Raw genomic sequence first — 47,097 nt, 5'->3', positions numbered from 1 at the left:
ACCAGCAACGACGAGCGAACAGCCGCTCTGCCAGACTTCCTCCACACCTACAACCACCACCGCGGCCACACCGCACTCGGCGGAAACCCACCCATCACCCGCGCAAACAACCCTGCGGGTCAATACACCTAGGGCGTGGACGGCTTTGTCGGCTTGCCCGGTCAGGATCTCGGGCCGCACCGGGTTACCGGTGACGACCGCGGTGGCGCGGGCGGACTCGGGGAGCAGTTCCAGGGTGGACTCCGACGACACCGCCACGAAGGTCGCTCTCCCGGCCAGCGACCGGTTGGCCAAGCCGAGACGGACCGTCTGCTCATGCACCACCAGCGGGCAGTGGCCCATGCGGGCGGCCAGGCCGACGGGGACCGCCACGTAGCCGCCGGTGGCCAGCACGACGTCCGGCCGGAAGCCGGTCAGGACCTTGCGGGCCTGCAGCACGCCTAGCGGCACCCGACCCATGTCCTTCATGTTCGCCGGAGAGACCATCTTCAGAGGGTTACTGCTACGCCGGATCTTGCCGGTCGCCACCGACGCGAACCGGATGCCCTCAGCCGCGGCGACACGCTCCTCGAGACTGTCGGCCGTTCCGACCCACAGAACGTCCAGCGTCCTGCCGGCAGCAGCAAGCCTGTCCTCTAGCGCCCGGACCGCGGTGAGGGCGGGATAAGTGTGGCCGCCCGTCCCGCCACCGGTGACGATCAGGCGCAGGTCCCGTGCGGGACCCACCGGCACAAGGCTGGAGTCGGTGCTCACAAGGCGGCTACCCATCTGACCTGGCCGACCGAGACGGACAACGCGGACCATATCAGGCACCGCGCTCAGGGCCGGAGTTGGCCGGTCGCTGCCGCTCAGCCAGGCGCCACCTCCGCCCATCGGTCATGACCAATGCGCTCGACTGGCCCCAGGGCCCCAGCGACAGCGGACTTCCAGAATCCGGTACAGCCCCACCATCGCCATCGACGCCCCGCATTGGGGCTGATGGAGTACGGCTGCTGCGCCTTCGCGGTGTCTGTTGCCGGATCTGCGCGGGTTCCCCGGCCGGTGGCGGTGGGTACCCGGCGTATATGGCCGACTCGTCCGCCGCCTTGTATCGCCGCAGGTCAGAGTGTGTCTTTTTGGCGGACGTTTCGACCGGGTCGAATCTGGGTCGAATTGCTGTCGAAAAGCGTCCCGGGCTAGCGCAGCCTTTTCGTACAAGCGTAGAGGCCCTGACCAGGGCGATGTTCGCGCGGAGGCCCCGACGGCCATACGTGGTGTACATGAGGTTTTCATCCGGAGGGGCGACTTCCCAACCAGGAGGGTGCCGAGGTGCCCGGCACCCTCCTTTCGACCGTCGCTATCAACGGGAGCACTCTTCGCTCAGTTGCCTGCGATTTCCTGCAGACCGCGGTCGATGAAGGTGATCATCCAAGTGAAGCTGTCGTCGATGTCAGTGCTGAACTGGAATCCGCCGACTACTTCCAAGGAGGCGAAGCCGTGCAGGACGGTGCGTAGCATTCGCAGCGCGTGGATTTCCTGGCCGGGATCGATCTGGTACCCGTGCAGCATGGCCGCCCAGGATGCGACGACTTGGTTGCTGGCTGCGATGAGGGGGTCGTCGGGTCCGGTCGGGGTGGCGGCGTTGGCCGCCGCGTACCGGCCGGGGTGGTCCTTGACGAACGTGCGCATTGCCTGCGCGCCGGCGATCAGGGCGTCGCTGCCGGCCCGGCCCTGGGTTGCGTCGCGGATAGCGTCCGCGCATTGGCTCATGGCCAGGACGGCGATCCGGTGTGTGAGGTCGGCCTGGCTGGTGACGTGCTTGTACAGCGAGGGCGTCTTGATCCCGAGCCGCTCGGCGAGTAGACCCATGCCGAACTGGTCGAAGCCGACCTCGTCCGCCAGAGCGGCGCCGGCCTCGGTGACCGCCGCCGCAGTGAGTCCGGCCCTAGGCAATGGCAGCCACCTTTGCAAGGAACGGCACGACCACCTCGAGGACCTGGTCGGGTGTCTGGGCGTGCGGGTAATGTCCTGCACCGTCGATCACGACCAGCTCACCGCGGCCGGCGGGCAGGTCCGCGATGATCTTCTCTCCCTCAACGCGGGGGTCGGCCCAGTCGGGGTCGAGACTGCCTTCGACGATCAGGACCGGGCAGGTGACGTGGGCCAGCTGGGCGCCGGCGTCGCTGGGGTTGGACTTGCACATGGCCTGCAGGGCCGCCATGCGGCCCGGCTCACCCAACTTGGCCTTGATGCGGGCGAGTTCGTCGCTCCAGTCGGCGGGCTTGGCCGGGTAGGCAGCGTCAAGGTACTTCATCCAGTTCGCCAGACGTCCGCGGACTATGACCATCGCCATCTGCGTGTACCCGGCCCGGAAGCGCTTGACGCGCATCAACCCACCCAGGTCGACCGGCTGCGCACGCGTGAACGGGGCCAGCTCGACGACGCCCCTGATCACGTCGGGTGCGGTGGCGGCGGCAATGCTCGCGGCGCCCCCACTGATCGACTGCCCGATGATCACGGCCGGGCCGCCGAGGTGGCGCGCGACGGCCACCAGGTCGCCGGCGATGTCGGTGCGGCTGTAGCCGTCCCAGCCGAGGCTGGAGTCGCCGCACCCGCGGATGTCGACGTTGGCGACCCGGTAACCGGCGGAGACCAGGCCGGGAACGAGGAAGCGGTAGGAGTGGCGACTGTCGCCGATGCCGTGCGCGAGGACAACGAGGGGGCCCTCCCCCGTCACGTCGTAGGCGAGGGTGTTCTTGCCGATTTCCAGGTACTCGGTCATGTCGTCCTCCGTGCCATGGCTAACTTGATTAACCACAGGCTAGTGGCGTTAGCTTTTTTGGGCAACACCGCGGCCGTACCGGTCAAATACGTGGCTGCGCAGCCTCGTTCGACGCTACTTCTCAGCAGACAGCACCCGGGCGGTGTGCCCCGCGCAGGGCGTCGATGCGACGGCGGCGCACCCGGCGCCGTCGCTGTGACGCGGTACCGTCCGACCTGGGGTGTGGGCTGCGGTGGGTCTATCGATGCCGGCGGGGCGAACCGTTGCCCGCGACCTCGTTCGTGGAACCGGGACGATCCGGGGTACAGCGCCGCGATCGAACGGCCTCCTGATCAGACCTGGCCCTGGGCCGGCGCCGATCGCCGTTCGAACCAGAGGTGAGCGAGAACGACAATGGCCAGGAAGACCACCAGCGTCCGACTGCTGACGTCAGGAGCGAACAGGCCAAGCAGGAGCGGGACCGCGATACCGGTGATGACCCGCGAGATCGTCCGTTGCGCATCCGAGCTGCGGCTGGCGACGCCAGTGACCACCCCGAGGGTGAAGTACGCCGCCACCGCGCCACACAACAGCCAGCGATATGGGCCGGGCAGCGGATTGGAGCCGTGGGTGACCACCAATGACAACGACACGCCCAGGGTGGCGACGACCCCGGTGACCAGGCAGTGCAGGCCAAGGGCCGCGCGGGTGGAGATGCGGCCGGCGCGCAAGTGCGGCAAGCCGGCGTACCCGAACACGACGGACAGGCCGAACAGGCCGGTCAGCAACACGAACGACGCGAGTGCGGTGGCCAAGAGGCCGATGCCGTAATGGGCATCGGACGCAGCGTTGATAATCTGCACCACCGATTCGCCGAGCACGATGATCACGAAAAGTCCGAGCCGCTCGGAGAGGTGAGCCGAATCGACCGACACCCCTTGAATGACCATTCCCTTCCCGCCGGGGCCGCCAGGCCGACGCCGTGCAGAGGCTTGAGCGGTGAACCTCACCTGAGCCTGCTCAAAGAGCTTGTTGCCAGAGACGATGAGGATCAGCAGCAGGTCCAGAGCCACCCCCACCCCCCAGAGCACGAGTTTCCATCGCCCCTCGACCCAGATCGATATGAGCCAGGGAAGCAGCCCTACCGAGTACTGCACCACTGGGAAGTCCAGCAAAACCTCGCCCCGGCGCCATGAGTGAGCCCCGTAGGTGCGCGTGGCGAGGTACGCGATCGTGAGGACAGTCAGCGGGCCGAGGTTATGTCCCTGTCCTAGCACGGTGTGCGCCACCCCTGGTACAGAAGCAGCCATCACCCCGAGGCCAAACATCCCGATGAGCAGGCGCACCACACGGGTTTGCCCCGCCGAAACGTTGCCGTAGAGCATGAAGGTCGTCCACGACAACCAAAACGCGAGGTACAACAGCGCGTAGACACCAAGCGCCGCGATGTCCAGTTCGGACCCGAGCACATGGGTAAGGGCTGCCACGCCCGCGGCCGCCACAAGGTCGAAGAACAGCTCGGCCCAGCTCGCATGCCGCTCGACCTTTATCTCCTCGAGCTCGTCCGCGGTGTTCACGTCAGTCACGGACCGCAGCATAGCTCGGCCACAACGATCAACTTCTCCCCAGCGCACGCCAGCAACGGGCCATACGATTCTGCGCTCACACCCTGCCGCAGCGGGGAGGGGCCATGGGAGCCCCTCTTCCCGCCAGGCCGTCTCCGGCGCTAACGCTTCGCTCTTCGCCTTCGACGAGTTCGGCCCGCTCGGCATCCGCCCCACCGCCGGCACGGGCTGGGCCGCCCACGGACACCCCGACCAGCTGCCCGCCACCGCACCCACGGGGTGCGCTACTTCCACGGCTGCTACGCGGTCGGCGACGACACATTGTGGGGCGTGAACCGCTGTAAGAAGGGCGCCGGGAACACGCTGGCGGCGCTGAAGTCGATCCGTGCCGCACGGCCCGACGGCGCACCGATCTACGTGATCATGGACAACCCGTCCGCCCACAAAGGCGCCGACATCCGCCGCTGGGCAAGAAGAGCAAGGTCGAGTTGTGTTTCACGCCGACCTACGCCTCATGGGCGAACCCGATCGAGGCGCACTTCGGACCCCTGAGGCAGTTCACTATCGCCAACTCCAATCACCCCAACCACACCCGCAGAGCCGGGCTCCTGCACGCCTACCTGCGCTGGCGCAACGCCAACGCACGCCACCGCGACGTCCTGGCCGCCGAACGCAAAGAACGTACCCGCATCCGCAGCGAGAAAGGCATCCGCTGGGGCGGTCGGCCCCCCGTCAGCGGCGGCCAGAACCGGCTGGAAGCTGAGTTACCCAGATCGTTTGGCGGTGTTTGCCCGATAGCGTTCCAGCACCCCGATGGACAGTGCTGATGCGGCCATCAACCCGAACACGACCGAGCTCGAAGCACCGCTGTGCTCTCGCTCCCAGATGCGGAATCCGACCAGCAGGACAACAACTCCGAACAGCACTACTTGTATCCACCTGGTGGCCGCGGCCCGCTGGCCATGGCCATCAGCGTTTCTGTCTCTCTCACGCACCGGGGCTCCTCTGCTCCTTCAGCGCGGCGACTGTACTGGTGCAAGGGAGCCCTGGAGCTGTGGCGCAGTGCGGATCGGTTCGATCCTGCGCGCGGCGGTGCCGGCTTGGGCGACGTACCTGGCCCGCTGCCGGGCGGTGGACCGGGTCCGCAGGGCGCAGGCCGCCGCCCGTGGCCGCCGCGACGCCGCGCAACGCCCGCAGGTCGTCGTGGACGTCGCCGAGGAGGTCCTCGCCCGGCGGGAGATGGAACGGGTCCGCGCATGTCTGCCGGCCCTGTCCTTCGCGCAACGCGAATGCCTTGGCCTGGCCTACTTCCGGGGCCACACCCACCGGCAGATCGCCGAACGCCTCAGCGTTCCACCCGGGACGGTCAAGACCCGGATCCGCACCGGCCTGGCACGCCTGCGCCGTGAACTCACCGCCCCCGCAACCGGACAGCCGCAGCGGCCGGGCCCTGCGGCTGCGCTTCCGGGCCAGGACCATCCGAGAGCGAACAACACGCGCTGACCTGGAGTGACATCAGCCGTCCCGCCGCACCTTACGGCAGCGCAGACTCTCACGCGTCAACTGCCAGATCGTAGTGATCTGCAAAACGAAGGCCCAAGCTATCCACCAAACGGACTCTCCGGCGAGAGCCGCCTGGAGAGCGGCAGTTAGCAGCATGAGGCTCACCAGGACCGCCACAGTCGAGATGAGCAAGCTGAAACGATCATTCACGCATGAACTATCGCTGAACCTTCTGCTCCGTGCTAGAGCTAGAGCGATCGAAGGCCCACCTAAGAACAGGCACAGTGACGCTGATGGGGCTTCTTGAAATTGGCTCTGCCCGGAGTGACGTGAACGATCTTGAGCTTGGTCCAATGCCAGGGTGATGCTGAGCGCCGGGAATCGGAGCGGCTGGGTGTGGACGGGAAGACGGTGGAGGGATGGCGGCAGCAGGGATTCGAGGTGCCGCGAAGGAGCCAGCGCGGTTGGGCTGGGAGTTGATGCCCCTGGAAGGCGTCGGGCCGATGTGTTTCGGTATGCGTAGCGCTGAGGTCTCCGCGGTGCTGCCGGGCATGATCGAGATGCGTCGGTTCCAGGCTGACCCCTCGTCCGCCATCGACTTCCGCGACCAGTGAGTGGCGTTCTTCGGGATCTCCTGCAGCGTCGCGACCACGACCGCCTCTACCTGACCGACATCGATGGTGGGTGGCCGGCCCGGCCGGGGCTCGTCGGCCAGAGCATCCAGCCGGTCGACGAGGAACCGCCGCCGCCACTTGCGAACTGTGTCCGCGCTCACCCGCAGATCCCGGGCGACCGTAACGATCGGCGGTACCTCCGGCCCCGCGCACGCCAGCACGATCCGCGCGCGCAAGGCCAGGGCCTGGGCCGATGTCGCCCGACGCTCCAACACCGCCCGCTCATCCGCACACAGCAGCAACGGCTCCAGTTTCGGGCCCCTACGAGGCACCGATGCACCAGCAGTAGAAGTCACACAGCATCTAACGATCAATTACTGGCGCAGGACACTAGCACCCTTGCCGGGATGCTAACGGGCACGTCTGACACTGCTTGATCGGACCTGCCTCAGACATGCAGACGACGCGTCCGGAACGGTCGTTGCCACGGGAAGCTCGCCCATTCGACTCAGGGCGGGCCGCCCCAACGCGGCCGTTGCCGACATGGGCCCGAGGCGCCGGGGCGCCTGGGGGGCTGGGCGGTGGGCACGGGATGCGTCTAGGACACGCTCAGCAGGGACGGTCGGGACGGTCTGCCCATCCGGCCCATGGTCTTGATGTCTGAGCCGGCGCTGCCCGGGGACGAGGTGACAGCCCGCCGGTGGCCGTGCCACATATGAGCGATGGCCGCCACGACCTGGATGAAATGGTGTGTGTCGCCGAAGCCGAATGCTTCGTCGAGGTGGTCGACGCTACTGCTGCTCGGAGCCACGCGTCCCGGACGGACCGGCGAGAATCGGTTCCGGTCGTCCGAACCGACGCCCCACCCGCGTGCACCGGCGTTCCAGGGCTTGCTGCCCGTCGCATTGCCCTCGATCCAACGCCAAGTCACGCTCACCGTCTGGTTTCTGAACGCCGGGGTGGTCGTGGCCACCCGGGCAATCGCCGGGTGACCACGAAGGGCACCTGGTCTATGGTTCGCATGCTGGCCCGCGCAGGTGTTTCCGCCCGATGTCCTGCAAGGGCACCGTTCCCGGTCTGAGAGGATTACGGGACCGTATTAAAGACAAGCGCGGGGGAGGGGAACATGATCGTTCTGGTACTGCTCGGCGTCCTGGCGCTCGCGGTCGGCGGGTGCGCATGCGTGGTGTGGGCGGAGCGTGGCGGGCCCCGCTGGGTCCGTGTCGTGGCGTTCGTGACGCTCACCGCCGGCGAGGTGCTGCGTCGCTCCAGGAAAGGCCGGCGCGGGAGCGTGAACCAATCCAGCGGCAGCGGCGTTGGCGACTAGGTGTACTGACCCGCAGGGTTGTTTGCGCGGGTGATGGGTGGGTTTCCGCGGAGTGCGGTGTGGCCGCGGTGGTGCGGGTGATGGGCGCCATGGTGATGCCCGCGGCGCACATACTCAATACCGGCCAGTCCAGGTGGCCGTGGCCGCTGCGGTGCAGCAGGCCGCCTCCGCCGCCAGGTTGTCGGTCACTGGAAGAAGATCGTCTGCCTGGCCTTTCCCGGTGGGCGCTGACACGCGAATACCGGCACGCGCCAAGGTGGCCCGGCGGGGGTCCGGGCCACCTTGGACCGATGGGATCAGGCGGGCTGCGGGGCGGGCGTCGCCGGAGCGGCCGCGACCGTGCGGGTCTCGCGCATCATCAGCAGGCCGTTGACCACCATCAGCGTCGCGGTCAGGCCGTGGACGCCGAGCGCGGTGGCCACGGAGCCGTGGTGTGCCAGCACTGTGGTCATGTCGCCGTAGGCGGCGAGGGCCTCCACCAGCAGCACCCAGCCCAGCGCCCGGCGGTGGTCCGTCACCAGCAGGATGCCGAGGACCAGGGCCAGGACGACGTCGCGGATTCCCTTGATGATCAGGAAGCCGCCGCCGTCGCCGGACGGCCAGCTCGGGAGGCCGAAGCCCGGCGCCGTCGTCTCCGGGCTCAGGATGAACTCCGTCCCGAACCAGAGGATGAAGAGGATGAAGGCGGCGGCCAGGACGGTGTTGATCTTCTTTAGCGACATCGTTCTTCCCCTTGCGAGTCTTCGTGAGCTGCGGCTGACGACCGGGCGGGTGAGCCCGTGGGCTCAGGTGAGGGCAGTGACCAGCAGGGCGAAGGCGGCGATGATGACGGCGACGCGGATGTAGTGGAGACGCTCCCAGCGGTTCAGTTGCTGCTTCCAGTCGGCGGGCCGGTTGTCAACGGTCCACGTCTTGTTCCGGTTGTTGATCGGAACGAGCAGCAGAAGCGACATGACCACGCTGAGGATCAGAAGCGCCCCGGCGGTGACGACGAGGCCGGTGCCGTGGTGGTCCCACCCGGCGAAAGCCCAGATGCCGACCAGGACGAGCGAGCCGATGTACCAGAACGGCATCACGGCGCCGAGCATCCGGCCCCCGTGGGCGTGGCCGAGTTGGCCGCTGTCCTCCGGGAGGGCGTTGAGGATCGGGCCCATGACGAAGGCGACGCAGAACTCCACCCCCACCATCACGCCGACGATCACGGTGGTGACGACCTCGAGTGCGTTGAGCATGATGACCCTCTTGGCATCTAGTGCTGCTAGCTGACGAGTCAACGCTAGTACTGCTGCCGCTCCCTTGTCTAGCAGTGCTAGCATCGAATCATGTCGGTACAGGAACGCAAGGAACGCGAACGGGCGGAGCGCGAGCGCCTCATCGTGGCGACAGCCCGTGAACTCGCCGAGCAGCAGGGCTGGGACGCGGTCACCACCCGCCGGCTCGCCGAACGCATCGAGTACAGCCAGCCCGTCCTCTACAGCCATTTCCGCGGCAAGCGCGAGATCATCGGCGCCGTCGCCCTCCAGGGCGCCACCGAGCTGGCCGCGGCGGTGCGGGCCGCGACCGCCGCCGTGGACGGCCCGCGCGAGCGTGTCGCCGCCCTCGCGCGCTCCTACCTCGCCTTCGCCGCACGCAACCCGGCGGTATACGACGCGATCTTCCAGCTCGACGGCGGTCTGGCGTACGCACAGGAGGACACCCCGGCACCTCTCAAGGACGCTTTCGCCGCGCTGCTGGAGTGCCTCGGAGAGGTCGCCGGGGACGGCGTCGACTCGGGGCTGTTCACCGAGGTGTTCTGGGCGTCCCTGCACGGGGTGGCGACCCTGACCCGGTCGGGACGGCTGCCGCCGGAGCACACCGAGCCGAGGGTGGAGCTGCTGGTGGACCGGCTCGCCATCGCCATGGTCTGACACACCATCCCGGCGGGCACGCGGCCGGGGCCCTCGGGCCCCGCCGCTGCCTGCCTGCGGCATCGCTTCAGGTCACTCGCGCCCACACAGCGCAGCCGCAGATCGCCGGGCCCCTGTACCCCAGGCAGGCACCCGCCCCGGAAGCTGCGGTGCAGCCGCCGGAGGCTGGCGCCAGGGCCTGTACTCGAACTCTCTCGGCCTGGTCATGGGCACCATCCTCATTCCCTCCTGGCTCGCCCAGTCCATCGCCGGCACATCCGCCAACAACGCGCAGCGGCTGCGACAACTGCAGGCCCCTATCAGCTGGGGCCAGTACACGACATCGGCCGACTTCTGGAGCCGGACCCTGCAGAACTGGCAATCCGAACTCCTCGCCGTCGCTTCCATGGCCATCTTGTCCATCTACCTCAGACAGCGCGGATCACCAGAATCAAAACCCGTCGGAACGCCGCACGACACCACCGGCATCGAGGGATAGCCAGGGTATGGATCCGATTCGGGAACCGGGCCTTCGTCGCAATCGGGGTGGCCCGGTGCGCAAACGACATCACCGATGCAGATTGGCGCGGCCCCCAGGGCCTCGGCGAAGTGCAGGGTTGACCGCCATGTGCTGGTCTGTCCGGAGGAGCCAGCTAGGTGCAGAACAGGCACGGTGATCCAAGATCATGTGGGTGTCTACGCCTCATGCTCACGCTGGAAGACCGTGCCTGCCGCCTCATCATCATCCCTGATCCCACCTCCCCTGAACCAGCTCCGCGAACAGCCGGAGCCCGACCCCGCCGAGCACCCTGACCTGCTGCGACGCCTCGGCGACGTACCCGACCCACGTGATCCGCGCGGGGTGAGCCACTCCCTGGTCCACGTGCTGGCCTTGGCCGCCGCAGCCGTTCTGACTGGCGCGACTTCGTTGGTGGCGATCAGCGAGTGGGCCGCCGACGCCCCACAGTCGGTAATTGCCGCACTCGGCGGCCACCGTGACGTGCTGAGTGGACGTCACCCGGTGCCCAGTGAGGCGACGATCCGCCGAGTCCTGGCGCGCGTCGACGGCGACGCTCTCGACCAGGCCGTCGGCAGCTGGCTCGCCGACCGCAACCCGGCACCGCCGCAGGTCAAGGACATGTACGGGATCGCTGTGGACGGCAAGAGCCTGCGCGGCGCCGCCCGCGCGAGGGGCGCAAGATCCACCTGCTCACCGCCCTCGACCACATCAGCGGCCTGGTACTGGCACAGATGGACGTCGGCGAGAAGACGAACGAAATCACCTGCTTCCAGCCGCTACTGGACACCGTCACCGACCTCGCCGCAACCGTGGTGACCAGCGACGCGATGCACACCCAGCGCGAACACGCCGACTATCTGATCGCCCGCGACGCGCACTACATCGTGATCGTCAAGAGGAATCAGAAGAGGCTGCGCAAGCAGCTCAAGTCCCTTCCCTGGCAAGAGATTCCTCTGCAGAGTCGGACCCGCGGCACCGGGCACGGCAGGGGGGAGATCAGACGGATCAAGGTCTGCGCCGTCAACGCTCTCCTCTTCCCCCACGCCCGCCAGGCCATCCAGCTCAAGCGCCGCCGGGTGAACCGCAAGACCGGCAAGATCACCGTCAAGACGATCTACGCGGTGACCAGCCTGACCGCCGAACAGGCCACGCCCGCCCAGCTCGCGATCTTGATTCGCGGCCACTGGTCGGTGGAGGTCCTACACCACGTCAGGGATACAACGTTCGCCGAAGACGCCTCACAACTGCGCACCGGTAACGCACCCCGAGCCATGGCCACCTGGCGCAACCTCGCCATCGGCGCCCTCCGCGTCAGGCGTCACCAACATCGCCGCTGCCCTGCGCCACAACGCCCGCGACCCCCGTCGCCCTCTCGCGCTCCTCGGACTCACGTGATCATCAGCCAGACATCGCGCCTGTGCCGAAAACCCCTTGCCTGGCTATTTAGCCTGATCACATGGTGGATACGAGCAGTGGAGTGCAGGCCAGGCTGAAGTCCGTTGTCCTGGAGGGTGAGCACGCTCGTCTCGAACCACTCTCGCCGCAGCATCACGATGGTCTGTGCGCGGCGGTCCGCGACGGCCAACTCTGGGATCTCCAGGTGACGCTGGTCCCGCATCCACGTGAGATCGGCCGGTTCATCGATCAGGCGCTGGACGCCTACGAGGCCGGGAATCAGCTGGCCTTCGCGATCGTCGACATCACCTCGGGACAGATCGTCGGATCCACCCGCTTCATGGCCGTGAACCTGCCCTACCAGCGGGTCGAGATCGGGTTCACCTTCCTGGGCAGCTCCTGGCAGCGCACGGCAATCAACACCGAAGCCAAGCTCCTGATGCTCACCCACGCCTTCGAGGAACACGCTATGAACCGGGTCGAGTTCCTCACCGACGTCCGCAACACCACCTCCAGAGCCGCGATCACCCGCCTGGGAGCCACCCAGGAAGGCGTACTGAGAAGCCACATGGTGATGCGTGACGGCTGGATCCGGGACTCCGTCCTCTTCAGCATCACCGCCCCCGAATGGCCCGACATCAAGGACAGACTCGGCGCCCGACTGACCGCCTCTCGCCAGCAAACCTGATCACAGCCAGCAGTGGCTGACCTCGACGCTCACCAAACGGACATCATGTGACTTTGCCGAGGCCCTGGCGCGGCCCCGACCGCGGCGCCCACGTGGGACGCACTCGCGCTAGTTGGTGCGGGCCGATCTTCGAGCCGGTGCTTGTGGTTATGTGCTGAGCAGGCGGTTGAAGAAGGAGCGGTAGCGCTGACGCGCGACGTGCAAGTCCTCGGTCTCGACTTGTTCTCCCCGGCACCACTGGCCTTCCAGTCCTTGCTTGTGAGACGAGTACGACCAGGCGAGCGTCTGCATCACTTCGGCGACCAGCGCGTCTGCCGTGCGGACGGCATCTTGCGGATCGTCGATGAAGTCGCCCTGGATCGCCTGCCACCTGGAGCGGAATCCCTTGGCTTCCTCGGGGCTATGGAGCGGTTCGTTTTCCTGGGTGGCCGTGGAGGATTCGGGCTTGTCCTTCGCCTGTCCGGTGGCCGTGGCCTCGCCGGGGCAGTAGGGGGATCCGGGCGGTCTGGTGGTCGGCGGCGCCGTCGGCGGTACGTGGGTAGAAGAGGTGTGCCTGGCGGGGCAAGGTGGCTGCGCCGAGGTCGGCGGCGGCAAGTTCCCCGAGCCGCGATGTGTTGCGGCCGACCGCGGTGATCGACTCGGGAGCGGCTCCCCGGGCGACCAGCCCGTCCAGGACGTGCCGACCGAGCGAGGCCGTAGCCCCGAAGACCAGAACGCTTTGTTCAGGCACGGTCGTGGAGAGTGATGTGGTAGCCGTCGGGGTCGGCGAAGGTGAATGTCCGGCCGAAGGGACCGTCGATCGGTGCGGAGACGACGGTGTGACCGTCGGCGACGAGAGCATCGTGGATAGCCTGGACGTCTGTGGCGTGGAGCCAGATTGCGGCACCGATGCCGGGCTGAGCGACGGATGCGAGGCCGGTGCCGGGAATGACGTCGCGGAGTGCGAACGCGATCGGCTTCGTCTCGAAGACGACGGCGTGCGGCGGGCCGGCCTGCGAGCGGACGAGGCCGAGGTAGTGCTCGTAGAACGCCTGCGAAGCGGCGAGGTCACGCGCTTGCAGCGAGATGAAGTCGGGGCCGGTGGCGGGCATGATTCTCCTCCTGCTCGTGTCAACTTTCTGACATGACCAATGTATGTCAGAATACTGACATGAGTCAAAACGGTACGGGCGTCGACCTGGACAAATCGCTGGGCTACCTGCTGAAGGAGGCGTCGAGCGCTCTGCGCGCGGCCATGGAGGAGGTGCTGCGACCGCTCGGTATGACCATCACGCACTACTCCTGCCTCGAGCTACTGGCTCAACGACCGGGCTTGTCGAACTCCGAGCTCGCGCGAGGTGCGTTCGTGACACGGCAGTCGATGAACGTGCTGCTCCAGGCACTGGAACGAGACGGCTACGTGACCAGGCCGGCGGAGGCACCCGTGGGGAAGGCTCTTCCGACGCGGCTCACACCTCGCGGCCGACGAAGCCTCGAGAAGGCATCGGCGGTGGTCCGGTCCGTCGAGGTCAGGATGCTTTCCAGTGTGACCGAGGCCGAGCAGTCAGACGCTTTCCGAATCCTGCAGAGCATGACCCACTCCCTGCGCGATGGGAACGACGGTCCATAGCTCGTTCCCCGGCGCGCACCTCGTCACGCCCGGACAGCAGTGCACCCGCGCCCGAAATTCCGTGCCGGCGACCTCGAAACCCGACGGGCCCCCGGCTACACCCTCAACTGCGAAGAGCCTCGAAACGCTCAACGAGAGGTCCGGAGCGGCAGCGCAGCCAGGTCGTCGCACTCACTGCGCGCAGTGGGCGGGGACGCGCGGTACGGCGCGCTGACGGGGGACTGCGCGTGAAGTCGGGGCTGGGCGGTAACCATCAAGCGTCGGCGCGGCCGTTGGACGAGGCAGGGGTGGATCGCTCCACGACCTTGGCCAGCCGGGTGAGCATGTTGCGGTGCCGCACCATGAGCATCATGTCGATGAGGGAGTTGTGCACAGCCGCGCTCGGTCCCCGCAAGGGGTGTTCGTCAATGATCACCAGTGAACTGCGGCCCCAGGGGCGTACCTCGATCGCGATCCTCGCCGTTCCGAGTGGGCCCGCGTACGCCTCCAACTCCAGCCGGGTGCCCTCGTCGCAGACCCGCACCACCGTTTTGTTCCGAAGTTTCACAGGGCCGACCTTGACGCAGTAGGCGATGGATGACCCCACAGCGGGCCATTCCCCTTCCGCTTCACGGGAATCGTGTGTTCCTACCACCCAGTCCGCGTACCGGCCCCCGTCGCTGAGAACTGCCCACACAGCGGGCGGTGGCCGTTCTACCAAAACATGCCGGACAACCATGACTCATCACCCTTCCTTTGTACGGCTGACGGTGGTCAGCGGCCACGAAGTCCGCGGGGTGCGGCGGCGGCACGCTCCAGCGCGGTCAGCGCCGGTGCTGCGAAATGACGTCTCCATGCGGTTTGCGAGCGGAGAGCGGAGCGGGCGGCGTTGGCGCCACAGGCGCCGTGGACGCCGCCCCCGGGGTGTGCGGATGCCGAAGCCAGGTAAAGGCCAACGATGGGCGTCTCACTGCGGCCCGTGCCAGGTCCTGGGCGCAGGAAGGCCTGCTGGTGGAGCGACGCGGTCCCACCGTTGAGGGCCCCACCCATGAGGTTGGCGTCACGGGCCTGGAGATCCGGCGGGGCGAGAATGCGTCTGGCCTCGATCCGGTTGCGGAAGCCGGGCGCGAGCCGCTCGACCTCCCTCTCCACCCGGTCGGCCATGATCTCGCGTTCTCCCGGATCCCAGCGTCCGGTGAGTCCGCCCTCTCCGGCATCCCCGCGGACATGCTGCGGTAGGTGGGTGTAGGCCCAGGCCGATTCCGTCCCCGCCGGTGAGCGACTGGGATCGGCGGTGGTCATCTGGCCCAGGAGGGCGAAGGGCCGGTCCGGGACCTGCCCGGTGGCCAGCTGGGCGCTGAACCGGGTCATGTGGTCCAACCCGTCGGCCAGATGGACGGTGCCCGCGCCGGCCGCAGCCTGCGCCGTCCATGGGATGGGCCCGGACAGGGCCCAGTCGACCTTGAAGGTCGCGTAGTCCCACTGGAAGCGCCGCATGTCGTCGCGCAATCGGGCCGGTAGCTCCTCCCAGTCGACCAGCCCCCCGTACAGTGCCGGGGCCGGAACATCCGCGAGAACCGCCCGTGCGGCTCGAATCTGCCGGCCGTGTTCGGTGACGACGCCTGTTGCCCGACCGTTCCTGACCACGACGGAGTCGACACGCTCCGAACTGCGCACGATGCCGCCCTTGTCGTGGAACCGTCGCACCAGTGCGTCGGTGAGTGCGCCCGCGCCCCCGACGGGCACGGGCCAACCGAACTGCTGGCCCAGCGTGGACATGAGCCAGCCGAAGCCCGCACTGCCCGTCGACTCAGGGGCGAAGTCGGCGTGCAGAGCACAACCGGCAAGAAGCAACGCACCCCCCTGCCCGGTGAACTCTTCCTCCGCCAACCGGCGTACCGGCAATGTCAGCATCCGCATCAGGCGCAGGCCGCTCGCGGCACGCGCCTTCGCGACAAGGGCCAACGATGATCGGATCGGAGGAAAGGGAGCGAACAACGACCGGATCACATCCGGTCCCAACCTGTCCCACACCTCGACGAGGCGCAGATACGCTTCACCGTCGCCGCTGCCGAAACCGTCGAGGTTGTCCGCGGTGCGCTGCCGGTCGCGGTCCAGTACCGCGCACCTCCCGTCGGCGAGTGGATGCGCCAGCACATGGGGTGCGTGGCTCCAGCGCAGGCCCCACCGGTGCAGTTCCAGGGTCGAGATGGCGGGGGAGGCCATGGCCAGAGGGTAGAAGGCGCTGAACAGATCGTTGACGTACTCAGGATGGACCTCGCGGTCGCTCCGGACGGCACCGCCGGGAACGGACTGCTCCTCCAGGACGAGGACGGCCCAGCCGGCATCTGCCAGAACGTTGGCAGCGACCAGGCCGTTGGGACCCGCCCCCACGACAATCGCATCGAACGTCTCCGGCATGTCGCACTCCTTGTCCGGGCTGGGCTCCGGCAGTCTCCGAGGAACACGGCCGCAGTCAGCCCCTACATTCACCAGACCACACCGACGGTTACCCGGCAGCTTCAGGCTCACTCGGGTGGCAGCCGCAGAGTCGACGCCGCGTTCTCGAACCCGGTGCCGGACCGGTGGCGCTTGGTGGGTGGGCTGCGGGCGGCCCGGATCGGCTGCCGGGATCTGCATGCTGCCTCTCGGGAGCGTTCGGGGGGATCGCCGCTACGGGGGGGCGGGCCAGGGCCTCCTGCCCCGCCCGTACCTGCGGCGATTGCGTGCAGTAACTCTTCGGCAAGCCAGCGTCACTCAGTGGTGGTTTGCTGCGATGTGTCCAGATCCTTCGTCGCAGGAGTGAAGATGAGCATCGCTGGTGAGTCCGGTAGCCGTGCGCAGGAGATGCAGGACAAGGTCCGTGAGTTGAGTGAGCGCGCTGAGCGCTCCACCGACCCGCAGGAGCGGAAGAAGCTCCAGGAGAAGGCCCGCCACCTGCAGGAGAAGGCCATGGAGCAGAGCGGGAGCATGGGTCAGGGCATGCCCGGTCGCGGCGCGAGCCGTGAGCGGGACGACCTTCCTGAATGACACCGAGTTCAGCGTCCAGGGCCTCCCCGGCAATGCCGTGGGAGGCCCTGGGCCGAACTCGTTGCGACGGCGCTGCGCCGATTGCGTCCAGACAGCTCCGCGGCGGCTTGATTTCGGGATGAGTTTGTATCAGGGGTCTCGGTATCGGCGTCTGCCGGCAACCCCTCGCGCCAGCGCTCCGCCGCCGCGGCCGCTCCTATCTCACTCGTGCGGCACTGCCGCCTGGCGTAGTGCCGGCTTGCGGCATGGACTGGTCTCCGTAGCGCGCCCGAATCGGCCGGGATCATGCCCGCGGTCCGGGGTATGCGTCGAGTGTCGGAATGTCCGGCTCGTCAGGGGCGAGCCGGTCGGAGAGGAGATCGGTCATGGCGCGAGCTGCCGGCCCGAAGCGGGAGCGTCAGTACGAGCACATCAAAGACAGCGAGCAGAAGCGTGGTGCGTCGGCCGGAAGGGCCAAAGAGATCGCGGCCCGCACGGTGAATAAGGAGCGCGCTCGGTCGGGGGAGTCCAAGACCACCAGCCGCAATTCCACCAAAGATCCGAAGTCCGCCCCCCAGCGCGGCGGGCAGCGTTCCCACAGTGGAGCGCAGGGTCCGACGCGGGACCAGCTGTACGCGGAGGCGAAGAAGAAGGGCGTGGACGGCCGGTCGAAGATGAACAAGCAACAACTCGCCAAGGCCGTCGGCCGCTGACCAGCTCGCATCCTGCTGTCCCGCGCCCACGCGAGCCGGGGCACTGGTACGACCACCCGTCCGATCGGAGGACGCTATGACGGTGCCTGCGCCGCCGGGACATCCCGGCCCCACGCACCCAGATCCTGTTCCGCCCACCCCGGACCGGGTCCGGACCCCGGCGAACCTCAGCCGGGGCCCCGTCCGGGCCCCGCGCCGGACCCCGGCCCGGCGCCGGGCCCTGAGCCTTCACCGGCCCCGGCCCCGCGGCCGCCGTCACCGCTGATGGCCGGCGCGCCGCCTGGCCACGCACGGAGTAGCACGGCTACGCGTACCGTCGGAACCGTGCCGGTGGCGAGCGCGGGCTTCCGGCGAGGGTGATGGAGTTCGACGTTGTCGTGGAGATCCCGCACAGGTCACGCAACGCGTACCGGATGGACCGCAAGCTGGGCCGTATCCGGTTCGTCCGGGCTCTGTTCACCTTCACGCGCTATCCCGCCGACTACGGGTAGGTCGAGAGCACGCTTGGTGCCGACGCGGGACCGCTCGGCGCGCTGGTCCGGCTCGGGGACGCGACCTATCCCGGAGTACTCATCGGCCGCCGGGCGATCGGCATGGTCCGGATGACAGGCGAGCACGACGCACTCCACACAATCCTCTGTGTGCCGGCAGGCGATCCGCGCTTCCAGCCTGCGGGACATCGGCGAAGTGCCGTCGTACGATCGCCAGGAGATCCAACGCTTCCTCCAGCGACGTGATCACCGATCTGGACTCCGCATATGCGGCCTACGCATATGTGGGCTCCCACAGCATCGGAGCATGCCAACGCAGTGCCCGGACACGCGCGTCGCGGACGAGGTTCAGAGGGAATCTGATGGCATCAACCGGAATATTTGTATGCTCTGCGAGCTCGGCGGCTGCGGTCCCCGGGTTCTTGGCCACGTAGAAGGCTCCTTCGAATCTGCTGTCGGCATGGAAGAATTCCGGGTCGATTCCGCCGAGTACACCTTGTGGTCGCGCCGCTGCTTGTTGTTGGGTGGAACGCATCGGTGGTTGCGGTAGTGCGGTGGCAGGGCTTCGGCGTAGTCGAGCAGTGCCCGTTTCGTGTTCATGTGAGTCCGAGGAGGGCGAGCGGGCGTTCTGCGTTGCGGGCGTTGTGTCGTAGGGCGGCGGCAATGTTGGTGACGCCGGACAGTCGCAGGGCCCCGATGGCGAGGTTGCGCCAGGTGGCCATGGCTCGGGGTGCGTTGCCGGTGCGTAGTTGTGAGGCGTCCTCCGCGAAGGTCGTGTCTCTTACGTAGTGCAGGGCTTCGATCTTCCAGTGATCTCGGATGAGTTGCGCGATCCGGGCGGGATTGGCGTGTTCGGCCGAGAGGCTGGTGACGGCGTAGACGGTCTTGATCGTGGTCTTGCCGGTCTTGCCGGTCTTGCGGTCGGTGCGGCGGCGCTTGATCTGGACGGCCTGTCGGGCGCCGGGGAAGAGCAGTCTGTTCACGGATGCCGCCTTGATCCGTCTGATCTCTGATCGCCCGTGACCAGTGCCCCTCGAGCGGGACTGGAGCGGGATTTCCCGCCAGGACAGGGCCTTGAGCTGTTTGCGGAGCTGTTTCTGGTTGCCCTTGGCGATCACGATGTAGTGCGCTCCGCGTCCCAGGAGGTGGTCGGCGTGCTCGCGCTGGGTGTGCATGGAATCGCTGGTCACCACCATGCCGACCAGGTCAGCGTCGGCAGCCAGCAGCGGCTGGAAGCAGGTGATTTCGTTCGTCGTGGTTCCGACATCGAGTTGGGCCAGGACCAGGCCGGTGGTGTGGTCCAGGGCGGCAAGCAGGTGGATCTTGCGGCCTCCTGCTCTGGCGGCCCCGCGCAGGCTCTTCCCGTCGACCGCCAAGCCGTGCAGTCGGCCGGTGGTCGGGGTGCGGCGGTCGGCGAGCCAGCGGCCGACCGCCAGATCGAGCGCGTCGCCGTCGATCCTGGTCAAAAGCCTGCGGACTGTCGTTTCCGCGGGTCGGTCCCGCTTTGGGAGGATCGCGTCGAGCCGGACCCCGACCCGTTCCAGGACTCGCGGCGGGGCTTCGGCGATGCACTCACCGACCGCCAGGAGCGAGGTCGCGCCGGCCAGTACCGCGCACGCGGTCAGGGCGAGCACGACAGTCAGCGCGTGGCGTACTCCGCGCGGATCTCGGGGATCGGGCACCTTGGACAGGTGCTCCAGCAGACAGGACAGTTCCCCCGGCGCGAGCTTGCGATGTTGGCGGAGTTGGTCAAGGGCAGGCGGGATCGGCGATGATACGTCGGCAGGCATGGTCTTCCAGGCGGGTCATGGGGCGTCGAGAACTCCATGATCTTGGAACCGTGCCTGTCCGACGTGCCGGGTGGGCGCGGCCGACAGGCGGTACATAGGTAGCATCGGCGCGTGACTAGGACGCCGAGGCCAGGGACCAACTGCCCCGTGTGCGGGCTCGATCAGGGAAACGAACCCTGGGGCTCCGACGGCTTGACGCCCTCGTTCGACATCTGCGCCTGCTGCTTCAGCGAGTTCGGCTACGAGGACGCCACGAACGCAGGCGTGAATGCTGCGCGCGACGCATGGATCGCGGCCAGCTGTCCCTGGCGCGGGCCCGAGAGCGAACGACCCGCTGACTGGGATCCGCGAGTGCAACTCGCAGACTGGCTGAAGCTGCCGCACCGGGACTGAACGGCGGGGCATCAGGATCCGTGAGCCCCCCTCATCCTCACAGGATCACGAATCGGGCACTCTTGGACTACGCCGAAGCCCTGCCTACGACCTCACCATCGGCGACCTGCACACGTACAATGTGGAAGCCGGGGACACGCCGGTCCTTGATCTACCTGCCCAAGTCCTGGACCGAGGATCCGGATCGGTGCCGCGCCGCCCGGATCCCGCAGGACAAGTCCTTCGCGACCAAGCCGGAACTCTTGCGCGCGCGATGGTCCGGCGGGCGCTGGACTCCGCCCTGCCGATCGCCTGGGTGACCGCGGATGCGGCCTACGGGCAGGAGTGGCACTTCCGGCGGATGCTGGAGGAGGCCGGTGTGGGCTACGTCGTGGCGGTCCCCAAGTCGCAGCAGGTCAAGTCACCAGCGGGCAGCTGGCGCATCGACCACGTCCTGACCGGCGCCCCGGCCGAGGCCTGGGAGCGAATCTCCTGCGGGGACGGTGCGAAGGGACCGCGGGTCTACGACTGGGCCGGGGCCAAGCTGCCCACCATCGACGGCGCCGATCCCACCCACTACCGCTGGGTGCTGGCCCGCCGCAGCCTGGCGCGTCCCGAGGAGATCGCCTACTACCTCGCCTTCGCCCAGGCGGATGCCACCGTCTCCCAGCTGGTTCGGGTGGCCGGCGCCCGGTGGGCCATCGAGGAGTGCTTCCAAGCTGCGAAGAACGAATGCGGCTTGGACCAGTACGAAGTCCGCCGCTACGTCGGCTGGTACCGCCACATCACCCTGGCCATGCTCGCGCACGCCTTCCTGGCGGCGATGACAGCCCAGGCCCTCGAAAAGGGGGCCGAAGAAACGGTTCGAGGAGCCTTGCTCCCCTCACCGTGGCAGAGATCCGAAGGCTCCTGGACCTTGCCCATCCCCCAACAGCCCGGCACCAATCACCCACACGCCGTCTCCACTGGTCCAGCTGGCGCCGCCGCCACCAGGCCATCGCCCGCCACTGCCACTACCAGCGCCGCACGCACCCCGATCGGGTGAGTAACGAACCACCGCCACCCTGACGGGACGTCAGCCAACTAGACTCCAAAAGCGCCCCTTGACCAGGACATATGGAGAACCGCAACTGGAGTACTAGTACCGGCACCGGCCTCGCCGACACCACCGGCATCGCCTTCGGCGCGAGTGCCCTACAACAGCACCCATCCACCTTGACCAAAGAGATAGGGGCCCCGCGAGTCGGAGGTGCTCACCGCGGTCGCGGACGGCCTGTCCAACGCGGAGATCGGCCGCCGTCTGTTCATCGGCGAGGCCACGGTCAAGACACACCGCCTGCGCATCTTCGCCAAACTCGGCGTCAGCGACCGCACCCGCCGTACTGGTGGCACTGGTCACCGGGCTGCTGCAGCGGCAGCAGAAGGCCGCACGGGTGGCGTCGTCCGCACGGTGAGCAACGACCGCGGTCAGGTCCGCCGACTCCTCGCCCAGGTGATCAGGGCGCCGACCAGCCCGACCAGCCCGGCCAGTGCGATCAGCAGCCCACCGCCGAAGGGCACCGCATAAGGCTTCAGCGCGCTGGAGGCCGTCGTCGTCCGTCCCGACACCGCGGAGAGGGGCGCCGTCCCCTCCTCCATGGCGGGAAAGAGCCGGGAGTCGACGGAGTTCAATCGATTGTCGCCCAGCAGGAAGAGCCGGCCCGGCGGAACGGTCACGTCGAACTCGCTCAGTCCGTTGGCCACACCGTTCAGCACGTAGGGCTCGTCGAGCGGCTTGCCGTTGAGCAGCAGCTTGCCCTCACGCGCGCAGCTGACCCGGTCCCCTCCGATGCCGATCACTCGCCTGAGGAGGGGCCGCCGGGGCCCTCCCCACTCCGGAACACTGACCACGACCACGTCTCCGCGTCGCACCTCACTGCCGTCGACGCTCTCCACGAAGACGGTGCTCTCGCCGGTGAAGGTCGGCCGCATCGAGTCGCGCGGTTGGGACAACAACTCGATGTTCGTCCCGAAGGCGACGACATCCCCCACCAGGAGCAGCGCTCCGGCTATCAGCACCCCACACCAGAGGACCAACCCTTTCCGATGCGGTCGGCGCTCCGGCACCGGCATCGGCCACGGCGATCCCATCGAGTTGTCCACGTCGCTTCCTCGCACCCAACGCCCTCCGCTGATCGAACGACGCGGAAGGCATCCTAGAGGGGCCCCACTCCGAGTGATCCACGGGGCCGGGCGGCATCGCTCGCACGGAACCTTTGCCCGGCGGAACACGCGGCAACGCACCGGCTCCCTGGCCGAGGAGAACCGGTGCGCGTCGTCGACTTGTGTGTCCTGGATCCCTCAGAACCCGAAGCGGTGCTCCGCAGCGTCGCCCATCCACTCGGCCGCGGCGGAGCCGTTGCCGTGGACGACCGTGCTGTGGCCCAGGGCCGTGAACTGGCCGCACGCCTCGCCTGTCCTCCAGCGGCCTGTTCCTTCTCCACGGCGACACCGGAGCCGGCAAAAGCACCCTGTTCTCCGCCATCTGCTTCGCCCTCTACGGCAAGCCCCCGGACAACCGTGACCTGTTACTGCTGCGCAGCGCCCACGCGCCACGCGACCTGCTCACACAGGTGACCCTGGACGTCACGATCGCCGGCCGCCGCCTGCTGATCACCCGCACCCCTCAACAACTGCGACCTAAGAAGAGCGGAGAAGGCACCACCACCCAAAAGGCCGAGACCCACCTCAGCGAATGGACAGTCGACGACGAAGGCCACGGCCACTGGCGCCCCTCCAGCACCTCCCACCAAGAGGCAGCCACCGAAGTCATCCGGGTGCTGGGCATGAGCCGTGAACAGTTCTGCCAAGTCGTGCTGCTCCCGCAGAACAAGTTCTCCGAGTTCCTGTACGCCAATGCGGTGGATCGCGGAGAACTTCTCGGCAAGCTCTTTCACACACACCGTTTCGCTTTCATCGAGACGTGGCTGACCAAACACAGCCAGGCCACCGAAAAGGAACGCGACACCGCCCAGGGTGAGGTGCTGCGCCTGGTCGAACATCTGCACCAGGCCGCCGGCCCTGACCTGAAACCCCAGGACAACAAGCCGACAGCCGAGCAAGCGGCCAACCTGACCGACGATGCCCGCACCTGGGCCGCCGCCCTGCACACCGCCTCCGAAGAACACCACGAGCAGGCAGCGGTCGTGGCTGGTGCCGCCGTAGCTGACCTGGGCGCGCAGCAGGAACGGGAACGGATTGTGCGGGAGACCGCCCGCCAGCAGACCGCACATCAGGCAGCCCAACGCGCCTACGATCTGCTGCAGGAGCAACTGCCCCGCCAAGAAGAACTCCGGGCCCGCCGCGAGCGCGCGCAACGTGCCCAGCGCCTCACCCCGGATCTGCGGGCCCTGGCCACCGCACGCGCCGCCCACACCCGCGCTTAGCAACAAGATGCCGCCGCCCGCGGTGACCTGCACCCCGACCAGGCCCAGCTGACCACCGACCAACTCGTGAGCGCAGAGAAGACCGCCCGTAGCGACATCGGCCAACTCACCGGCCTCCTGGACGACGAAGCCGGCAGCCACCGCTTGACCGCCGAACTTGACGTGTTGGATGCCGAACGACGCAAACTGGCCGATGACCTCAGCGAGGCCCGTACCTGGTTGGCGAAAGAGCCTGTCGAGCGCACCAAACTCGCCGCCCGGATGGAAACAGCCCGCGTCGCGGACCAGGCCAGCCGCCAGCACGCCGCCGCCCTCACCGCCCTCGGCCTGCGCCTGAACGCCGCCGAACGACGCGACGACCTCCTGCAGCAGGTCACGAAAGCCACCCAGCGGGCCAGCGCGCTACGAGAAGCAAGCCGGACAACAGACGAGGCGTACCTGGCCCTCCGCCGCCAGCGCACCGACGGCATGGCGGCCGAACTCGCCGGCAGCCTGCACGACGGCGACCCCTGCCCGGTCTGCGGTTCCTGCACCCACCCTGCCCCTGCCGCCCCGCATCCCGGCCAGCCGACCCGCCAGGACGAAGAACACGCCGAAAGCGCCTACAACGAGGCCCAGAAGGAACAGAAAGCCGCCGACGACGAAGCCAGCCGCCTTGCCCAGGCTGCGGCCACCGCCCAGGGCGAAGCCGGGGACACCCCCCCTGCCCGACCTTCAAGCCCAACACACCACCCTCACCCGCGAACTGGCCGCCGCCCTGGAACAGGCCGCCGATGCTGTACCCACCCAGGGAGAACTCGACATCCTGGAGCGCGAACACACGCTGCGCACCCAGCAGGACAGCGAATTCACCGGCCGACTGGCCGGTCACAACGCCACCTTCGACACCCTCACCGGGCGGGTGCAGGAAGTCGAACAACGCCTGGTAGCCGCCCGCGGCCCCGCCGCCACGATCTCCGAGCGCATCGGGCAGCTGACCACCAGCGCCGATCGCTTGTCGGCAGCCGCGCAAACCTCCCGGACAGCAGCCCACAGCACCAAGGCCGCGACCAGAGCACCGCCGATGCCGCCGCAGCAGCCAAAGCAGCTGAGCAGGCCCTATTGGACGACGACGATCTGCGCACCATGGAAGAACAGATCAACCAGTGGCACAGCGACCATGCCGCAGCCACCACCAGCGTCGATGACCCCGAACTCGCCCAAGCCGCAGCCCAACCGACCGCCGACATCCACGCCGCGACCACGAACCTGAACGCTGCCACGCAGCGCCATACCCAGGCCGCAACGGCCGCCAGCAGCGCCCGCACTCGCACCGAGACCCTCGCCGACCTGACTACCGAACTCCACACGCACATCGAGCACCTGCTGCCGCTCGAGCACGCCCACCGCACCGCACGCCACCTCTCCCAACTGGCGAACAGCACCTCCACCAGCAGCCGCCTCCGCATGCAACTGGAGGCCTACGTCCTGGCCGCACGACTCGAAGAAGTCGTCGACGCCGCCAACACCCGCCTCGCCCATATGTCCGAGAACCGGTACACCTCATCCACTCCGAACAAAAGGCCGCCCACGGAGCCCGATCCGGCCTCAGCCTGCAAGTCATCGACGCCTGGAACGGCCACCCCCGCGACACCGACACCCTCTCCGGAGGTGAAGCCTTCTTCGTCTCCCTGGCCCTGGCCCTCGCCCTGGCCGATGTCGTCACCCACGAATCCGGCGGCAGCCCACTGGACACCCACTTCATCGACGAAGGCTTCGGCAGCCTCGACGAAGACACCCTCCACCAGGTCCTCGATGTCCTGGACGGACGGCGCGCCCACGACCGTATTGTCGGGCTCATCAGCCACATCCCCGACCTACGCCGCCGCATCCCCAACCGCCTGCACATCCACAAGAGCCCCGACGGCTCGAGCACTCCGGCCAGCGACCGGGCGAGGCGCCATCAGGGCGCGGGCGCTTTCCACGACCCTCTCGTGCGGGGCGGCGCTCAGCCGTTCCCGGATCTCGACGACGGCCACGGTGTGGCGGGGGCTGCGTGTCAGTGCGTGCGTGTGGCGCAACGTGGTGCTGAGCGGGGGTCGCTGCTCCGGAATCCGGTCGGCCAACGGTTCCCCATGTGGACGATGCGGTCCTCGTCGAGCTCGCCGCGGACGTAGAACCGCCTCAGGTCCGCGGTTCGTGCGGCTCGTAAAGGCGTCGCTGCAGGTGGCAACCTCTGGGATGGCCTGGGCTGGGACCATGTCCGTGTGATCGTCTCACTTCCGTACAGGGCAACCCGCAAGCTGTTGTCCGTCCTTTGACTGCTGCGCCGAGACACCCCCAAGGACGCGAGTTGCTTGTCCTCCGGCATGAGAACGCGGTGCTACGCCGTCAAATCGCCGGCCCGGTCCTCTACGACCCGCGGACCAGTTCTGGCTGGTCTACTCTCTCCAGCCTCATTCCCGGCGCCCTCGGCGTGAGGTCTCACGGTCACGCCTGGCACGCTGCCGGCCTGGCATCGAAAGTTCATCGCGGCCAAGTGGGACTACACCGCCCGACGCTCCCGCACAGGGACGGAACGCAGGACTTCCTCGCCATCAACTCCACCGCCAACGCCATGTACTTCTACCCCGGTAACGGCGCCGACGGCTTCGCCTCCGCCCGCACCACCGTGGGTCCCGGCTGGGGCACCTTCCGGCTCATCCCCATCGAGTACAACGGTGACGGCAAGCTCGACGTGTTGGCCATCAACCCGGCCGACGAGCACCTGTACTTCTACCCCGGCGACGGAACCGGCAACTTCGGGTCCTGCACCGACCGCGGCGGCGGGTGGGGGTGATGCAGTTGGTGCCCGGCGAGTTCAACAATGACGGCAAACAAGACTTCCTCGCCGTCGACACCACCAACCACAAACTGCGCTTCTACCCCGGCCCCGGCACCTTCGGCACCTACATCCTGCAGCCCGACGACTGGACCCCCTACGGCCTTGCGGTGGCAGGCAACCTCACACCGATGCCGCCCTGGACATCGCCGCCCCCGACACCATCAGCCACCTGCGAACCTGGATCAATGACGGCCATGGCCTGCTACTGACGCTGCCGGGACAAAGGATCCAACGACAGCCCCGCCGACGGCGCCCGGCCACCGCAGATGACGCCCGGCACGCCGTATCTGCCGCGTCGGCGCAGCGTGCAGCGTGCTGTCAGGTGCGGGAATCGGTTATTGCCGTGTGGTTCGGGCGGACTGGCCGGACGCCACAGTCATCGGGCCGCCGTACGTCCGGGCTGCACGTGGGCGTGGTCGAGCCGGCGATGGGCCATCGACAGGGTGGTCAGCAATTCGTGCCAGACCGTGTCCTCGCCCCGTAGCGCCGTGGGTTGTCCGGTGTACGCAAGAAGACGAACACGCCTCTCGGTCAGCCGCCTCGAAGGCGAGGGAAGCCCTGGACGGTTTCGGGTTAACTCCAGTTTTCATGGGCCCTGAGCAGGGACAAATGAGGTAACCACGTTTCCAGTCGGTGAAGACGTCGGCGTGGACGGGCATCGATCTGACTGGCCGCTAGGGCGTCGGCGCGGGCACCATGAGGTCTGGACAGCGGAGCACGACTCCGCATCAATCCCGTGCCAAGGCATCCGAGTTGGGTGCCCAGCCCCGACCTGCTCTGGAGATATTGATGTCTACCCTGCCCCTGCCTGCCGGCCCCGAGCCGTCGCCGTTCTGCTCCACCCGCCTGCCGACCCGCGTCCCCCGCCTCCGGCTGGGTTGGCTGGGTATCCCCGAGGTCGTGGTCGTCGTGGTAATCGTTCTGGCGCTGGTCGCACTGGCTGTCGACAACCGGCCCGTTCCGGCCGCGCTGGCGGTGATCGCCGCCGCCGTGGCCGACGTGATCGCCGGCCGCCGCCCGAGCAGCCCGACCGGCAGGCGCTCCCGCCGCCGCAACCGGTGACCATGGGCCACCCCACCAGGCCCGTCGACGCCAGCGCCCGACCCCGACTACGGGCCCTGGCTGCCTACCTCCGTCAGCTCAAGGAAGAGGCGCACGTTACCTACACCGCCCTGTCCGAGGGCACCGGCCCCGCCCGCTCGCCGGGGTACCGTGGGGCCTCCACCCTCAGCCAGGCCGCCCGCGGCACCCACCTGCCTTCGCTTGAGACCGTCCTTGCCTATGCCCGTGCTGCCGGTGATCCCGGCAGCCGGGCTGTGCAACAACGGGAAGTAACAGTCAGAGGGTTGTGGAAGGCGGCCGCGATCGAGAAGGCCCGCCCGCACCTGGCCGGCCGCGGCCTGCGGATCCGGCAGGTCCGCACCTCGGCCTCCCTGGGCCAGGCCCTCACGCGACTGCGTGTGCGGGCCGGCCAGCCTTCCTACAGCGTCATCGAGCGGGCGACCCACGCCGCCGGGCACCGCGTGCCGCGTTCGACAGCCCACCTGATCCTGGGCGGAAAGGTCCTGCCCAGCCGCGAGCAGTTAAGCGCGCTCCTCGGAGCCTTCGACGTGACCGTTGCGGACAGTCTCGCGTGGCAGGCGGTCCGCGGTCGCATCGAGTACCGCCTGCAGCCGCCCGCGCCCCGGCGATGGGGAGGATATGCGTGCGCCGACACTGACCCCGCTGTGCAGGAGTACCTCGAGCGCCGCGAGCGCGACGAAGAGATCAAGCGGCGCACCGGGCAGATCCATCCGGACGAGACGTACGAGGACTACGAGGAACGGATGCGCGAGAGGGCATGGTGGCAGGCTGCGGACGCCTGGTTGGACGAAGACGAAGACGACGACGAACCAGAGGACCCCCACGAGCTGGAAGCCGAGGCCGAAAGGCAGGCGCAGGCCGCCGAGCAGACCACCTTCCGCCCGCAGTGAAAGCCATGGCGGAGCACATCACCCTTAAGGGGCGGGATGCCGATCACGCCTGACGGCTCCCGAACCAACTGAGTGCCACCCCTGCCCACAGCCCGCCCCTTCCCCGGTGCGGGGACGCGTGCTCGCCGTGTACGTGGGGGGTGTCAGATGCCGTGGAACGGCGTTCCCGGTGCGGATCGGCCCGACGCTGCGGCCTGTGCCCACCTCACCTACAGTTCCGCGAGCTCGGCATACGGCTGCGCCACCCGAGGTCGGGTGCCGTCCGGTGGGTGAGGGGCTTGTTGCTCTCGGGGGTGGGTGTGGCGAGAAACGGCGAAACGCTGGGTGGGGCCGTGCCGTGTCTGGCTACGCTCGGCTGATGCCGTCGTTTGCGGGTGATCCGCGTCATGAGCGTCTAGGCCCTGTCCGGCCGATCATGGCGCTGCCTCGTGCTCGGGTTCCTGTCTGCGCCTGGTGCGGATTCAGGCAGCGGCGATCGGCCTTGGCTTCTCGCCGCCGGGGCGGCCCGTGACAATGTGGGTATGGATGCTACTGAGGACCCTGTAGCCGTGGTTGCATGCCTGCGGTGCGAGCCGTGGGACCGCAGGTGGAACAGCCTTGAGGTGGCGGGCGTCGATCTGGCGTCGATCTACACCAGGATGGAGGGCTGCACGTACACGTGGGTCGCCAATGGCGGCTCCCTCCACGAGCGGGGGATGGCGACCGTGAGGTTCATCTTTGAAGAGATTGAGAAGGTCCTTCCCGAGCTCGCCGAGCATGACAGCGCGCGCGTCTGGCATCGGTTGCACAGGATGGCTCAGCTGATGGTGGCGCACAACACCGCACCGGTTGAGGTGAGTTCCTAGGAACTCATCGGTCGGTCATGTACGGAGCCAGATGACGAGGCTTGCTGCCGTGATGGTGCCGAGGAAGACGTAGCCGCGCTTGTCGTAGCGGGTGGCCACTGCTCGGTGGTTCTTGAGTCTGTTGATGGCCCGTTCGACGGTGTTGCGCTTCTTGTACCGCTCTTCGTCGAAACCTGGTGGCCGGCCGCCGCGCGAGCCTTTGCGCAGGCGGGCGGCCTGGCTGTCGGTCTTCTCCGGGATCGTGTGCCTGATGCCGCGGCGTCGCAGGTATTCGCGGCAGGGCCCGTTGCTGTAAGCCTTGTCCGCGGCGAGACTGTCCGGCTTCTTGCGGGGCCTGCCCGTCCCGAGTCGAGGAACGCGGATCTTCTCCAGCACCGGCTTGAACTGAGTACAGTCCGCTCGCTGCCCTGGCGTGACAACCAGGGACAACGGACGGCAGCGGCCATCCGCGCTCAGGTGGAGCTTGGTCGAGAACCCGCCGCGCGAACGGCCCAGGCCCTCACCTCCAGCACCACCTCCACCAGCCGGCCGACGAGACTCTGCCACGACGTCTCGTCCCGGTGTTCTGCCGGCACGTCCCCCTTTGAGGCGGGAGTCGGCGGCGGATCGGTGCGGGCGCCGGCGGCATGTTGATGCGCTCGCACGACGGTGGAGTCGACGGAGATGTCCCAGTCGATCTCACCCGCCGCATCGGCTTCGGCCTGGACCTGCTGGAGCAGGTGGCTTCGTAGCTGACGATTGACTCCACTTGTAGGTCTGTTGTGACTCCACTTAGCAGCCTGTCGCTTCAGTTTTGTAGGTGAGAACTGACTCCAGTTACTGTCCAGTAGGACGTGGGGATGCCTTTGGATGTGGATCATCACCCACTTGGCGCGTCCAGGAGGCGGAGCTCTGAGGGAGGCCATCTGATGAGAGCGACTCTTCATGTGCCGGTCCGCTGCAGAGGACTCGTTGGGTCATGCCCTTGATGGCCGCAACTCGCAAGGAGCTCATCGTGCAGACCGCGCCGTTCACCGCCTGTCTGGCCGTCCGGGACGTCACCGAGACCCTCGACTTCTACGAAAGCCTGGGTTATACCGTCGGCCGGCAGAGCATCGCCGACGACCATGCCGTCCACCTCATCTTCAACGGCGAGGCCATGGCTTTCATGATCCAGCCTGCGGACGAGGTGCGGGACTTCATCCCGCAGACGGCCGCTGACCTAGGCGCTTCGGGCTACTTCTATCTCAACGCCCCGGACTTCGATGCTGCGGTCGCCCGCATCCGCGACCAGGTCGAGGTACTCAAGGAAACCGCAGACGGGGGCTTCCGGATGATGTACTTCCGCGACCCCAACGGCTATGCGATGGCGTTGAGTGCGCCTTCGGCCTGAAGCAGTGCCGGGCCGTCAGGGCGCGCGAGGCGAGGCCCGGCATAGTGGTCGAGCCTGCGTGGCGGTCGGCGAGGGCACTCGTCGGCCGTGGAAGGGACGAGCGACCCGGTCAGCCGCCGGCTTGAGCGGCAGCTGCCTGTTCGGCTCGGGCGCGGGTGGCTGCCAGTCGGTAGGAGTCGGTGCCGGTCTCGATGATGTTGCCGCCGAACGTCAGCCGGTCCACGATGGCCGCGCAGAGCCTCGGATCGGTGAACGTCTTGGTCCATCCTCCGAAGGATTCGTTTGAGGCGATGGCCACGCTGTTCTTCTCCTCCCGTTCCGTCAGAACCTGGAACAGCAGTTCGGCGCCGCGGCGGTCGAGTTCCATGTAGCCCAGCTCATCAATGCACAAAAGGTCGACGCGGCCGTAGCGGGCGATGGTCTTGGCCAGCAGTTTCTCGTCGGCGGCCTCCACGAGCTCGTTGACGAGCTTGGTGGCCAGCACATACTTCACCCGGTACTCGTGCATCGCGGCCTCGGTGCCCAGCGCGATGAGCAGGTGTGACTTGCCCGTTCCGCTGTCGCCGATCAAGCACAGTGGCAGGCCCTTCTTGACCCAGTCGCACTTGGCGAGGGTGTGGATCGTGGCCGGGTCGATGACGGGGTTGGCGTCGAAGTCGAACTGCCGGATCGACTTCTCGCGCGGAAAGCCGGCCGCCTTGATCCGCCGCTCGGATCGGCGTCGGGCCCGGTCGTCGCATTCGGATAGCAGCAGCTCGGCCAGGAACCCGCGATACGTCATCTGGTCGCGGACGGCGGCTTCGGCCAGCTCGGGGTACTGGGTCCGGATGGTGGGCAGCCGGAGCATCCGGCATGCCTGGTCCACCGCGGTGTCGGCGGCTTGTTCGGTCAGTCCGCGGTTGCGCTTGGCGGTCACGGTGCCTCTTCCTGGTATGCCTGGCCGTCGGCGGGACGCCGGCGGAATCGCAGCAGCTGGTCGTAGGCGGCCACCGACGGCAGCGGCCGGGGGTCAGGTGGCAGCGCGGCCAGGCGCCGCTCGGTCAGCGAGGTCACCGTCGCGCCGCCGTCCACCCGGCGCCGCGGGACGTCCTGCTCGGCCGGCTGGTCGGCGCCCTGGTCGGCCTCGCCCCACTTGCGGGCCTCCAGCGCGACCGCGTCGGCGGTCAGTGCGCCGGCTCGCAGCGCGGTCGCGATCCCGGCGACCACGTGCTCGTGGACCATGTGCCGGTGCAGCAGCAGGACCGCGATCAGCGCCCGGGTTCCCTCCGCGTCGCCATGGGCCTTGCAGGCCGCCTGCCACCAGGCGTCGTGGACTGGGGTGAACTTGCCCGCCGATCTGGCCTGGTCCAGCGCGGTCGCGCCGGGCAGCGCGCCCGGTTTGCGGACCAGGGCCTCCAGGTAGTGGTCCAGCTCCAGGCGGGAGCCGCCCTTGGCGATCAGACGCTCGTGGCGGGCGACTTCCCGGTGCGCGTCGTAGACCACCAGCTCCGAGGCGTGCAGTACGACCCGCACCATCCGGCCGATCAGCCGCACCGGCACCGAGTAGTGGTTGGTGCGCACGCTCACCTGGCCGTAGCGGTTGACCCGTAGCGAGGACACCAGTCCGGTCTCGAAGTCCTCCTCGGGCAGCGGGACCAGGAGCGGGCGCTCGGCGGCGAACATCTCACCGATGGTCAGCGCCCGCTGCATGATCCGGCGGGCGTCGTCCTCCTGGTCCCAGCGCTCGATCATCGCGTTCAGCTCGGCGAGCGAGGCGACCTTCGGGACGGGGACCAGGTGGTTCCTGCGGAACCAGCCGATCTGCCCCTCGACGCCGCCCTTCTCGTGCGCGCCCTCGATGCCGGGATTGCAGTAGAAGCTGTTGATCGAGAAGTGCGAGCGGAATGCCGTCCAGCGGTCGCTTTCCACCCGGCCTCGGGTGCGGCCCAGCACCTGGCTGACCGCGGCGCGCAGGTTGTCGTAGCGGACCTTGCCGAAAGGCACGCCGCCCAGCACCTGAAGTGCGTGGACGTGGCCTTCCAGGAACGCTTCCTGACCGCACGAAGCGAAGATCTTGTGCACGGCCTTCCCGCTGAACGACAGGCGCAGCGAGAAGAGGAACACCTTGGTCGGGACGCCGTTCAGGTGGATCCAGACGTCCCCGAAGTCGACCTCCGCCTCATCGCCGGGGCGGTGGGTCTGCGGCACGAACGCCTGCGGCGGCCCCCGGCCCTCCTCGATGCGGATCTCCGGGCGCCGCACGGCGATGTAGGCGCGGACCATCGAGTAGGTCACACCCCGGGCGCCGTGCTCGTCGATCAGCCGGTCGAAGACCCGCTTGACGGTGTGCCGCTGCTTGCGCGGCGCGTCCAGGTCCTCCCGCAGGATCTGGTCGATCGTCGCCTTGAACGGATCCAGGCGCGAGACCCGGGCCGGAAGCTGCTTGCGCGGCGCCGGCCACACCGACTCCAACGCCATCGAAACCGTCCGGCGGCCCACCCCGTACTTCGCCGACAAAGCCCTGCTGGACAGCCCTTCGACCCGAGCGTCATGGCGTATCGACGCGTACAACTCGACCTTCGAAACAGGCACTTGAGCCACCCAGCGCTAGCCGATGCGCCCCGATACTCCCACCGCAAGCCCTCCGGTGGAGTCAAAACTCACCGACATCAGCTCTCGCCCGACGGCACTGGAGTCAGAACCGGCCTACCGCTGGCCTCAAAACTCACCTACAAAGCCATCACCTGGAGGCTGCGGCAGCAGCACGTTCTGCAGGCGGTGGATGTTGGCGCACCAGGGTTCGCCATCCGACTCCGTCCAGAGGTCCATCAACTCTGACGGCTCGGTCATAACGCGTTCGGGGGCCTGAAGGGCGAGGCCGCGCGGGCCAGTGAGGTCGGGAAGGGGCTCCTCCGGTCCATAAATCGGATCGGAAGGCTCACCGCCAGGACACTGGGCGGCGACGAGGGCGGCCGCGGCTGCGGCCCTCTCGGATTCGGGTGCTTCGAGGTAGCCCACGGTGTCGATCACGTCTGTGAGAGTGCCGCGGACGACACCTTCACGTTCGCCTGCGGCTGCCTCGTCAAGGTCGCCGATGAAGTCCGCTGCGGTGTCGTTGTCGAAGGGGCCGATGTCCCAGGTGCCCATGGTCTCTCCTGATCATGATGTTGACCGGGGCATCGTGACAGAGGGCACTGACAGCAGCCGCGGAGTCCCGGGACGAAATCGCTTCCCGAACTGGTGGATGTGACTTCCGATTCCCGTTGACGGCCACGGCGTCCTCGCACTGTCAGTGACAGGAGCAAGGATGGGCGGCATGACGAAGACCGGGGCGGACTACGCGTGGTTCGAGAGTGACTTTCCAGACATCGCCGAGGCGTACTGCTTCACTCTGGTGCAGGGCCTGTCGCCTGCTGAGCTGATATCGCGGCTCGAAGGACGATCGGAGGCACCCTTGCAGGGCATAGCCGCGGTCGTCGAGGCCGCTTTCGCCCAGTACGAGCTGGAGGATGGCGACCGTCAGCTGGTCGCCGTGACGACTGTCGGCGCCTGGACGCTGCTGATCGAGCCCAACGGCTACCTCGGGGTCACTGAAGAGCAAGCGCTTCCGGCCTCCGCCGGCACGAGCTGGATCTCTCATTTCGTCAACATCAACGCCGTCGGCACGTTTCTCTGGGCCGAGGACCAAGCCCTGCGACTCTGTTTCGACCCGCTGTTCCCCGAAGACCGCTGGGGCACCACGCCCGACGAACTCCTCGACGTCATGACTCGCATCGGCTTCCACGTTGACGACGACGCACCGGAAAACGAGACGGACCTTTCCTCCCCAGCCGCCTTCGCTCTGGCGGAACACCTCGCCGGCATCGCCATCACTCCCGAGCTGCTCCAGGACACGACGTTCACCTGCGCCACCGTCCGGATCCGATGACATCGTCCGTCCGCTTTCCCACCTCCGGACCCATGCATGCGGCGTGGCGCCGTGACGAACATCAGTACCGACCACGTGAAGGTCCACTTCCGGATGGACGTGGATGAGGACGGCTGGCCGCCGGCAAGCGTCGAGAGCCTGTGGGCCGTGGACCTTGGCGATGGCACCGTGCGGTTGGACAACACACCGTGGTTCGTACGCGGAGTCGCCAGCGACGACATCATCCGGGTCGAGGTCGACGATGAAGGTGTCCGGTGGGCCGGGGAGACGGTTCGGGCTTCCGAGAACTGCACGATCCGGCTGATCGTGCTGAAGGACGGCGGCTCAGCCGCTGCCCGGCAGAGCGTTCTGGAGATTTTCCACAGCCTCGGTACGACTCGGGAGGGTATCGAGAAGTACCGGATGGTGGCTCTGGATGTCCCGCCGACGGCGAACTTGCCAAAGATCCGCAAGCTCTTGGAACACGGTGACGCCAAGGGATGGTGGCACTGGGAGGAAGGATGCGTCACTGCCGCCTGGAAGTCCACTGCCTCGGAATGAGGTCCCGTAGCGGTTGCACATGCCCCTGGGGTGGCGCCGCGTTCTCACCGGCGTTTGGCGTCGAGCCATTCGTTGCTGTTCCACATGACGGGCATGGCGCCGACTGGTTCGAACCGGATGTCGGGGTCGCTGCTGTGGATCAAGCAGAAGAAGCGGCGCTGAAGCACCGCCGCACGGCGGGCCTGGTCGGCAACGATGTCCAGAACGACCTGGGCTGCTCGCGGGCAAGCGGCGACGAAGCGGTCGTAGTCGGTGATGGACAGGACGACCCCGGTGCCTTCTGGTGAGTCGTCGTACGGGCCGTAGCAGGCCACGTCGCCGAGACAGTCGTTGAGCGCGTCGAGGTTGTGACCGTAGTAGTCGGGGAACTGCAGCGCGGCGGCGACATCCCTGTGCATGTCCTGCTCGGAGGCCCACTCGCCCGCGGCGAGGCGAATGACGCGGAAACCGCGGTCTTCGAGCCGCAGGACGGCTTCCGAGAGGAGTCTCCGGCGCCAGAAGAGGGTGACGAAGGTGTTCGCCATGAATTCGATGCCGGGAAGCCTGGTTGTTCGGACATCCGGTGCCGACTGCGTGGCGGCCTCGCGCCGGAAAGCGTCCAGCAGCTGGAAGAACTCGACGACCGGGGTGGATTCCGGGGGCGTACTGCGTTCGATCTCGGCGGCCCAGCCGAGGGAGCTGGGCGTCCCGCGACGCTCGTGAAGCCATTGCGTGAATCGCTCTTCGGGCCAGAAGTCGAAGGGTTCGTCGATCGCGTGCACGCCGAGTGCGACGCGGTAGCCGGTGAGGACCGCCTCCAGATGACGGAGTGAGCCACCGGGCAGCCACATGCCAGGCCTCAGCCGGATCTGGTCCAGGAAGTCGTACACGTCCCTGCAGTCCTGCCAGTGTTTGACGGTGTTCCGCAGGCTGTCCTCGGTCGGCATGGGGTGAGCCTACGGGGCGGGCAGGAGTGGCTTTGTCCACGAGAACGGAATCTGGCTCAACTTCTGTGATGCGGCGACGCTATGTCACAGCTGAGGGCTGCTGGCCGCGCATGAGCCGCCAGAACTCGCGGTGGGTGCCCACCGACGAGCGGGAGGTGGGATGGGGCTGGCCGGATTCGAACCGGCGTCCTCCCACATGCGGTGAAGGCGCGACAGCCACTGCGCTACGAGCCCCATCCCGTCCTGATCATAGAAGCTGCCTGCGCTCTGGTGTCTTTGATTTTCCCGAAGGCGGTGAATCACTCAGCGTGGCCCTTCACGGAACTTGAGCCAGACCCCGAGAACGGACAGCAGATGTTCACCACTTCGGGAGGCACCCGGCACATCGAGGATTCGAACGGTGACGCTACACAACGTGGCGGTGCACAGTCCCGTGCCGCGGATGAAAAACACGTTGGCCGGTCCGCCCCGGAGCTGCGACGATGCCTCCTTCTTTCGCGGAGGACATTTGTTCGTTTTCGTTTGTGTGGGATGTGGCGCTGAGCTGACCATCCCACTGTCCCCGGTCCCGCTGCCGGTCCACGCCCATCAGAAGTGGGGGAACGGAATTCAGCTCCCGGTGCTCATGGAGTCGGGCACATTCGCCGTGGAACCGGAGCCCTGGGGGCCGCCGTGGCGGAGCTGGGAGGAGGTCGACCCGGACGAGGCGGCGACCCGCGGCATCTACGCACCGGTCTACGCCTTGTCCGACAGCGTGCCCGGCACCATCGTCATCGCCCCCGGGGATACCCGCGGCACCGTGCTCGTCCCGAACGAAGCCGGCGGCTACTGCTGCGGCCTCGATTGGGGTGATGGCCCCAACATGGCGTGCGATTCGTGCGGCCTGCCGGTAGCGAGCCGGATCGACGACTGCTCACTCTGGCAGGCGGTCTGGCTCGCGCCGGATGCCGTGCACTGCCTCCCCATCGACGGCACCGACACGGCGATTCTCTCCTGGGCGGAACTGCTGGAGGAGGGCAAGGCCACGCCCCCGATCGTGCCGATCAGCAGATGGGGCTCGCTCCTCGGGCTGGACCACGGGTGGTCATGGAGTCCGCAGTGGGAAGCGGCAGCCGGGCGGGGCCTGGCGCACCTGCTGGCAGCCTCCCATGGCCGACCGGTGACTGTCCCGCACGGTCTGATCGCGGAAGTGTTCCAACGCGCCCTCGACGCTCTGCTGCCTGCGGTGCAGCCAGCCCGGCGCGCGGTCCTGGCCGGACCGGGATTGTCCGCCCCCGACACGGACACCGACATAATCGTCGTGCCGACGCACCCGCAGACAGGGGAACTCTGGAGCCCGGGCGGACCGAACGCATCTGTACACCCAGTGCCGCTGCCGTTCGGGATATGGATGTGGATGGCCTTCCCCGAACCACACCTCCACCTCCCCACCTCGGGAACCATGCCCTACGGCGTACTCCGCGACGACCCGCCCCCACCACGCCCCCATCACCTGTTCCGGGCCGACCCGGGAACCTTCCAGCACACCCTGGTCCGATTGCCGGCCGTCCGCAGCCCGTGGCTGCGCGAGATCGTCGACAACCTCACGCAGGACATGCGCGCCCGCCTCTTCTAGCCGCCTGCCAGATGGCGCCGGTACTCACTCTCCGAAACTGCCGCATCGAACAGCGCCGGGCAGTGGTCCTACACCTGCTGTCCGTTCTCTCTCGTGGACAAAGCCAGGGGAGCCCTCTACAGCTTCAGCCACGATGCCTTGAGAGACTCGCTTCTCATCAAGTAGCTATCCGCGACCGCGTCCCTGGCATCTCCCGAACTCCGGTCTGGTCGGCCCAGCCCCTCAGAGCGGGCGAGACGACTGGTGGCAACGCGGGGGACGGGCCTACCGGGTGGCCTGGGCTGGTAGGCCGGTCGGCCAGCGGGGGCCGGAGTCTGGGTCGTGGGCCCATACGTACTGGCGGTCCGGTTCGACGGTCATTCCGTATTCGTACAGCGTGGGCCGGCCCTGAGCGATCCACTGGTCCCATGCCTGCTCGATGTCGTCGGCCAGGTGGCGTGGGCCGCCCTGGGTGGCGATGGTCCGGCCGCTTCCGGTGGCCGCGATGGAGGCCCAGGAGGTGCGGTCGTGGATCCAGGCGTTGAGCCCGTCCTCGTCCACGGCCGTACTGATCTGCAGGTCCGGCAGAGCGACGCGCAGCGCGAAGCGCAGGTTCCAGTCGTCGCGCAGCGGCTCCAAGGCGCGCAGGAACGCGCGTTCGCCGGTGGGCGGGGCCTGTTCGCGCACTTGCCGGTAGCGGCGGGCGGGAGCGGTGCCGCGGGCGGGCATGAACATGGCCAGTCCCTGGAACCAGCCGGATGCCGAGCGGCCGTCGTCGGCGACGGTCAGCGCGACGTGTCCCAGGTGGCCCCAGGGGGTGACGATCCGTCCGCCCGGCACCGTCTGCTCCACCCACGCCCACGGGACCTGGTCGACCGCGTAGGTCGCCATAACCCGGTCGTATGGGGCGTTGGCCGGCCAGCCCGTGTTGCCGTCCCCAACCTCCACTGCCACCATGGCGCCCGCCGCGGCCAGCCGCTGGCGGGCCGGCAGGGCCAGCACGTGATCGGTCTCCACGCTCGTGACTTGGGTGCCGGTGCGCCGCGCCAGCAGTCCGGCGTTCCACCCCGTGCCGGTGCCGAGCTCCAGGACATGGTGGCCTTCCTCCAGGAGGAGGGCGTCGAGCATGTCGACCACCAGGCTCTGCGCGGACAGGCTGGAGGTGGCGATGCCGTCGGTGACCTGGGTGACGGCCGGCTCGTCGGGGCCGGCGTAGACCTCGGTAGCCCACCGCGCGATGTCGGCCGCCCGGTCGATGGGCTGGTAGGCGTGACCGTCCCAGGTCCACAGGCGGTCGGGCGCGAACAGGTCCCGCGGCAGGACCCCGATGGCCGGACGGATCCAGGGGGAGCGCTCGGGCCACTGACCGTGCTGCTCCATGTCGTCCGCCAGGCGGAGTTGATGCTCGACGAAGGACAACGAGGCTCCTACTTGCGGTGTTTCCCGGGATCTCGCGGGGGCGGGGGCGGGACAGGGCTGTCGGCGTTTCCGGGAGGGGGATCGCCCTTGCCCAGGTCCTCGGGAGGCTTGTCGTGCTCACCCATTGTTCACGCTCCGTCAGCGGATAGTAGTTGTACCAGCATGGTGGCGCAGAGTGGCGTCGGCCGGTAGACCGCCGTGGGTGAGTGAGGGATGCAGTGTCGTTCGGGTCGAACCCCCCGCAAGCATCAATGACGTCGCGGCGGTGGGCATCCTGCCCGTGTAGATCTCCGCGAGCTGGGTGATGACGCTCATGACGACAGCGGTCGCAGCCCAGATCGCCAGCCATCCGGCGGCCTTGATCATTCGTGCCTGTCGTCGCATGGCGCCAGCGAGCGTGAGCGCGGGACTCGAAGCGGGAACTGTACGGTACGGGGGTTGAGGCTCATTTGATGCTTGGCTGCGGAACGTGGTGCCAAGCCGCTGCTCTCCCGCTCCATAGGCCGTGTTGGCCTCAGGCGGGAGGTGGTGGGGTGCGGGGAGCTTTGAGGGCGAAGTGGTTCAGCATGGTGGAGGCGATCATGAGGATCAGTGAGAAGGCCAGAACGGCCATCGCCGGGATGTTCACCCCGAGGCCGAAGTGCAGGGGGTAGATCGTGAGCATGGTGGCTCCGAGGAGTTGTGCCCATCCCCAGGGTTTCGGCCGCTGGACCCGGTGCCGGGCCCAGGGCGCCCATATGCGGCCGGTGGCGATGGCGGCGATGCCAACGCTGTATTCCAGTAGCGTCACCAGCCCGAGCAGGACCCATAGAGCTATGTGCACAGCGGTCCTTCCCTTGACCCTGAACCTACCTACCGTCGGGTCATGATCATGCCAGGCTCTCATGTGCCGTGGCTGGCGGATCTTCGTGCGGGCGCGGTCGAAGTGGGTGGATGATGTGCGTCGTGACGTCAGGGATAGTGCGCCCGCGGTGGCGGGTTGCGATGCGTAGTGGTGGGTTCTTCCTCGTGGGGGGGTGGGCTGGGCATCGTGCTGTACGGGCTGGTCACACACCCGTACCGGCTTATGGGGGCCTCGGCTTGGGGTGGGTTGTTGTTCGGGGCGGCGGTGGCGGCGACTACCAGCGCGCTGTTTCCCGGTCGTGGCCGGCGGTGAGCCGGGTACCTGGGTGGGCGCGGAGGTTCGCTCTGGCGTTGTGGTGGTGCAGTGCGCTGGGGTGGTTCGGCCTGCACGCGCTGCGCAGTGGCGGTGTGGGGCGGGTGGGTTGGATCGTGGTGTTGGTCCTGATCGTGGCTCAGGCGGGTCTTGCCCTGGCGGAGTACATCCGCCCTAGGACGAAGCGTAGGCGAGCACGCGAGGCTACCGGTCCTGGACCAGCCGAGGACTGAGCTCCGGCGTTGCGGCGGCACGGGGTGAGGCAACCGTCCCGGGCGATGCTGACCGGGGGGTGGCGCTATCGGGGACCTTTGGCAGCGCGTGCTCGGTAGCGTTCCAGAACTCCGATGGACAGCGCGGACGCGGCCATCACCCCGAAGACGATGGCACTCCCATCGCCGCGGAGGCCTCGGTCCCCGACACGGAGCCCGGCCAGCACGACAACGAGGCCGAGCAGCGCGAGCTGTACGCCCCGCAGAGCGATCGCTCGCCGCCCGCTGGCCGCCGGTTCCGTGTTGCTGTCTCTCCTGCGCACCGTCGTTGGTCCCCCTCTTGTCCGGGTCGGCTCGGCCTACTGCGTTGCGCCTATGCGCCCGCGGGAGGTCTGACGATCCGGACGGGACGATACCCGCAGAATGTGCGGCCGTCGCCGTCGCCGTCGGCTCGGCGACCGCCAAACCCATTGGTGCAGGCAGAAAACTGGCGACATCCTCTGGCTCCACCAGTTCAAACGCCTACGCATCCGCTATGAACGCCGCGCCGACCTCCACCACGGGCTCCTGCAACTGGCATGCTGCATCATTTGTCTCCGCCGACTGCAGGCATCGTCCCGGAAAGATCAGTAGGGTCGTTGGCGTGCGTGATGTACGGGTGGTTCTGATCGGCGGCACGTCGAACGTCGGAAAGTCGACGTTGCCCAAGTGGTGGCGGAGAAGCTCGGGTTCGAGTGCCTGAGCACCGACGGGCTGGCCCGGCACCCTGGGCGACCCTGGAGAACCCCGGAGTGGGAGGTGCCGGCGCACGTCGCCGAGCACTACGGATCACTTACGGTTGACGAACTGATCACGTCTGTTCTCGGCCACTACGATCGACTGTGGCCCCGCATCAAAGAACTGATCACGGCCCATGCGAGCGAGGACCGCGGCAGGACAGGCCTGGTTCTGGAGGGGTCGGCACTCTGGCCTATCCGCGTCGCGAGGATGCAGATCCCGCGCACGGCCGCCGTGTGGCTCACCACCGACGACTCCGTAGTACGCGCCCGCGTTCACGTGGCGGGCTGCTATGAAGCAGCCACAGACGAGGAACAGGTCCTGATGGACAAGTTTCTGGCCCGCACTGAGCGCTACCAGACACTCATGATCGATGCCATCGACAGGCTGGGCCTGGATCGCATCGACGCGGGTGGCGGACAGTCCGCCGCAGAACTGGCTGACACCGTGATCGCGGCAGCCGACGTACAAACGGCGGTGGGACGGTCGTCCACCGATCGCTGACCACCCAACGGCTCACCTACGGCACATCCCGACGCCAAGCGCCCCACCAGCTCATATTGAAACGATCAGTAAGTCCGGGTAGCGGATGGTGAACGCGTCGGCGGCAGCTGGCCCGAGTGCCGCGTTGCGCCGCCAGGACCTGCTCCGGGTCGGGGGCCGACCCTGCCGGCGGTGCGCAGCGGCAGGATCGACACACTGTCCGCGCGTCGGCGAACCGGCCGTCCTCGAACGACTGTTCCGACCCGTGCGGGGCGCTGCTCTCCGACACCCAAGTGTGCGCCCCGGCCGCATGTGGTGAAGCCCGCCGGACGGGGGCCGCCGACCGCTAACGTTCTGAAGCCACCAGAGTTGAGTGTGGACTCCGGGCCACGCAATCCGGGCGAACGGGGGGACCGTTGTGCTGACCGACAAGGAAGTTCTTGATGCTGTGCAGCGTCATATCGGGGATCGCAGCGGGGTGACCGTGGATCTGCCTGGTGCGGCCGATGTCACCTGGTATCCGCTGATCGAGGGCACGGTCGAGCGCTGCACCGAGACCCGCACGGAGACCAAGCGGCAGCACGACGGCAGGATCGATCTGTCGGGGAAGCCGGTGTACGACGTGCTCGACGACGTTGTGCTGGGCCCGCCGAAGTACCCCTTCACCTCGGTGACGAAGAAGCTGGTACGGCGGGGCACCGTGGTGGAGAAACTCTGTGAATGCGGCAACGGCACCGTCACCTGCCAGCGCTGCCGGGGACAGGGTGAGTTCTCCTGCGACCCGGCAACCGCTTGCCCCAACTGCCGCGGTATCGACCCGTGTGTGCGCTGCCACGGTAGCGGTCGCAGCAAAGGCAGAACCGGCATCGAGACCACCGAACTGTCCTCGGACCGTGTCACCTGCCGCAGATGCGGCACCCCGGACACCGCGTGTTCCGGGTGCCACGGCCAAGGTCAGATCTGCTGTCCCGCGTGCCAGGGCAAGGGCAGCCGTACCTGCCCCCACTGCGACAGCACCGGCACTGTGATCCACAAACAGTGCGCTGGCACCGGCGGAACAGTGACGTGGACCGAAGGCATCGTCACCCGCACCCCGCACAAGGAGCAAATACGGCTCCCCGAAACCGGACCGGCGCCCATGGCCCGGTGGTACGCCCGTGACGCCGGCAACTGGAGCACGCTCACACTGACCGGCCGTGAACCCCTGCCGGGCGATCTTGCACACGAGTTCACGACCTTGCAGACGCGCATGGCGCCGAAGCCGGACGAGATCGCACGCCGTGCCACCCTGCGCCACCTGCCTCTTGCGCGGGTGCAGGTGCACCAGGTTCCGCATCGCGTCTACTACGTCTTCCCCTGCCACAGTGCACTGCAGGTACGCACGCTGCCCTCCCGGCACAGGGTCTGGCAGGCTGCCGCAGCGGCCCTTGCGGCTCTCGCGGTGCTGATCCTCCTACACAGCATCATCTGAAGGACCCCCGGCCATGAGAGGGAACGGCGCCCGGCACGGCACGAGGCGAGGGTTCGCACTGGTTTCATTTCGGGGGACGAGAGCCTGTCTCCCTGATCGGGGCACATTTGGTTCGCGCGGTTCAACTGCTCGGTGGCAGGCTGCGGTTATGGATCAAGCTGAGGTGTTGCTCATCGGAGGGCGCGCCGGCGTCGGCAAGACGACGGTGGGATGGGAGGTCTCAGCACATCTGCGTGCTGAGATGGTTGCTCACTGTGTGATCGAAGGTGACTTCATGGGGCAGGCCCATCCCGCTCCGGAGGGGGACCCGCGCCGCAGGAAGATCGCCGAGCGCAACCTGACGGCGCTCTGGTCGAACTATGCCGAGCTCGGGTATCGCCGTTTGATCTACACGCACACGGTGAGCGTTCTGGCTGAGAATGAGGGCATGTTCCGGCGCGCCATGGGTGCGAATGTCAGGATCATCCGGGTGGTGCTCACCGCGTCCGATGCCACCGCTCGTGAGCGGCTGACTGGTCGGGAACTGGGGTCGGAGCTGGAGCATGAGTTGGAGGGCAGTGCCCGCAAAGCGCGGATTCTGGATGAGCAGATGCCCCTGGACACGGTGCGAGTGGCGACCGACGGACGGGCCGTGGTCGACATAGCGCGCGACGTGGCGAGCGCCACCGGCTGGCTGCCGAGCGTCTCCGGGTAGGTTCCTCGCCGCTCAATGTCGGGCCCAGATGAGGATGGCAGCGAGGTGGAGTGCGGCTGGTAAACGTCTCGGGCGAGGTGTCGGACGGCATGATCCACCTCAGTCGTCCTGATCGAGCCGGTCGCGATACAGCGATGGAGTGCTGTGGGACTCATGGAGGCCGTGCGCTGCGAGAACCGCCTGATCCAGCCGTATCTGGATCAGACGGCCACGGTCCCCTGCGCCGTCGGCCCTCTGGAAGCCCGCTCGGGTGCGGGACCATCCACCCGGCGCCGGGGTGACCTGCTGCTCCTGGTGGTACCCAGGCCCCAGGCGCCGAGGGTCAAGATGGTGGCGGCGCGTTCACGCCGTTCGGTGCTCTGGCCGAGCGTCCGCCGGAGGATCTGGGTGGTTTCGGCGATTCGACCGGCGAGCTCGAGGGACTGAAGGATTGCGGTGGTGGCGTTGAGGGCGGTCTCTCGGACCGTGGGGTCCGGGTCCAGCAGGTGCGCGCAGACGACGTCGAGGAGCCTGCTGCGGACAGCCCGGACCGCATCGGTGACGCCCGAATCGTTGCCGGCCTTCTCCTCGGACGTCTCGGCGTAGGCGGACGAATCCGCGATCTCCGGGGCCTTGTCCGAGAACTGGAGCAAGCGAAGTGGCGTGTCCTGTGCCGCTCCAGGCATGCTCCAGCGCAACCCGGTCGGTGCCTTCGATCACGGAACGTGGATCAGGCAGTCGGCAACCCGCGGCCTGACCGGAGATCGGGTACTCATTTTGGGTCGTCACACCGAAAGCATCGCCCTGCTACCGACGAGCCTCGCAGTCGGACTTTAGGAGGGTTAGCCAACCCGCCGCTGACGTACCCCTCCGTCCCAGTCGGTGGTGACCGCCTTCGCCCTGGCGGCGGCCTTGAAAGGCTGAAGGAGACCACCGGCTGGAAGGTAGTCGCCCCGCCATGGGGGCGGCTGCCGCTGCCGCTTACCCTGCGGTTTGGTAGGTGACGGTGGTGGTGGGGCATTGGGCGGCGAAGGTGAGGAGGGCCTGGTGTTCGGGCTGGTCCATGGCCAGGTCCCAGCGCAGTTTCGTGCCGACCCAGGCCGCGGCGTACGTGCAGTGGTAGGAGGTGTCGGAGGGCAGCCACTGGGCCGGGTCCTTGTCGGCCTTAGAGGTCGTCTCATTTGGTGAGCCTGCGGTAGCAGATCAGTGTGCAGGCGATGCTGGTGAAGGCGAGGAAGTGTTCGGCTGTGCGCTCGTACCGGCGGTGCAGTCGGCGGCAGCCGGCAAGCCACGCCATGGTGCGTTCGATGGTCCATCGGTGACGGCCCAGCCGTTGGGAGGACTCGATGCCCTTGCGAGCGATCCGCGGGGTGATGTTGCGGGATCGGAGCCATTGCCGCAGGTGACGGTTGTCGTATGCCTTGTCCGCGTGCAACTTTCCAGGCCTGCGGCGGCGTGGTCCACGGCGCGAGCGGATCGGCGGTATCCCGCGAACGAGCGGCTCCAGGGCCTGACTGTCGTGAAGGTTCGCCCCCGAGATCCCGATCGACAGGGGTAAACCGGTGCGGTCGGTGATCAAGCGGATCTTCGAGCCATTCTTGCCCCGATCCACAGGATTCGGACCTGTCAGGTCCCCCCTTTCAGGGCCCGCATGTTCACCGAGTCGATCGCGCACCGAGACCAGTCCAGGTCGCCACGCGAGCCCAGTTCGTCGAGCACCAAGCGGTGCACCTTGGCCCAGACCCTGGCCTTGGACCACTCCGTGAAACGACGGTGCGCTGTCGGACCGGACGGCCCGAACACCCCAGGTAGTTGCCGCCAGGTGCAACCGGAGGTGGCCACGAACACGATCGCGGCCAGTACCTCGCGGTCCCCGTACCGCCGCCGACCGCCACCTTGCGGCCGCGTCGGAGCCGACGGCACCACCCGCTGAAACATCACCCACAACTCGTCCGGCACCAGCCGCTCAACGATCTGCATACCGGCAGAATACCAACGACGCCTAATGAGACGACGTCTAAGTGGGCGTTTCGTTCATTTATCGAGTCTTATGATGCAGTTCGTCGGAGTCGCAACCTGGGCGGAATGCCTGCTGTATTGGCATTCACTGGGTGAAGAAGTGCGCCGGGGGCCGTCAAACAGAGCGCTTCAGCAGGAATTGCACCGTCTCGATTGGATGCACCCCGGATTACACCGTTGCATCCAGACCACCAACCGCTCCCATGCACGCCCTGCCAACGACGCCCCAGACTCCGGTACTTCAGCAGTATGCAGCCCCGACCGCGCTACCCCAGCGACCTCTCCGACGCCCGCTGGGAACTCATCCGGCCCACCCTGCAAGCCTGGCGCGACGCCCGCAACGGCATCCGCAAACCCACTCACGACCTGCGCGCCCTCATGGACGCCATCCTCTACGTCGACCGCACCGGCATCCCCTGGCGCTACCTGCCCCACGACTTCCCACCCTGGCAAAGCGTCTACGGCTACTTCGCCCAGTGGGAGACCGACGGCATCTTCGACCACCTCACCGGCCTGCTGCGCACCCTGCTCCGCCAAGCCGAGGGCCGCAATGAACAACCCAGCGCCTGCCTCATCGACTCCCAGAGCATCAAGACCTCCACCAACGTCCCCCTCGCCGGCCAGGGCATCGACCCCGCTAAGAAGATCATCGGACGCAAGCGGCACATCGCCACCGACACCCTCGGTCTACTTCTGGCCGTCCTGGTCACCGCCGCCAGCGTCCACGACTCCACCGGCGGCACCCACCTCCTGAACCACCTCGCCATCCACAACCCGACCGTCTCCAAGGCCTGGGCCGACAACGGCTACAAGAACAAGGCCATCGAGCACGCCGCCACCCGCGGCATCGACCTCGAGATCGTCCAACGCGACCCCGCAACCAAGGGCTTCACCGTCCAACCGCGACGCTGGGTGGTCGAACGCACCCTGGGCTGGCTCATGCAACACCGCCGCCTGACCCGCGACTACGAAGCCCTCACCAACCGATCCGAAGCCATGATCCACATCGCAGCCATCAACCTCATGACCCGCCGACTCACCGCGGAAAACACACCCACCTGGCGAGACACCTGACCCCAAATGAAACGGACAGCAAAGAACCAAACGCCCACTAAGAGGGCGGTTCGTGAGTTGATGTCCGGTTCTGGGTGAGACGGGATAGGGCTATTGCTTGCGGATGAAGATGCCGGTGTCGACCTCGGTGAGGACGTCGAGTTTGACCAGTCGTTTCAGCTTGGCGC

Annotated in this window: 45 protein-coding genes, 1 tRNA gene and 9 pseudogenes; 32 read left to right on the top strand and 23 right to left on the bottom strand. The window is 67.5% G+C overall.

What is annotated here, in order from left to right; genetic code table 11:
- Positions 1 to 132, top strand: a pseudogene (locus G3I60_RS38060) (IS481 family transposase); the annotation flags it as partial.
- Here G3I60_RS38060 and G3I60_RS38055 read toward each other — a convergent pair.
- The 4 genes and pseudogenes from G3I60_RS38055 to G3I60_RS38040 all read right to left on the bottom strand — a co-directional run.
- Positions 124 to 753, bottom strand: a pseudogene (locus G3I60_RS38055) (glycosyltransferase); the annotation flags it as partial. The pseudogenes G3I60_RS38060 and G3I60_RS38055 sit on opposite strands and share 9 nt — an antisense overlap.
- A gap of 606 nt (positions 754 to 1,359) precedes the next feature.
- The gene (locus tag G3I60_RS38050; RefSeq protein ID WP_164298968.1) at positions 1,360 to 1,932 is read right to left on the bottom strand and encodes a TetR-like C-terminal domain-containing protein; all 573 of its coding nucleotides are present in this window, start codon (positions 1,930 to 1,932) and stop codon (positions 1,360 to 1,362) included.
- The gene (locus G3I60_RS38045; RefSeq protein WP_164298966.1) at positions 1,925 to 2,761 is read right to left on the bottom strand and encodes an alpha/beta fold hydrolase; all 837 of its coding nucleotides are present in this window, start codon (positions 2,759 to 2,761) and stop codon (positions 1,925 to 1,927) included. Before G3I60_RS38045 ends, G3I60_RS38050 begins: the two co-directional genes overlap by 8 nt.
- A gap of 332 nt (positions 2,762 to 3,093) precedes the next feature.
- Positions 3,094 to 4,326 carry a low temperature requirement protein A gene (locus tag G3I60_RS38040; RefSeq protein ID WP_164298964.1) on the bottom strand — a complete coding sequence of 411 codons (1,233 nt, stop codon included), beginning with the start codon at positions 4,324 to 4,326 and terminating at the stop codon, positions 3,094 to 3,096.
- 151 nt (positions 4,327 to 4,477) lie between these two features.
- Here G3I60_RS38040 and G3I60_RS46035 point away from each other — a divergent pair.
- Positions 4,478 to 5,033, top strand: a pseudogene (locus G3I60_RS46035) (transposase); the annotation flags it as partial.
- A gap of 334 nt (positions 5,034 to 5,367) precedes the next feature.
- Complete coding sequence (locus G3I60_RS38035) at positions 5,368 to 5,808, top strand: sigma-70 family RNA polymerase sigma factor (protein WP_164298962.1); 441 nt, start codon at positions 5,368 to 5,370, stop codon at positions 5,806 to 5,808.
- Between the two features lie 643 nt (positions 5,809 to 6,451).
- On the opposite strand, the pseudogene G3I60_RS46030 reads toward G3I60_RS38035, so the two are convergent.
- Positions 6,452 to 6,643 (bottom strand): annotated as a pseudogene (locus tag G3I60_RS46030) (helix-turn-helix domain-containing protein); the annotation flags it as partial.
- 905 nt (positions 6,644 to 7,548) lie between these two features.
- Here G3I60_RS46030 and G3I60_RS38025 point away from each other — a divergent pair.
- Positions 7,549 to 7,749, top strand: coding sequence for a hypothetical protein (locus tag G3I60_RS38025; protein WP_164298960.1), 201 nt, complete (start codon positions 7,549 to 7,551; stop codon positions 7,747 to 7,749).
- A gap of 296 nt (positions 7,750 to 8,045) precedes the next feature.
- On the opposite strand, the gene G3I60_RS38020 is transcribed toward G3I60_RS38025, so the two are convergent.
- Positions 8,046 to 8,471, bottom strand: a complete 426-nt coding sequence (locus tag G3I60_RS38020; RefSeq protein WP_164298958.1) for a DUF4267 domain-containing protein — start codon at positions 8,469 to 8,471, stop codon at positions 8,046 to 8,048.
- A 63-nt stretch (positions 8,472 to 8,534) separates the two neighbouring features.
- Positions 8,535 to 8,981 (bottom strand): DUF1772 domain-containing protein, encoded by a 447-nt coding sequence (locus G3I60_RS38015; protein WP_164298956.1) that lies wholly within the window; start codon positions 8,979 to 8,981, stop codon positions 8,535 to 8,537.
- Positions 8,982 to 9,071: 90 nt separating this feature from the next.
- Here G3I60_RS38015 and G3I60_RS38010 point away from each other — a divergent pair, with 90 nt between their 5' ends.
- The 5 genes from G3I60_RS38010 to G3I60_RS37995 all read left to right on the top strand — a co-directional run bounded on the left by G3I60_RS38010 (position 9,072) and on the right by G3I60_RS37995 (position 12,238).
- Positions 9,072 to 9,656 carry a TetR/AcrR family transcriptional regulator gene (locus G3I60_RS38010; RefSeq protein WP_138358998.1) on the top strand — a complete coding sequence of 195 codons (585 nt, stop codon included), beginning with the start codon at positions 9,072 to 9,074 and terminating at the stop codon, positions 9,654 to 9,656.
- 46 nt (positions 9,657 to 9,702) lie between these two features.
- Positions 9,703 to 10,134 (top strand): DUF6766 family protein, encoded by a 432-nt coding sequence (locus tag G3I60_RS38005; protein ID WP_343241867.1) that lies wholly within the window; start codon positions 9,703 to 9,705, stop codon positions 10,132 to 10,134.
- A 225-nt stretch (positions 10,135 to 10,359) separates the two neighbouring features.
- Positions 10,360 to 10,971: a transposase family protein gene (locus G3I60_RS46960; protein ID WP_343241865.1), complete on the top strand. Its 612-nt coding sequence runs from the start codon at positions 10,360 to 10,362 to the stop codon at positions 10,969 to 10,971.
- Positions 10,863 to 11,648, top strand: a complete 786-nt coding sequence (locus G3I60_RS46955; RefSeq protein ID WP_343241866.1) for an ISAs1 family transposase — start codon at positions 10,863 to 10,865, stop codon at positions 11,646 to 11,648. The genes G3I60_RS46960 and G3I60_RS46955 overlap by 109 nt, the downstream gene beginning before the upstream one ends.
- Positions 11,612 to 12,238, top strand: a complete 627-nt coding sequence (locus G3I60_RS37995; RefSeq protein WP_164298954.1) for a GNAT family N-acetyltransferase — start codon at positions 11,612 to 11,614, stop codon at positions 12,236 to 12,238. The genes G3I60_RS46955 and G3I60_RS37995 overlap by 37 nt, the downstream gene beginning before the upstream one ends.
- A gap of 147 nt (positions 12,239 to 12,385) precedes the next feature.
- Here the strand turns inward: G3I60_RS37995 and G3I60_RS37990 are convergent, their stop codons facing one another.
- Both G3I60_RS37990 and G3I60_RS37985 read right to left on the bottom strand, forming a co-directional pair.
- On the bottom strand, positions 12,386 to 12,832 hold the full coding sequence (locus tag G3I60_RS37990; protein WP_164298952.1) for a hypothetical protein: 447 nt from the start codon (positions 12,830 to 12,832) through the stop codon (positions 12,386 to 12,388).
- A 128-nt stretch (positions 12,833 to 12,960) separates the two neighbouring features.
- Positions 12,961 to 13,329, bottom strand: coding sequence for a VOC family protein (locus tag G3I60_RS37985; RefSeq protein ID WP_164298950.1), 369 nt, complete (start codon positions 13,327 to 13,329; stop codon positions 12,961 to 12,963).
- A gap of 59 nt (positions 13,330 to 13,388) precedes the next feature.
- Between G3I60_RS37985 and G3I60_RS37980 the strand changes: the two genes are divergently transcribed.
- Positions 13,389 to 13,847, top strand: coding sequence for a MarR family winged helix-turn-helix transcriptional regulator (locus tag G3I60_RS37980; RefSeq protein ID WP_164608333.1), 459 nt, complete (start codon positions 13,389 to 13,391; stop codon positions 13,845 to 13,847).
- Between the two features lie 253 nt (positions 13,848 to 14,100).
- On the opposite strand, the gene G3I60_RS37975 is transcribed toward G3I60_RS37980, so the two are convergent.
- Positions 14,101 to 14,565, bottom strand: coding sequence for an SRPBCC family protein (locus G3I60_RS37975; protein WP_164298948.1), 465 nt, complete (start codon positions 14,563 to 14,565; stop codon positions 14,101 to 14,103).
- Between the two features lie 35 nt (positions 14,566 to 14,600).
- Positions 14,601 to 16,247: an NAD(P)/FAD-dependent oxidoreductase gene (locus G3I60_RS37970; protein WP_164298946.1), complete on the bottom strand. Its 1,647-nt coding sequence runs from the start codon at positions 16,245 to 16,247 to the stop codon at positions 14,601 to 14,603.
- Positions 16,248 to 16,634: 387 nt separating this feature from the next.
- Between G3I60_RS37970 and G3I60_RS37965 the strand changes: the two genes are divergently transcribed.
- From G3I60_RS37965 to G3I60_RS46025, 3 genes and pseudogenes are all read left to right on the top strand, one after another.
- Positions 16,635 to 16,856: a DUF6381 family protein gene (locus G3I60_RS37965; RefSeq protein ID WP_164298944.1), complete on the top strand. Its 222-nt coding sequence runs from the start codon at positions 16,635 to 16,637 to the stop codon at positions 16,854 to 16,856.
- Between the two features lie 365 nt (positions 16,857 to 17,221).
- Positions 17,222 to 17,548: a plasmid stabilization protein gene (locus G3I60_RS37960; RefSeq protein WP_164298942.1), complete on the top strand. Its 327-nt coding sequence runs from the start codon at positions 17,222 to 17,224 to the stop codon at positions 17,546 to 17,548.
- A gap of 359 nt (positions 17,549 to 17,907) precedes the next feature.
- Positions 17,908 to 18,285: pseudogene (locus G3I60_RS46025) on the top strand (inorganic diphosphatase).
- Between the two features lie 350 nt (positions 18,286 to 18,635).
- Here G3I60_RS46025 and G3I60_RS37950 read toward each other — a convergent pair.
- Positions 18,636 to 19,829, bottom strand: coding sequence for an ISAs1 family transposase (locus G3I60_RS37950; protein WP_164298940.1), 1,194 nt, complete (start codon positions 19,827 to 19,829; stop codon positions 18,636 to 18,638).
- Positions 19,830 to 20,409: 580 nt separating this feature from the next.
- On the opposite strand from G3I60_RS37950, the gene G3I60_RS37945 reads away from it, so the two are divergent.
- Together G3I60_RS37945 and G3I60_RS46610 are read left to right on the top strand one after the other, a co-directional pair.
- On the top strand, positions 20,410 to 21,246 hold the full coding sequence (locus tag G3I60_RS37945; RefSeq protein WP_343241864.1) for an IS701 family transposase: 837 nt from the start codon (positions 20,410 to 20,412) through the stop codon (positions 21,244 to 21,246).
- Between the two features lie 192 nt (positions 21,247 to 21,438).
- Positions 21,439 to 21,655 (top strand): annotated as a pseudogene (locus G3I60_RS46610) (response regulator transcription factor); the annotation flags it as partial.
- Between the two features lie 13 nt (positions 21,656 to 21,668).
- Here G3I60_RS46610 and lepB read toward each other — a convergent pair.
- On the bottom strand, positions 21,669 to 22,259 hold the full coding sequence (lepB, locus tag G3I60_RS37935) for a signal peptidase I (RefSeq protein ID WP_164298938.1): 591 nt from the start codon (positions 22,257 to 22,259) through the stop codon (positions 21,669 to 21,671).
- 395 nt (positions 22,260 to 22,654) lie between these two features.
- On the opposite strand from lepB, the gene G3I60_RS37930 reads away from it, so the two are divergent.
- From G3I60_RS37930 to G3I60_RS37895, 8 genes are all read left to right on the top strand, one after another.
- Positions 22,655 to 23,626 carry an AAA family ATPase gene (locus G3I60_RS37930; RefSeq protein WP_164298970.1) on the top strand — a complete coding sequence of 324 codons (972 nt, stop codon included), beginning with the start codon at positions 22,655 to 22,657 and terminating at the stop codon, positions 23,624 to 23,626.
- A gap of 655 nt (positions 23,627 to 24,281) precedes the next feature.
- The gene (locus G3I60_RS44785) at positions 24,282 to 24,878 is read left to right on the top strand and encodes a hypothetical protein (RefSeq protein WP_203674869.1); all 597 of its coding nucleotides are present in this window, start codon (positions 24,282 to 24,284) and stop codon (positions 24,876 to 24,878) included.
- 292 nt (positions 24,879 to 25,170) lie between these two features.
- A complete protein-coding gene (locus G3I60_RS47150; RefSeq protein WP_369334874.1) occupies positions 25,171 to 25,782 on the top strand; it encodes an SbcC/MukB-like Walker B domain-containing protein in 612 nt (203 codons plus the stop codon).
- A 362-nt stretch (positions 25,783 to 26,144) separates the two neighbouring features.
- Positions 26,145 to 26,444 carry a VCBS repeat-containing protein gene (locus G3I60_RS37915; protein WP_164298936.1) on the top strand — a complete coding sequence of 100 codons (300 nt, stop codon included), beginning with the start codon at positions 26,145 to 26,147 and terminating at the stop codon, positions 26,442 to 26,444.
- The gene (locus G3I60_RS37910; RefSeq protein ID WP_164298934.1) at positions 26,444 to 26,698 is read left to right on the top strand and encodes a VCBS repeat-containing protein; all 255 of its coding nucleotides are present in this window, start codon (positions 26,444 to 26,446) and stop codon (positions 26,696 to 26,698) included. The genes G3I60_RS37915 and G3I60_RS37910 overlap by 1 nt, the downstream gene beginning before the upstream one ends.
- Before the next feature lie 580 nt (positions 26,699 to 27,278).
- Positions 27,279 to 27,551 (top strand): hypothetical protein, encoded by a 273-nt coding sequence (locus G3I60_RS37905; RefSeq protein ID WP_164298932.1) that lies wholly within the window; start codon positions 27,279 to 27,281, stop codon positions 27,549 to 27,551.
- A gap of 2 nt (positions 27,552 to 27,553) precedes the next feature.
- Positions 27,554 to 28,462 (top strand): helix-turn-helix domain-containing protein, encoded by a 909-nt coding sequence (locus G3I60_RS37900; protein WP_164298930.1) that lies wholly within the window; start codon positions 27,554 to 27,556, stop codon positions 28,460 to 28,462.
- A gap of 521 nt (positions 28,463 to 28,983) precedes the next feature.
- Positions 28,984 to 29,307, top strand: a complete 324-nt coding sequence (locus G3I60_RS37895) for a hypothetical protein (RefSeq protein ID WP_164298928.1) — start codon at positions 28,984 to 28,986, stop codon at positions 29,305 to 29,307.
- Between the two features lie 15 nt (positions 29,308 to 29,322).
- On the opposite strand, the pseudogene G3I60_RS37890 reads toward G3I60_RS37895, so the two are convergent.
- A pseudogene (locus G3I60_RS37890) lies at positions 29,323 to 30,026 on the bottom strand (IS5 family transposase); the annotation flags it as partial.
- 275 nt (positions 30,027 to 30,301) lie between these two features.
- On the opposite strand from G3I60_RS37890, the gene G3I60_RS37885 reads away from it, so the two are divergent.
- Positions 30,302 to 30,679 carry a VOC family protein gene (locus tag G3I60_RS37885; protein WP_164299670.1) on the top strand — a complete coding sequence of 126 codons (378 nt, stop codon included), beginning with the start codon at positions 30,302 to 30,304 and terminating at the stop codon, positions 30,677 to 30,679.
- A 109-nt stretch (positions 30,680 to 30,788) separates the two neighbouring features.
- Here the strand turns inward: G3I60_RS37885 and istB are convergent, their stop codons facing one another.
- The 3 genes from istB to G3I60_RS37870 all read right to left on the bottom strand — a co-directional run bounded on the left by istB (position 30,789) and on the right by G3I60_RS37870 (position 33,805).
- Positions 30,789 to 31,595, bottom strand: a complete 807-nt coding sequence (istB, locus tag G3I60_RS37880) for an IS21-like element helper ATPase IstB (RefSeq protein WP_164299672.1) — start codon at positions 31,593 to 31,595, stop codon at positions 30,789 to 30,791.
- Positions 31,592 to 33,250, bottom strand: a complete 1,659-nt coding sequence (istA, locus tag G3I60_RS37875; protein WP_164299674.1) for an IS21 family transposase — start codon at positions 33,248 to 33,250, stop codon at positions 31,592 to 31,594. Before istA ends, istB begins: the two co-directional genes overlap by 4 nt.
- Positions 33,251 to 33,376: 126 nt before the next feature.
- Complete coding sequence (locus G3I60_RS37870) at positions 33,377 to 33,805, bottom strand: DUF4259 domain-containing protein (protein WP_164299582.1); 429 nt, start codon at positions 33,803 to 33,805, stop codon at positions 33,377 to 33,379.
- A 169-nt stretch (positions 33,806 to 33,974) separates the two neighbouring features.
- Between G3I60_RS37870 and G3I60_RS37865 the strand changes: the two genes are divergently transcribed.
- Both G3I60_RS37865 and G3I60_RS37860 read left to right on the top strand, forming a co-directional pair.
- Positions 33,975 to 34,586, top strand: coding sequence for a DUF6461 domain-containing protein (locus G3I60_RS37865; RefSeq protein ID WP_164299584.1), 612 nt, complete (start codon positions 33,975 to 33,977; stop codon positions 34,584 to 34,586).
- A 51-nt stretch (positions 34,587 to 34,637) separates the two neighbouring features.
- Positions 34,638 to 35,126, top strand: coding sequence for a DUF4265 domain-containing protein (locus tag G3I60_RS37860; protein WP_343241891.1), 489 nt, complete (start codon positions 34,638 to 34,640; stop codon positions 35,124 to 35,126).
- A gap of 44 nt (positions 35,127 to 35,170) precedes the next feature.
- Here G3I60_RS37860 and G3I60_RS37855 read toward each other — a convergent pair whose 3' ends face one another.
- Both G3I60_RS37855 and G3I60_RS37850 read right to left on the bottom strand, forming a co-directional pair.
- Positions 35,171 to 36,052 carry a barstar family protein gene (locus G3I60_RS37855; protein WP_164299587.1) on the bottom strand — a complete coding sequence of 294 codons (882 nt, stop codon included), beginning with the start codon at positions 36,050 to 36,052 and terminating at the stop codon, positions 35,171 to 35,173.
- Positions 36,053 to 36,213: 161 nt separating this feature from the next.
- A tRNA-Ala gene (locus G3I60_RS37850) sits at positions 36,214 to 36,287 on the bottom strand.
- Positions 36,288 to 36,560: 273 nt separating this feature from the next.
- Between G3I60_RS37850 and G3I60_RS37845 the strand changes: the two genes are divergently transcribed.
- On the top strand, positions 36,561 to 37,667 hold the full coding sequence (locus tag G3I60_RS37845) for a hypothetical protein (RefSeq protein WP_164299589.1): 1,107 nt from the start codon (positions 36,561 to 36,563) through the stop codon (positions 37,665 to 37,667).
- A 264-nt stretch (positions 37,668 to 37,931) separates the two neighbouring features.
- Here the strand turns inward: G3I60_RS37845 and G3I60_RS37840 are convergent, their stop codons facing one another.
- Positions 37,932 to 39,065 carry a methyltransferase domain-containing protein gene (locus G3I60_RS37840; RefSeq protein ID WP_164299591.1) on the bottom strand — a complete coding sequence of 378 codons (1,134 nt, stop codon included), beginning with the start codon at positions 39,063 to 39,065 and terminating at the stop codon, positions 37,932 to 37,934.
- Between the two features lie 514 nt (positions 39,066 to 39,579).
- Complete coding sequence (locus G3I60_RS37835; protein WP_164299592.1) at positions 39,580 to 39,888, bottom strand: hypothetical protein; 309 nt, start codon at positions 39,886 to 39,888, stop codon at positions 39,580 to 39,582.
- 1,046 nt (positions 39,889 to 40,934) lie between these two features.
- Here G3I60_RS37835 and G3I60_RS37830 point away from each other — a divergent pair.
- The 4 genes and pseudogenes from G3I60_RS37830 to G3I60_RS37815 form a co-directional block, all read left to right on the top strand.
- Positions 40,935 to 41,066, top strand: a pseudogene (locus tag G3I60_RS37830) (IS5/IS1182 family transposase); the annotation flags it as partial.
- A gap of 25 nt (positions 41,067 to 41,091) precedes the next feature.
- Positions 41,092 to 41,714 (top strand): annotated as a pseudogene (locus G3I60_RS37825) (hypothetical protein).
- Positions 41,715 to 42,111: 397 nt separating this feature from the next.
- A complete protein-coding gene (locus G3I60_RS37820) occupies positions 42,112 to 43,164 on the top strand; it encodes a hypothetical protein (RefSeq protein ID WP_164299640.1) in 1,053 nt (350 codons plus the stop codon).
- 148 nt (positions 43,165 to 43,312) lie between these two features.
- Positions 43,313 to 43,858: an AAA family ATPase gene (locus tag G3I60_RS37815; RefSeq protein ID WP_164299638.1), complete on the top strand. Its 546-nt coding sequence runs from the start codon at positions 43,313 to 43,315 to the stop codon at positions 43,856 to 43,858.
- Positions 43,859 to 44,058: 200 nt separating this feature from the next.
- On the opposite strand, the gene G3I60_RS37810 is transcribed toward G3I60_RS37815, so the two are convergent.
- Both G3I60_RS37810 and G3I60_RS37805 read right to left on the bottom strand, forming a co-directional pair.
- Positions 44,059 to 44,490: a hypothetical protein gene (locus tag G3I60_RS37810; protein WP_164608330.1), complete on the bottom strand. Its 432-nt coding sequence runs from the start codon at positions 44,488 to 44,490 to the stop codon at positions 44,059 to 44,061.
- A 524-nt stretch (positions 44,491 to 45,014) separates the two neighbouring features.
- Positions 45,015 to 45,817, bottom strand: a protein-coding gene (locus G3I60_RS37805; RefSeq protein WP_203674866.1) for an IS5 family transposase whose coding sequence is annotated in 2 segments (ribosomal slippage) — positions 45,015 to 45,469 and positions 45,469 to 45,817 — 804 coding nt in all. Because the reading frame shifts where the segments join, the coding sequence is not laid out codon by codon here.
- Between the two features lie 288 nt (positions 45,818 to 46,105).
- Between G3I60_RS37805 and G3I60_RS37800 the strand changes: the two genes are divergently transcribed.
- A complete protein-coding gene (locus tag G3I60_RS37800) occupies positions 46,106 to 46,930 on the top strand; it encodes an IS5 family transposase (protein ID WP_164608329.1) in 825 nt (274 codons plus the stop codon).
- Positions 46,931 to 47,097: the final 167 nt, after the last annotated feature.

The sequence above is a fragment of the Streptomyces sp. SID13666 genome, from assembly GCF_010548325.1.
GTDB lineage: Bacteria > Actinomycetota > Actinomycetes > Streptomycetales > Streptomycetaceae > Actinacidiphila > Actinacidiphila fildesensis.
Note: the sequence above shows the minus strand (reverse complement) of the source record. Positions and strands in the feature narration are given on the sequence as shown.

Excerpts from the sequence above, each read along its gene's own strand:
- G3I60_RS37980 (WP_164608333.1), top strand. The coding sequence starts at position 13,389 with ATGAGTCAAAACGGTACGGGCGTCGACCTGGACAAATCGCTGGGCTAC.
- G3I60_RS37895 (WP_164298928.1), top strand. The coding sequence starts at position 28,984 with ATGGATGCTACTGAGGACCCTGTAGCCGTGGTTGCATGCCTGCGGTGC.
- G3I60_RS37865 (WP_164299584.1), top strand. The coding sequence starts at position 33,975 with ATGACGAAGACCGGGGCGGACTACGCGTGGTTCGAGAGTGACTTTCCA.
- G3I60_RS37960 (WP_164298942.1), top strand. The coding sequence starts at position 17,222 with ATGGCGCGAGCTGCCGGCCCGAAGCGGGAGCGTCAGTACGAGCACATC.
- G3I60_RS38045 (WP_164298966.1), bottom strand. The coding sequence starts at position 2,761 with ATGACCGAGTACCTGGAAATCGGCAAGAACACCCTCGCCTACGACGTG.
- G3I60_RS37855 (WP_164299587.1), bottom strand. The coding sequence starts at position 36,052 with ATGCCGACCGAGGACAGCCTGCGGAACACCGTCAAACACTGGCAGGAC.
- G3I60_RS37975 (WP_164298948.1), bottom strand. The coding sequence starts at position 14,565 with ATGGTTGTCCGGCATGTTTTGGTAGAACGGCCACCGCCCGCTGTGTGG.
- G3I60_RS37870 (WP_164299582.1), bottom strand. The coding sequence starts at position 33,805 with ATGGGCACCTGGGACATCGGCCCCTTCGACAACGACACCGCAGCGGAC.
- G3I60_RS37800 (WP_164608329.1), top strand. The coding sequence starts at position 46,106 with ATGCAGCCCCGACCGCGCTACCCCAGCGACCTCTCCGACGCCCGCTGG.
- G3I60_RS37900 (WP_164298930.1), top strand. The coding sequence starts at position 27,554 with ATGGGCCACCCCACCAGGCCCGTCGACGCCAGCGCCCGACCCCGACTA.
- G3I60_RS37815 (WP_164299638.1), top strand. The coding sequence starts at position 43,313 with ATGGATCAAGCTGAGGTGTTGCTCATCGGAGGGCGCGCCGGCGTCGGC.
- G3I60_RS37995 (WP_164298954.1), top strand. The coding sequence starts at position 11,612 with ATGGTGGATACGAGCAGTGGAGTGCAGGCCAGGCTGAAGTCCGTTGTC.
- G3I60_RS38015 (WP_164298956.1), bottom strand. The coding sequence starts at position 8,981 with ATGCTCAACGCACTCGAGGTCGTCACCACCGTGATCGTCGGCGTGATG.
- G3I60_RS37905 (WP_164298932.1), top strand. The coding sequence starts at position 27,279 with ATGTCTACCCTGCCCCTGCCTGCCGGCCCCGAGCCGTCGCCGTTCTGC.
- G3I60_RS37970 (WP_164298946.1), bottom strand. The coding sequence starts at position 16,247 with ATGCCGGAGACGTTCGATGCGATTGTCGTGGGGGCGGGTCCCAACGGC.
- G3I60_RS37950 (WP_164298940.1), bottom strand. The coding sequence starts at position 19,829 with ATGCCTGCCGACGTATCATCGCCGATCCCGCCTGCCCTTGACCAACTC.
- G3I60_RS38010 (WP_138358998.1), top strand. The coding sequence starts at position 9,072 with ATGTCGGTACAGGAACGCAAGGAACGCGAACGGGCGGAGCGCGAGCGC.
- G3I60_RS37910 (WP_164298934.1), top strand. The coding sequence starts at position 26,444 with ATGCAGTTGGTGCCCGGCGAGTTCAACAATGACGGCAAACAAGACTTC.
- G3I60_RS37985 (WP_164298950.1), bottom strand. The coding sequence starts at position 13,329 with ATGCCCGCCACCGGCCCCGACTTCATCTCGCTGCAAGCGCGTGACCTC.
- G3I60_RS38025 (WP_164298960.1), top strand. The coding sequence starts at position 7,549 with ATGATCGTTCTGGTACTGCTCGGCGTCCTGGCGCTCGCGGTCGGCGGG.
- G3I60_RS37965 (WP_164298944.1), top strand. The coding sequence starts at position 16,635 with ATGAGCATCGCTGGTGAGTCCGGTAGCCGTGCGCAGGAGATGCAGGAC.
- G3I60_RS38020 (WP_164298958.1), bottom strand. The coding sequence starts at position 8,471 with ATGTCGCTAAAGAAGATCAACACCGTCCTGGCCGCCGCCTTCATCCTC.